We start from the raw sequence: 57,671 nt of genomic DNA, 5'->3' as shown, positions 1-57,671 counted from the left end.
ATACTAAAAGTAACTCTGTATACCAATAGTAACTATAACGCTTTGTATCAACTGTGACATATTTAACAGTTTTTTCTCTTTCCTTTCGTCAATCATACCACAGAAAACGTTATCATTACAGGATATATCGAATGTTCACGATTTCGCTAAAATTTGATTGACTTGCCCCTTATTTTGGGTGTATTATGGGTTACGTTAATTCCTCAGGTAACTTTTAATAACCTCATCTTTATAATGGGAAGAAGGAATAATTCATGGATTCAATGACATTTGTCTTATTTGGAGCGACAGGGGATTTGGCAAAACGCAAAATTTACCCTGCCTTGTATAATTTGTTTGTAGAAGGTAAAATTCCGGCTTCCTTTTCTGTAATTGGGATGGGGCGTCGTGAAGTGGCGGACGAGCAATTTCAAAGTAATGTAGAGCAATCCATTAAGGATTTTTCCAGACACGTGAATGAAGACCGTGCACAGATGGATCAGTTCTTAAGTGCTTTCCGTTACAGCGCATTGAACGTCAACCACCCGGAAGATTATAAAAAGCTGCTACAGCTTGCTGAGCAACGTGAAAATGACTTGGGAATTCCGGGGAACCGCATGTTTTACTTATCGGTGGCACCGGAATTTTTTGATGTGATTGCCCTCAATATTCGCGAGAGTGGTCTAGCTGAAACAAAGGGTTGGAAACGGCTCATTATTGAAAAACCATTTGGACATGATCTGGAATCCGCACGTGAGCTGAATGATCGCCTAAGCAGAACCTTTGCTGAGGATGAGATTTATCGTATTGACCATTACTTAGGTAAGCCCATGGTGCAAAACCTGGAAGCCTTAAAATTTGCTAATCCATTGCTCCAAGGAATATGGAACAATCAATACATCGCCAATGTGCAAATTACCGCTTCCGAGACTGTAGGGGTGGAGGAGCGAGCGGGATACTATGATCATTCCGGCGCTATTCGTGATATGGTACAAAATCACATGCTGCAGGTGTTGATGATGACGGCTATGAACAAGCCGGGACATGTCACGGCTGACCAGGTGCGTGACGAAAAAAGCAAGGTGATGGACGCGCTTCGTGCGCTTGATCCTTCCGACATTGCTTCCAACGTGGTTAGAGGCCAATATACCAACGGTGAGATCAACGGAAAAGCAGTTCCTTCCTATAAAGAAGAGCCGGATATCGGACCTGATTCGCAAAATGATACTTTCATTTCAGCTCGCCTATGGATTGACAACGAACAATGGTCGGGTGTGCCGTTCTATATTCGTACCGGCAAACGTATGAAAGAAAAATCTACTCGTATCGTCGTGGAATTCAAAAAGGACAGCACAGATCCTTATGCCGCTCAAGGGCAACCGACTGACCCGAACTTGCTGATCATCCATGTTAACCCGGATGAAAAGGTAACGCTGCGTCTGAATAGCAGAGACCCGCTAAACGCTGGTCAACTGGAAACGGTTCTGATGAATTATCATTCCGAGGCTAAGGATGTACCAGAAGCCTATGAGCGCCTCATCTTTGATGCGCTACGCGGCGATTCCACCTTTTTTGCTCATTGGAACGAAGTTGAGCTTTCATGGGTGTGGGTTCAACCTGTACTGGAAGCTTTTGCTCGTGGTGAGGTCCCACTTCATACGTATGCAGCAGGCTCTTACGGTCCAGAAGCTTCAGATCAATTGTTGGAAGAGCAAGGCTTTACATGGTGGTTGGACGAAAAGTCCGAAAGCACTGAAAAAGCAGTCGTTCGTTCTTAACACCAACAAGAAAGTATATACAAAATATGTTTGCTACGGCAGGAGGCCTTTACTATGCAAGTAGGATTAATTGGTTTGGGAAAAATGGGCTTGAATCTCGGGAAAAATTTGATCGATCATAAGCATGAACTTGTCGCTTACGACGTCAATGCAGCCGCCATCCAAGAAATGAAGGATTATGGAGCTACAGGTGCTTCTACATTGGAAGAGCTTGTACAGGCAACTCAATCCCCTAGAGTATTGTGGATTATGGTTCCTCACCAAATTGTTGATTCTGTGCTGGATCAGCTTCAACCGATGTTGTCCAAAGGAGACATCATTATTGAAGGTGGTAATTCTCATTACAAAGAGTCTATTGCTCGTCATGCCCGTCTTCAAGAATATGGCATCAGCTTCATGGATGCTGGAACCTCAGGCGGGATGGAAGGCGCACGCAATGGCGCTTGTTACATGATCGGTGGCGATCCGGAAGCTTGGGCGGTTGTTGAGCCTATTTTCCGCGACACAGCAGTGGAAAACGGATATCTGTATGCAGGTAAATCCGGAAGCGGACATTTTCTAAAAATGGTTCATAACGGTGTGGAATACGGCATGATGGCTTCCATCGGTGAAGGATTTGAAGTACTGGAAAAAAGCAGCTTTGACTTTGATTATGAACAAGTAGCTCGTGTGTGGAACAACGGTTCTGTTATTCGCTCTTGGCTGATGGGCTTGACTGAACGTGCATTTTCCAAAGATGCAAACTTGGACGAAATCCGTGGGGTTATGCACTCTTCTGGTGAAGGAAAATGGACGGTTGAGGAAGCACTGGACATTCAGGCTGCAACTCCAGTCATTGCTTTGTCCCTGCTGATGCGCTACCGGTCTCTTGATGCGGACACGTTCAACGGGAAAGTGGTTGCTGCGCTGCGCAATGAATTTGGCGGTCACGCGGTAGAAAAGAAGTAATAACAATATAAGCTAGTATCTATCCCCGTAGCTTCACAACTGCGGGGATATTGCTATATGTTTTGTCGTTTATTGGATTTTTGCAAAACCTACATATGCATATTTTTCCTTGTATATCCGCACAATAGGTGAAAAAGGCGGAAGGATGAATAGCATATGTGCAAAAGGTTTTCGTTATCGGCTGATTTGGATGAGGTAAGGGATCATTTTGGTATACAACGGGTGATGTATTATTACAAAACGCGTTATAACATGAGCCCCACCCAGCATGTTCCAATTGTGCTGCATCAGGATGGAGAACGGGTACTTGATGAATTTCGCTGGGGATTTATTCCCTACTGGGGCAAGGATTGTGTCAATGCAGACTTGAATACGGTTCGGGTAAATCCGAGTTATCGCAAGATGGCGGAAACCCGACGCTGTATCATTCCATGCAATGGATTTTATTATTGGCGAAAATTAGGTAAACGCATGTGTGCTGTACGGGTGGTACTGCCGGAACAGAAGATGTTTGCGGTAGCGGGGCTATATGAAGTATGGCAGGATAGTCGTAAGGAGCCTTTACGCACCTGTACGATGATGACAGTTCAGGCCAATACGGATATACGTGAATTCGATACTCGTATGCCGGCTATTTTGGAAGCTGACCATATAGATTCATGGCTGAGTCCGTCTGTACAGAACATAGATGAGCTGCTACCTCTACTACGCACGTATGAGCAAGGAGACATGAGCATCTATCCGGTGACCCCACTGGTGGCCAATGATGAACATGATAACCGTGAATGCATTCAGGAAATGGATTTGCAGTGGTCCTGGATTAAACCTTAAACGTATGGAGATTTTCATCCATGATTGATCATAAGCTTCCCGCCGCCTGCATAGGTATGTATTGGGGAACAAGCGTCATGATCCGGGGAGAGGGGAAACGGCCGAAGGAGTATCTCATATGGGATGGAGGCGATTGGAATGAGTAACGATACACTCATCCAGCTGCTGGTGCTCATGGTGACGATCATCGGTCTGGTCCAAAACCGGTAAGTGGCAGGTTCCAGAAGGCGGGAGAATTGCCGTAGGCAATCTTCCGTTTTTTTTGTGTTAAAAAGCTCGCAGATTAAGGAAGCTTACGGTACAATAGATGTTAGGCTACAGGTGACAAGACACCTGAATATACGTCTACATACGATATATTTTTAAGGGAGAGCAAATCATGAGTGAATTAACTTCATTACCACCAGCCAAAAAAAGAAAATTGCTGTTTAGCGCAGGGCTCAGCTGGTTGTTTGATGCTATGGATGTGGGGCTGCTTTCATTTATAGTCGCAGCGTTGGCAAAGGAGTGGCATCTGGGATCTGAGCAAATTGGACTGCTAACTGCAATGAATTCGATAGGAATGGTGTTCGGAGCCGCTTTGGCGGGGATTTTGGCTGATCGTTACGGCAGACGTGCCATATTAGTGTGGACATTGTTGATCTTTTCTATTGCCAGTGGATTATCCGCTTTGGCGACAGGTCTCGGAATGCTGCTGGTACTGCGTTTTATTGCTGGTGCAGGCTTGGGTGGGGAATTGCCTGTTGCTTCGACGCTGGTGTCAGAATCAGTGCCTGTGAAAGAACGAGGAAGAGCGGTTGTCCTGCTGGAAAGCTTTTGGGCGGCAGGCTGGATCCTTTCGGCTCTTATTGCTTATTTTGTTATTCCAAAGTATGGTTGGCAAATGGCGTTTATTCTCGGCGCAGTACCTGCGCTGTACGCTCTTTATCTGCGCAGAGCTATTGATGATTCACCGCGTTATAAGCAGCAAAGCGTCAAACTTCCGCTGCGTGCACGATTGGCTTCGATTTGGTCGGGACCCCATCGCAAGTCTACGCTGATGCTGTGGATTTTATGGTTCACAGTTGTATTTTCATACTACGGCATGTTCCTGTGGCTACCGAGCATGATGTTTATGAAAGGTTTCGAACTGGTTAAAAGCTTTGAGTATGTGCTGATCATGACGCTTGCGCAACTACCGGGTTACTTTACCGCCGCTTATCTAATTGAAAAGCTGGGCCGCAAATTCGTACTGATCATCTACTTGCTGCTCACAGCAGTGTCCGCCATTTGGTTTGGCACCTCGGAAACGGCGGGAATGCTGTTGGCTGCTGGTATCTGCTTGTCCTTTTTTAATCTTGGTGCATGGGGAGCCATGTACGCCTATACTCCAGAATTGTACCCGACAGCTGTACGTTCAACTGGTGTGGGTATGGCGGCTGCGTTTGGCCGTATTGGAGGCGTTATCGGGCCTTTTGCGGTCGGTATACTCGTAGGACAGGGCGTAGCGCTACCATCTATCTTTGTGATTTTCTTCGTAGCTATCTTGATCGGAGCTGCGGCTGTATGGTTGCTGGGTACGGAAACCAAAAATCAGGAGATTGACTAACCTTTACATTCACCTGTGTAAAGATTCATAATATAAGAGAGAGGAGTGACCTGAAATGGAGCATACCTTTCTGCTCAAGGCAGACTGGAACGGGGGGCGCAACAGCGACGGCCATATTGAGGCTGGACAGTTGCGGACAGCAATTTCGATCCCGGCTGAGATGGGAGGCCCTGGTGTGGGCACCAATCCAGATGAAATGCTGCTCGGTGCCGCTGCTACCTGCTATTTGATTACGTTGGCGGCGATGATGGAGCGCGCGAGTCTCCCGGTGGCATCACTGGCGCTGGAATCCGAAGGGATTGTCGATGTAACGAACAATATTTTTACATATCGCCGAATTGTGCATCGTCCGCAGGTTCAATTGGCTGCCGATGCGACAGAATCGCAGATCGAACAAGCATTGCGACTGGCAGAGCAGGCAGAAACCTCATGCATGATCTCGCGTGCCGTTGCGGGAAATGTGGTGTTGTCCACAGAGCCCATGGTGGAGCGCGCCTCTTAAAGCGATATTTGTAACAGGAGCAATCATTCCAATTGCCCATCATTTTTTTAATCCAAGGAGGACACAACCATGACAGCACAACAAAAATTGCTCGTATTTGCAGGCTCTTACGCCGAATTGGAAGGTAACGGAGTTTATTCGTACACTTTTAATGAACAGACAGGAGCACTTACACTACAGGATGAGTTCTCCGGCTTGAAAAATCCTACATTCCTGAATGTGGACGTCAAAAATCAGAAGCTGTATTCCATTGGAGAGACGACTTCTGCTGCAGGAGCGAAAGTAGGCGAAGCCTCTGCTTTCGAAATTGACCCAGTTAAAGGAACATTTACATTGCTGAATCGTGCGGAAAACGTGGGTGCAACAACTTGCCACATTCAGCGTGATCCATCTGATCGTTACCTTATTGTAGTCAGCTACCACGGTGGCATGGTGGGACTCGTGTCCCTGACTGAGGACGGACGTATCGGTGAGTTGCTGGATGTTAAACAGCATGAGGGCAAAGGAGCGCATCCTGAACGTCAGGATCGTCCACATCCACATTCCAGTTTCTTTAGTCCGGACGGCCGCTTCCTGTTCGTACAAGATCTCGGTCTGGATCTGATCCGCGTTTACACTATTGATGACAGCAAAGGACAACTGGTGTTTCATGGTGAAACGAAAACCCATGCAGGTGCAGGTCCACGTCATTTGACGTTCCACCCGAATGGTAAATTTGCTTTTGTCATTAACGAAGTGGATTCTTCCATTACTTCTTTTGCATATGATACAGAGGCTGGCAAGCTCACTGAGCTTGAGAGCGTACCGACATTGCCATCTGACTTTACAGGTGAAAACACAACTGCTGAAATTGCGATTTCGGGGGATGGAGCTTATCTGTACGGTTCCAACCGTGGGCATGACAGCATTGTGGTATACGCTGTAGACGAAGCAACTGGCAAGCTGAGCCTAGTCGAGCATGTATCTGCTGAAGGAGAGCATCCACGCCATTTTGCTTTGACTCCAAATGGTGACCATATGCTCGTGGCCAACCGCGACACCAACAACATCGTTACGTTCAAAGTGGACAAGGCAAGTGGACGCTTGACCTACACCGGGCAACAAGTAACCGTATCCAAGCCAGTATGCGTACAGCCTTTTTACTTTTCCGTGTAAAAATCGTTCTACATTAATATCATGCAGAGTGACAAAGTAACGGTATGCGGCTTGTGACCGCTACGAGGACGGATCATTCTTCCGATCGCTGTTGCCCCCAGATTTCTTGTTTGTATGTTCAAGGGTAGAAATCCGGGGGCAAAGGCGAACGCTCCGCTTCTTCAGAACGATTCCGTCCTCTCCGCTGCTTTAGTGCTTTTGGCGACCATACTCTTATACAAAAATAAAAGAATCAGTATATGTTGATGGTTTCGATAGAATTAACCAAGCATAGAAAATGCTTAAAGAAAACGGCTGTAGGCTAACCTACAGCCGTTTTACTTTTACACTTAACTATTTCTAAAGAAGTCATTACCTACGAAAATAAACTAAAATTTTAAGGTTACAAATAAGATACGAATAATATCGGTAGAAAAAGGGTACATATGTTATAAGCAGAACTGTTATCCCTTTTGCAAATCTAGGACAAGCATTTAAATTCTATATAAGTGTTAGAGGTTTTGAATGAAAGTATACATTTTAGTCTAAGTATCAGTTTAGGCCGTTCTTTTTCTAGTGACGATATTATGAAAAATAAGAATGACAAGGATAAGCTGAGTAACGAAGCGGGCAGATGGATTTCGGAGAAGCGATAGCGTTCGCCTTTGGAACCTGATTTTAACCATTTAAAATATAATTCAAAAAATCAGGCTCCAACAGCGATCGGAGAAACCATCTGTTGCGTAGTGGGCCTCACAGACCGATAAGAGTATATAAAGGAGAGATTCACATGAAAATTATCATTACGCAAAAGGAAGCCGTCGACAAAGGAATATGGACAGAGATCATGGGGATGTTTGCTGTAACCAAAGAGGACGAAGTATGGCAAAATGAAGAGTTTATTCTCACCGAAGAACAGGCACGTCAGGTCGGGTTATTAAGATAGCAAAGATAAATAAGACATGTTATCAAGTTTTAAGACCAAGTCTTAAAAAATCGTAACTTCTTTTTTATGTATCTGATACACTTTTTAACCGTGCAACGTTTATGATAAGTACACAAGGGTAATGAAGCTTACAGACACCGTGTACATACCCAAACGGCAAGGAGAGATCAGACATGATGAAACTAGCTTCGAAATGGACCGTATTGGCTTTAATGATGATGCTGATTACGACGGCAGGGGCAACAGCGCAAGGCTATACACCCGTAACACCTGCTGAAAATCAGGAGACCGTATATATAAACCAAATGGAGATTCGTGACGGACAGATTTATTTGTCGGCAGACCCGATTGAATGGTATGAAGGCGCGGCAGCTGACAAAGCATTATTGGAGCATGAAGGAAATACAGGATTGGATGGAGCTCCAGATGGCTACTACATCGTAAACAATTCCGTGCAAAATGACGTGTATCAGGTTGCACCAGATGCTTCGGTAGAGGTGCAGATTTATGATCACACGGGTAATATAGAAGATACAGACGTGCAATGGAATGAATCGATTCCTCTGGCACAGTTTGAGAAAGATTTTGCTAAAAAGGACGTTCTGGACCTCAGTCAATTTCCATACCATGTTACGCTTCGTGAGGGTAAAGTTGTAAAAATCGTGCAGCAATTCATTCCTTAAAATAGAAGTAATCTCATTTCACAAACACGTGCTTTCACTTGATTATAGATCAGGGGAGCACGTGTTTTTTATACTCTATAACAAAAAAGAGGATATCCAGCCCATATAGGGCGCGGATATCCTCTTCTCTTCATAATATATGATTAGAACGATTTTGCTGTGTCTACTGCACGTTGTACAGCAGAAGCAACGATTTCTTGTGCTTGATCTGGAGCTTGGTTATGTCCTTCCAGAACAACTTTCACGATGTCCTTTACTCCGAAGAAGGATAAGATGTTGTTCATGTAGTTCAAAGACATTTCAGCTGCAGCAGCTGGTCCTTCGGAATAAACGCCGCCTCTTGCATTCAACAGGGCTACTTTAGTTTCAGTTACGAGACCAACTGGACCTTCAGCAGTGTATTTGAATGTTTTACCAGCTTGGTTCAGGTAATCAATGTACGTATGCAGTACAGCTGGAATCGTCATGTTCCAGAGCGGGAAAGCAAATACGACTTTGTCTGCTGCCAGAAATTGATCCAGGTAGCCATTAGCGATGTTTGCCAGGCGAGCTTCTTCTGCGTTCAGCTCCATGCCTCTAGCGGATTTGAACGTGCCGTTGATCATGTTAGCGTTCAAATAAGGAAGCTCAACGGAGAACAGGTCCAGCTCAGTGATTTCATCAGTTGGGTGGGAAGATTTGTAGCTTTCTACGAAGGCGTTATACAATTTAACTGTTGCAGATTCTTCAGCTGTACGATCATTAGCTTTGACAAATAATACTTTAGACATGATTTATTTCCCCCTAAGTAAGTTGAATAAGTAAGTTAAGTTAGTAAGTTACCACGTAATATTACAATATAAAGATAATATCTGTCAACACTTTTATATTAAATTTACTTTGAAAAGCTACTTTATTTTTTACACTGTAAATTTTACGTGTTTCTTTTGCAAAATATCAGTTTTGCGGTAAAATTTAAATGTAAAGTCTAATGAAGAGAATGGTTTGAGTAGGCGAAGAAGAAAATGAACATGGTGTCTGCAAGATATGGCACAATAGTTGAACGAAAAAAGGTGAGTAGCTTGAAGATAGGTTTTTTTGATTCAGGATTAGGTGGAATTACAGTATTGTCCGAGGCACTAAGACGTTTGCCAAACGAAAATTTTGTATACATGGCGGATACGCTTCATGTGCCTTACGGGACGAAAACTCCCCAAGAGGTGCTTGGTTATGTCAAGGATTCAGTAGAAACGATCCTTAAAGAAGATGTTAAGGCATTGGTCATTGCCTGCAATACGGCTACAAGTATCGCGGTTGCGGAGCTAAGGAAGGAATATCCTATTCCGATTATTGGTATGGAGCCAGCTGTGAAGCCAGCGGTCGAGATGAACCGAGCCAATGGTAAAAGAGTTCTGGTGTTAGCCACACCATTGACGTTGAAACAATCCTGTTATGCAGCGCTGGTATCCAGGGTTGACGATCATGGGAGCGTGGACTCACTACCTCTGCCGGAGCTAGTACATTATTGCGAACAGTTGAATTTTGACCGGGCAGAAATGTTCGAATATTTTAACCGTGAGCTGTCTTCGTTCAATCTCGACATATATGGCACGGTGGTATTGGGATGTACTCATTATCCTTTTTATAAGGAAATTCTAAGGGAACTACTACCTTCTCATATTCAGTTAATTGACGGGAGCCAGGGAACAGTTAGGCGGTTGAAACAGGTGTTGTCTGAGCGTAATTTGCTGGAACCTTCGCCAAAATCCGGTCCATCGCAGGAGGGACACATTACATTTCTATGTTCTAGTCAGGATGAGGCCTATGTGCATAAGATGGAGCGGGCGCTTGAAATCTATGCGGAGCATGAAAAGATTTATTTTTAAAAGAAGAGTGGCTGGCGAACGTGTGGGAGCTAAATGAAATATCCAAGTCGCCAGCCGCATTGTGGATCAGATGCATGGAGGGAGGCGTGAGATGGATGTTCAACTGATCCTGAATGAGCTTCACGAAACGGGCGTGCTTGAAAGCCGTATGCGAAATCTCAAACCACTGACCGGCGGAACTTCGAGCAAAGTGGTAGTTGTCATGGACGGAACTAAGCTGCGATACGTAATTAAGCAAAATAATCCCGCTGTCGTAGAAGCCGAGGCAGAATTCTTACATACCTATGTACAGATTGAGAAACTATCGCGTTTGGTTTATGTAGATCCGTTGCACCGTTATTTGGTATACACGTTCAGGTCAGGGTTCACACAGTATCAAGGAAGAAACAAAAGCGATTTGTTGCTTCGTCTGGCAACGGAGGTGATCTCGCACTATAAGCCTCTGTGGGGTACATAATTTTGTGTTTACCGAAAACGGCACATTGACGGGTATTATTGACCCTGATCCAGTGGTAGGAGAACCTCTGTATGATCTGATATACGCCTTTTGTTCTTCACCGAATAGGCTGACCGTCGATACTATTTTGCCTGCCTTAGAGAAGCTTGAGCCGGAGATGACAGGGGAATACGAGCTGAACAGGGAAGTGTTACTGGGATTATATTTTCGTATAGCCACCTGCATTCGTCATCATCCGGAAGATCTCGATCAATATACAGAAGCGTGGACCTATTGGCTAGACAGGGTACGCTGAAAGGAATAGGGAACATGAGCATACAAGGGTGGAATCATATTTGCTTTTCGGTGTCTGATTTGGAGAAGTCTATACATTTCTATCAGAATGTACTAGATGGAAAACTGCTCGTTAAAGGACGCAAGCTGGCTTATCTGGACTGCCTGGGAATGTGGTTGGCTCTCAATGTGGAAGAGGATATCCCGAGAAATGAAATTCATCATTCCTATACGCATATTGCATTTTCGATAGCGGAAGCTGATTTTGAGAGTATGCTCAACAAGCTGAGAACTTTTAATGTCATCATTTTGCCCGGACGAGAGCGGAATGAACAGGATAAAAGATCGGTCTATTTTACAGATCCAGACGGACATAAGTTTGAATTCCACACAGGACAATTGCAGGACCGCTTGGAATATTATAAAAAAGATAAAAAGCATATGACTTTTTATGATTGATTAATTGACGTGTAGGTATTAAGTAATAATTGGGTCGCATTTAGGAGGAATACGGAAGGATGTCACTTTCTCAGGAAAACGGTTCCAAGCAAGCACAAGTCGTTAAAACAATGACGGTTTTTGCAATCACTTGGCCGATCTTTATAGAGATGTTGTTTCACATTTTGATGGGTAGCGTGGATACGTTCATGCTAAGCCATGTTTCTGATGAGGTTGTATCGGCTGTGGGGGTGTCAAGACAGTTGATTGAATTTACGATTATACTGTTCAATCTGCTTGGTCTTGGTGTAGGTGTGATCATTGCTCAGCTATTGGGGGCGCAAAAGCATGTGGATGCAAGCCGTGTTACGGCTTCGGCACTAACCTTTAATCTGGTGTTTGGTCTGGCGCTGAGTTTGATGTTTATTGTGAGCCGGGATTTTTTGCTATCTTTTTACCATATTAGCCCGACGATCAAGGAAAATGCAGAGATCTATATGATGCTGGCAGGGGGTTCGCTGTTTCTGGAAGCGCTTATGCTAACCGCAGGTCCGGTTATTCGATCGCATGGTTTTACTAAAGATACGATGATCGTGGGCATTGGTATGAATATTTTACATATTGTAGGAAATGCATTGCTCATTTATGGCTGGTTTGGTCTGCCGCAAATGGGAGTGGCGGGAGCAGCGATTTCAACGGTTATTAGCCGTGCTGTAGCATGTGTCTGGATTTTTCTACTGCTGTACAAGCGTGTAAGTGCGCCGATTCGCATACGGTATTATGTACAGCTCCAATGGAGTAAGCTGGTAGCCATCCTGAAGATTGGTATTCCTGCTGGGCTGGAATGGTTGTCTTATCAACTTAGCCAAATGATGGTGACCCGGTTTGTCAGCTTTATGGGTACAACGGCGATTGCAACTCATTTTTATACGAATACGATTGTATACTTCTTTATGGTATTTGGAATGGCCGTAGGTGAGGGGACAGAGATTATTGTTGCCCGCCTGATTGGAGCAGGAGACAAGGAAAAGGCCTATCATCAACTTTTACGGAGCCTGAAATGGTCTTTGGTCATTACGATTGCTGTGATCGTGGTAGTATCCTTTTTCCGATATGAAGTGATGGCGATCTTTACAGATGAGCCGGCGATCATTCAATTAGGGGCAGCGATTTTGCTATTCTGTATATTGCTGGAGCCGGGCCGTGTGTTTAATCATGTTGTCATTAACTCCTTGCGAGCAGCGGGAGATGTTCAGTTCCCGTTAATGATGGCCATTATTTCAATGTGGGGGATTAAAATCCCGCTAGCATATGTGCTGGGCATTTATATGGGATATGGTGTGCTGGGTGTGTGGATTGCACATGCCTGCGATGAGTGGGTACGAGGCATTTTCCACTATTTACGCTGGAAGGGGCGGAAATGGCAGCATAAATCGCTGTTATCTAAGGCTGAACTTCAGGCGGAATCAGTCTAAGGCTGAAAGAGATTCTACAACAGACATTCTCCAAGCGAATTGGGGGATGTCTGTTTTTTTTTTTTACAAAAATAAGCAAAATGGGGATGTTCAAACTTTCCAAAAATTGCTAGAATATAGTAACCTCGAACGTAGTAGAGGTTTTCAAATTTTTCAAAGTTTCAAAGTTTCAAAGACGGATGGTTTCCGATTGAATCCATGAAGGAGGGAATAGGATGGAACGTAAAGTGCATATCATTCCTTACCAAGTGATCAAGCAGGAGCAACAAGTGAATGAAATACCGCGAGGGGTAGAGCTGATTCAGGCTCCTGCGGTATGGAACCAGACTCGAGGCCGAGGCGTGAAGGTGGCGGTGCTGGACACGGGCTGTGATTCGGACCATCCTGATTTGAAGGCGCGCATTATTGGCGGCCGGAATTTCACGGATGATGATCAAGGTAATCCGGAAATTTTCAAGGATTACAACGGTCATGGTACGCATGTGGCGGGAACTATTGCGGCAGCAGAAAATGCGGATGGTGTCGTGGGTGTTGCTCCAGAGGCAGACCTGCTCATCATCAAAGTGCTAAACAAGCAGGGCTCCGGTCAATATGACTGGATTATTCAAGGCATCTATTATGCGATTGAGCAAAAGGCAGATATCATATCGATGTCACTTGGCGGTCCCGAGGATGTGCCAGAGCTTCATGAAGCAGTAAAAAAGGCTGTAGCTAGCCAAATCTTAGTCATCTGTGCAGCTGGAAATGAGGGAGACGGTGACGACAGAACGGACGAGCTCGGCTACCCCGGCTGCTATAATGAAGTGATCAGCGTAGGTGCTATCAACTTTGATAGGCATGCCTCAGAATTCAGTAATTCAAATAATGAGGTGGATTTGGTTGCACCGGGAGAAGATATTTTGTCCACCGTTCCGGGCGGCAAATATGCGACCTTTAGCGGAACTTCGATGGCTACTCCGCACGTAGCAGGTGCATTGGCGTTGATTAAGCAGCTGGCGAATGCGAGCTTTGAGCGTGATCTTACAGAACCGGAATTATACGCACAACTCATCAAACGCACGATTCCACTCGGCAATTCTCCTAAGCTGGAGGGCAACGGTCTACTGTACTTGACGGCAGTGGAGGAGCTCACCCGCATTTTCGACGCACAACGTGTAGCTGGAATACTCACTACAGGATCATTGAAGGTTAAATAAACCGTAACTTCAGCTTCGGATATATAGCGGCTCTCCTAAAGGGAGGGTCGTTTTTTTGGATTTCAAATCTTAGGAAAAACTCCATTTACATTGCATTCAAATGTCGGGTAACATATACCTCAAAGATAGGCATGAGTCAGAAGTGGAGGATGAATATGAACGATATCATGGCGCAAGCTAACGAGCTTAGACGAACAGGGCAAGCAGAGAAAGCACGTAAGCTTCTTTTAAAGGCATTAGAACAGCAGCAAAATGATGCAGAATTGTGGTATCAGACAGCTTGGACACATGATTCATTGGGCTTAGAGAGGGAAGCGGTTGCCTATTATGAAAAAAGCCTAGGTATGGCGTTATCCGCAGAATCAAGGAAAGGAGCCATCCTGGGATTAAGCAGTACATATCGTGTATTGGGAGATTACGCCAAGGCGAAAGCGTGGTTGGACACAGGAATGAACGAATTTCCGGATTACAGACCGTTTCGGGTATTTTACGCGATGGTGTTATACAATCTGGGGGAATACGGGAAAGCCATGCAGGAGCTGCTAATGGAGGTGGCTGAGACGACCTCGGATTTATCTACACAGGAGTACTCACGTGCTATTCAATATTATGCAGATAAACTGGATCAGATCGAGGCATAGGTGAACCGGAGTGAGAGCATAAGCAGTAACGTATATATATGCTCGTACATAAAAAGATCACAGTCAGAGAGCAGTAATTCTCTTCCCTGACTGTGATCTTTTACTGTTTATTGTTTAGCTATAGGGTCCGTAACTTGATGAGTTATATAACTGTGATTACTGCGCACCTTCAGTAACGGCAATTTCTTTCTCCAGGTTTTCTCTGGACAGGTTGGCCTTCAAGTAATCCGGGGTATCGGGCAGGACCAGATGCAGATTGGATTTTTGACAAATGCGGATGGTACACTTTTCGACGATAAAATCAAAGACATGCCCGCCACCAGTGCGTTCATCGTTAATAAAATGCAGATGAAATCCGGCTACCCCAATACCTTGAGCATAGGCAGGTGTCCAAAAACCTGTAATCACGCCGGAAGCCTCATTAAAAGTGAAGGTAGGCTGTGACTTGGTCGCTTCGATAAAAGGTTTGTATGGTTTAACTTGGTGAGGCACGGTCCGTGTCTTTACTTCATGAAAAGTGCCATCCATACGGAAGGCATAGAACAGATTACGGCTTGGAAACAACGTTAACAGCAGAGCTTCCAGCTCTTCACGATGCATAGGGCGGTCAATAGTATATGTGAAATCTTCCTGGAAAAAGGTGACGGTGGAAAAAGGTGTAGTTTCTTCCGGTTTTACGCGATGGGCCGTACCGTCTGGAAGCAAGTGATAAAATTCACCATCGAACGCGATCATCTCGCCATTCAGTTGATCAAAGGTACCAATTCCGAAATCCCCGTGCTTTTGTAACTCCTCAAAGGCAACAACTCCGTCATAAAGACCATCTAATAGAGCAAGCATAGTGGAGGTTTGGTAAATATCATGATCAGCTTCTTGCTTGGTTTCCAATTGCGCAACGGTCATGGCAATACACTTCCTTTTATAATTGTATGCATTTATTTTCTTTCTTTTTCAATAATAAACGTAAAATTTCAGTAAATAACATGAATAACTCAAAAAAATCATAAAAAAAACGTTATACTCCATAATTGTCATAAAGCCGTCACGAGTGAGGCTTGGTTAAGGTTAGTTTAATTGGTTAGGCAGCAGTTTACGTCCCAACTGGATGTTATCCTGATAATCAATCGGAATATCGACGACCACAGGACCATCGGTATGAAGTGCCTGCTGCAATACACTTTCTAGTTCTTCAGGAGAGTGCACGCGTAATCCAGTGGCGCCGAAGCTTTCAGCATATTTCACTACATCAACATCTCCAAATTTTACACCAGACGTTCTTCCGTATTTAATCTGTTGTTGAAAAGCGACCATGTCATAGGAACCATCTCTCCATACGATATGCACCAACGGTGAGTTAAGACGTACGGCGGTTTCGAGCTCCATGGATGAAAAAAGAAATCCTCCGTCTCCAGAAATAGAAACGACTTTGTGACCGGGATTGACGAGTGTGGCAGCAATCCCCCAAGGCAGCGCTACGCCTAGCGTCTGCATTCCGTTGCTGAATAGAAGGCGCCGCGGTTCATACGAACGGAAATATCGTGCCATCCAAATATAGTGTGAACCGACATCACAGGTGACTGTGACGTTATCATCAATCAGGCTGCGCAGTGTACGAATAAATTGCAATGGATGAATCAGAAAATCATGCTTGTGTGCGGGAACAGCCGCTTGCTCGTTTAGATCATGGCGCAGACGATTCAATTGGTCGCAGGAGGATTTAGGTAGCTTTAAGGTAGGTAATTCTTCTGCAAGGCTACCCACAATCAGGGCTATATTTCCGATTAGCTCGTAGTCCGGTTGATAATCATGATCAATATCGGCTTGATGGTCATCCAGATGAATGAGTGTTCGGTTTGCCGGAATGTTCCAGTTTTTTGGATCGTATTCGATAGGATCATAGCCAATGGTCAGTACCAAATCTGCGGCTCCAAGAAGCATATCACCCGGTTGATTGTGGAACAGACCCACTCTTCCAAAATAGTGGTCTTCTAGTTCACGGGAGATGGCTCCAGCGGCCTGGAAGGTTTCGACAACAGGCAGATCTGTATCTCGGATGAGAGCACGGATAGCTGCGGTGGCTTCAGGCGTGCTGGCTTTCATGCCGAGAAGAAGTACGGGCAGCTTGGCTTTTTTGATTTGCTCTGCGACTTGTTTGATGAGTCCGGCGGGTGCGGTTCCGAGTTGGGGAAGAGAAACCTTCTCAATGACTGTTACTTCAGATGACGAAGTCAACACGTCCTGCGGCAGGCTGACGAATGTGGCTCCAGGCTGGGCTGAGGTCGCAATTCGAAATGCATTAGCAATTGCTTCCGGTACATTATCAGGATGTTCTACTTCTACACTGTATTTGGTGATGGGTTCGAATAGTCCGGCGTTATCCATAGATTGGTGCGTGCGTTTCAAGCGTTCGGATCTTGGGACTGCACCCGCAATGGCGACGACAGGATCACTTTCTGCATTAGCGGTGACAAGTCCTGTCGCCAAGTTAGATGCGCCTGGACCTGAGGTAACAATGCATACGCCCGGTTTACCGGTTAATCGACCGACTGCCGCTGCCATAAAGGCGGCATTTTGTTCATGACGACATACGATCAATTCGGGCCCCCGATCTTGAAGAACATCAAAAACAGAATCGATCTTGGCACCTGGAATGCCAAAAATATGGGTAACCCCTTGCTTGATCAAGCAATCGACAACAAGGTCGGCTCCTTTTGTATCGGATATAGTTTTAGTTTGAACAGCTTGCACTTTTGTACTCAATGCTACCACCTCTTCTTCTTCTCTGTGAAATAACTAATGAAATACTTTTAATGTAAATCAATGGATGTATATTGCAATTATAATACAATAACTGGTATTTTCAAGAAAGAAATTTTCAGAAAAAAAGAGAAAAATATATAAAACGTTTTCAAAGTTTGATCTATCAAGGAAAATTAAAATTGTGGAATTTTCTTGTGGTGTCGGTCATCGAGAAGGTATAGAACAGATCTGTCCCAAATGGAGGCAGATCATTTTTATCCGCTCACATGATAAAAATCACTTTCCTCTACAAAGGATAGCGGTTACAATGTAATTGTTGTTAACGTAAACATTAAATTTAAGGTGAAGCAAACCAGTATGACATGATGTACAGGTATTATATTATAGTTGTATTGTCCTGTGCAAATCATATGGATTTCCTACTGCTATGAGGAATGTAATTGTTAAAAGGCAAGTAGTATCTCGAACATTTTTGTTAACGTTAACAAATTGTTAGGAAACACGATTACAGAAGGGATGAGAAAGTAATGACCAAAACGTTTTTAGACGAAAACTTTTTGTTGAGCAATCCAACGGCTGAAACCTTATATCATCAGTATGCCAAGGATATGCCGATTATTGACTATCATTGCCATTTAAGTCCACAAGAAATTTATGAAAATAAAAAGTTCAAGAATATTACGGAAGCCTGGTTGTACGGAGATCATTACAAGTGGAGACTTATGCGGGCCAATGGGGTCGAGGAGCGTTTGATCACGGGTGATGGTGAAGATTATGACAAGTTTTTGGCTTGGGCCAAAACCGTACCTACACTAATCGGCAATCCGCTGTACCATTGGACGCATTTGGAGCTTCAACGCTTTTTTGGTGTCTATGAGCTGCTGAATGAACAGAGCGCACCTGTAATCTGGGAAAAGGTAAACCAAAAGCTGCAGGGAAAGGGCTTTGGCGCACGAGATCTGATTGTGAACTCGAAGGTAACTGTGGTGTGCACCACGGATGATCCGACGGACCATCTCGAATACCACAAACAAATCAGCAAGCTGAACGATTTCCCAGTGGCAGTGCTGCCAAGCTTCCGCCCCGACAAAGCTTTGGAAATTAATCGCGAAACTTTCCAGCCTTGGGTGACTCGGTTGGGTGAAGTCAGTGGACTGGATGTTTCTGGACTGGAAGGGTTTTTGAATGCGCTGGCAAGCCGGGTGCGCCATTTCCATGCTGCCGGAGGTCGGGTATCTGATCATGCGCTCGATACTGTTGTCTATGAAGAAACGACACTGGAGGAAGCAGCAGCCATATTCAGCAAGGGGCTGGAGGAAGGCCATGTGACTCCTTTAGAGGAGGCGAAATATAAATCGTACGTTTTGGTTTTTCTTGGCAAACAGTATGCAGAACATGGCTGGGCTATGCAATACCACATTCACGCGCTGCGTAACAACAACACGGCTATGTTCCGTCATTTGGGACCGGATACAGGTTACGATGCCGTAAATGATGGCTCGATCGCTCGTCCATTGGCGGCATTGCTGGACGCACAGGAGATGGCAGGAGGATTACCGAGAACGATTTTGTATTCGCTTAATTCGGTTGATTATCCAGTACTGGCAAGTCTCGCGGGCTGCTTCCAATCCGGTGGAACTGTAGGGAAAATCCAGTTTGGCACGGCATGGTGGTATAACGACCACATCGAAGGTATGCAGGAGCAGATGAAGTTGCTGGCTAACTACGGGGTGCTGTCCCGCTTTATTGGTATGCTGACGGATTCCCGCAGCTTCCTGTCCTACACACGCCATGAATATTTCCGCCGTATACTGTGTGACTTAATTGGAACGTGGGTTCAGGAGGGTAAGGCGCCTGCGGATTTGGAACTGCTCGGAGCAATGGTACAAAATATTTGCTACAATAACGCCGAGCAATATTTTAATTTCCCAACGGTTGTTCATAGTAAGTGAAGTTATTGCCTAGGTGAAAACTCACTAACTTCATAAAAAGAGCTCTTGCCAGGAGCTTGTTTCAAAACTCCCGGTAAGAGCAATTGAAAACAAAATAGTTATCAACTGAGGATTTTGCAAAAATCTCATAAGCGACTTCCAATGAACAAGATATAGATCGAAATGGTTTAGTTCGTCTATATATTGCACTTCGGAGCGACTGGAATCGAATTTTGCAAAATCCTGAACTAATTATGTGAAAATAATTACAAACATAGAGGGGTGTGTAGGTATGGGAGTGCCTATCGTGCAGGAGAGCGTCCAAACTGACAACAAGACAGGCGAGCATATTAGCCTGAAAGAAAAGATTTCATATGGTATGGGTGACTTTGGAAACGGATTCATGTTTGATTTGGGGCAGTTGTATTTGCTGAAATTTTTTACAGATGTAGCAGGGGTTTCTGCAGGAGCCGCCGCAGGCATTTTCTTGGTCAGCAAGCTGTTTGCCGCCGTCTGTGATCCCATTGTTGGGTCCTTTGTTGATTATCGCAAACATATCGGTACCCGTGGAAAATTTAGACCTTTTCTTATCGTTGGAAGCGTTATCCTTGCAATTCTTACGATTCTTACCTTTATTTCGCCGAATATTTCGCCCACTGGAAAACTCATTTACGCTTACGCGTCCTATATGATCTGGGGAATCGGCTACTCTATTGTAAACATTCCATACGGCTCGCTGGGTGCCGCCATTACGCAGGATACTCATCAGCGTGCCTCATTGTCATCCTTCCGTCAGGCGGGCTCGCTGGGCGCATTATTCGTCACCAGTGTCGTTGTCATGCCGCTTATTTTACTGTTTCCTAACCATCATGTTGGCTATCCGGTTGTGATGGGGATTATGTCACTCATTGGTGTGATCGCTTTCATCATATGTTACCGAGGAACGAAAGAACGTATTGTTAGCCAGTCCGGACCAAAAGAGAAGCTATCTATAGGCGTTATCGTGCATACCTTTACGAATAACAAGCCTTTACTGGTACTCGTTTTGATGACGATTTTCACCATATCCGCATACAATATTAAGTCCGCATTGCTGATCTATTTTGCCGAATATAATTTGGGGCATGTAGAATTAATGGCTTATATGAATTTTATTATTATCGGTTCTTCGCTGCTGGGTGTGTTATTCCTGCCCAAGCTGGTACGGCGCTTCGGTAAACGTAAAACAGCCATACTGGGGATGCTGGTTAGTGTCATTGCCGACTCCATTAACTTTTTTATGCCTTCAAATGTATACATTTTCACGATCTTGGCTAGTATTTCGTTCATCGGTATTAGTATTCCTAATGGGGTTACCTGGGCCTTCGTGTCCGATATCATTGACTATGGCGAATGGTCATCCGGGGAGCGTAAGGAAGGGATTACTTACTCACTATTTAACTTTTCACGTAAATTGGCTCAATCCTTGTCCGGCTTTCTATCGGGTATTGGACTAGCGCTCATCGGGTATGTTCCGAATGTGGTTCAATCCTCTGGAACGCTGCTTGGAATCAAAGCCTTGCTTTGTCTTTACCCGGCTGTTGCCCTGGCTTTGGCCATGCTGGTCATCGGTAAAATGTATAAGCTGACGGACAGCAGACATGCAGAAATGGTTCAAGAGTTACAGCGTCGACATGCGGATAACCGCGTATAATTTGTGAAAGTCTTCTTTTCCGGGCGGCTCCTGTGGTATGGTGGGTATATAATTTTTTTAGAGCCTCACTAAGGAAAGGATACGTATATGGCAGCTACCATTAAAGACATTGCCAAATTGGCTAATGTTTCCCATACAACCGTCTCCCGGGCGCTCAATAATAGCCCGCTGATTAAAGAAGATACGAAACGCAAAATTATGGAGTTGGCAGAGCAACTCAATTACATTCCAAATTTTAATGCCAAAAGCCTGGTTCTCCAGCGCTCGCATACGATTGGCCTGTTTTTCACCAGTATTTCAGAAGGCACCAGCTCCAGTTTTTTTGCGGATACCATCCGTGGAGTTAATCATGTCATCGGGGTGGATTACAATCTGTTTGTGCGAGGGATTGACGATTACGCCGATTTTTCGGCCATTCACCGCAAGCGTTTCGATGGTATCATTCTGATGAGCCAGAGCGAGGCGGACAACCCTTTTATTTATCATGTGCTCGGTCAAGGTATTCCGCTTGTTGTACTGAATCGGCAGGTGTCCGGGGCGGGGATTGTAAATGTGATTTCTAATGATAAGGAAGGGTCCTATGAAGCAGTCTCCTTTCTCGTTGAAAGTGGGCATGAACGCATTGCGATCATCGAAGGGGTAGAAGGCTTCAAGTCTACCCAGCAACGCCGCGAGGGTTTTATGAATGCGTTGATTGATAGTGGTAACCCGATTCGACATGAATATATCGTGCAAGGTCATTATGATACTGAAAGCGGAAGCCAAGCAATGAAGCAACTGCTTTCCTTGCAGGAGCCACCGACAGCGGTATTTTGCTCTAATGATGATATGGCTATTGGGGCAATGAATGCGGTATTCGAAAACGGCTTGAAGGTACCGGACGATATCTCTGTCATTGGCTTTGACGATATCGGTTTCTCGATGTATACGACCCCGCCGTTAACGACGGTCAAAAGACCGATTGAGCAGATAAGTGAGCGCGGAGCCGCTTGCATTCTGGAACGAATCCAGTCACCGTCCAATGAGGGCGAGCTTATATTTATGGAGACCGCGCTCATGAAGCGGAAATCAACGACAGACAGACCACGCTGAGTTTTGTTTGATTAACAGACAGGACAAATGGGCAGAAACCATGCTAGATATATGGTTTCTGCCCATTTTAGGTTGAAATGCGTTCTGCTTCGTCTGTATTTAACGAAAGAGATTGGTTTTAGCCAGTTCTACAATCTCGTCACCGCGTCCGTTCAGCATCGCTTTCATCATCCATAGTGTAAAGCCTTGTGCTTGTTTAAGATTAATTTTGGGTGGCATAGATAGCTCCTGACGGTTCACCACCACATCTACCACAACAGGACCGTCATGAGCCAAAGCTTGCTGAATGGCATCCTCCAGCATGGTCGGATCTTCAACCCGGATGCCCTTGAGTCCCATGGCTTGCGCTACAGCACCAAAATCAGGATTCACCAGTTCAGTGCCGTTTTCCAGGAATCCGGCCGCTTTCATTTCCAGCTCGACAAAACCGAGAGCGCCATTATTGAAAACAATGACTTTAATAGGCAGCTGATGCTGCTTCAGGGTGAGCAGGTCGCCCATCAGCATCGTGAGTCCGCCATCGCCTGAGAGGGCAATCACTTGTCGGTCAGGCTCAGTGGCCTGCGCTCCGATCGCCTGCGGCAGGGCATTTGCCATCGTGCCGTGGTTGAACGAGCCGAGAAGCCGACGCTGTCCGTTCATCTGCAAATAACGCGCCGCCCATACAGTGGGAGTACCGACATCACAGGTGAAAATAGCATTTTCCTGCGCGGCGTCACTGATGACCTTGGCGAGATATTGCGGATGGATCGGCGTATGACCTGGTTTACCGACGGCAAGGTCATCCAACTCCTGGCGTACCTTGGTATAGTGGGAGACGGTTTTCTCTAGATGCTTGGAATCATGCTCTGACGTTAAATGCGGTAGCAGCATTTCCAATGTGGCTTTTACATCTCCGCATAAACCATACGTCAACGGAGTACGTCTGCCGAGATGGGCTGGCTCTATATCTACCTGTAGGACAATCGCATCTTCAGGGTAAAACTGTCTGTAAGGGAAGTCTGTTCCGAGCATAAGCAGGACGTCACAATCCATCATCGCATGGTACCCGGAAGAATACCCGATCAGTCCCGTCAATCCAGCATAATAAGGGTTGTCATACTCCAGATATTCCTTGCCTCGCAGAGCGGATACCATGGGGGACTTTAGCTTGTCACATAGCTGCATGAGCAAGTCGTGAGATTGTGCACAGCCGGCGCCGCATAGTAACGTAATTCGTTTGCCTTTATTCAAATATTCGGCCAGTCGGGAAATTTCGGAAGCTGACGGGTGTACTACAGGTGCAGTGGGATGGTAGACATGTTCAGGGACGGGTACCTTTTCCGCCTCCAAAGCTGCTACATCACCGGGAAGAACAATGACGGATACACCTGAACGTGAAATTGCCTGTTGAATGGCCATCGTCACCGTTCTGGGAATTTGACGCGGTGTCGTAATAACCTCACAAAAGTGACTGCATTCTCCGAAAAGATGCTCAGGATGTGTAGCTTGAAAATATTCACTTCCGATTTCGTCGCTTGGAATATGAGCGGCAATAGCCAGTACAGGCACCCGATTGCGGTGGCAATCATATAAACCATTAATCAGATGTAAATTTCCGGGACCACTGCTTCCAGCACATACAGCAATGCTGCCACTAAGGTCAGCATCCGCTCCGGCTGCAAAGGCAGCCACTTCTTCGTGCCTTACATGAATCCATTCGATTTGACCATTGCTGCGAATGGAATCAACCATATTATTTAGAGAATCTCCAACAATGCCATAAATCCGCTTGACCCCTGCATTGACCAAAACTTGTACAATAGTATCTGCGATTGTCTTCATAGATGTTCCTCCTGCCTAGTAGGTAGTGTTATCCTGCCCGTGCTTTCTTGCGTCTATTCTCCTGAAATGTATATAAGAACAAGGTCTCGGGATAGGGTGATAGTTAGCCTTAACCGTCTTGGATCAGATGCGAAACAACAGAAAAAGGGCGATATCCTTGCAGATTTTTATATAAACGCATATGTTAACGTGTTCATATTATTGTCATTATTATTTTTTTAAACTAAAAATGTTGATAAAACTATTTTGTTAACGTGTGCATTGTGATAAAATAATGATGAAATCATTATGGTAATTGTGGGAGGTTACTCCGGATGAAACAAGTAGATGAATTAGACCAATTAAACAGAAAAAGCTTTATCGTTACTGAACCACATCCCGAGAGGGTGCTGCAATTCGGGGAAGGGAACTTCCTGCGTGCTTTTGTAGACTGGCAATTTGACAAAATGAATAAGCTGGCAGAATGGAATACGGGAGTTGTGATTGTACAACCGCAGCCAGGAGGCCTCGTGGAGAAGCTTAACGAGCAGGAGGGCCTGTATACGGTTATTCTCGAAGGGATTAAGGATGGGAAGGCCATGAAGGAGCATACCGTTGTGGAGTGCGTCACTCGTGGGATTAATCCGTACGGTTCGGACTTTTTGGAGTATGAAGCATTATCCCAAAAGCCGGAGCTGCGTTTTGTCGTGTCGAACACGACGGAAGCGGGAATTGCTTATGCCCCAGAGGATCAGCTAGAAGATCGTCCGCAAAAGAGCTTTCCAGGCAAATTGGCCGCCTTTCTGTACAAGCGCTTTCAATTCTTCGGGGGCGATCAGAGCAAGGGACTGGTGATCATTCCGTGCGAGCTCATCGACCGTAATGGAGACGCTCTCAAGGAAATCGTACTGAAATATGCGGACCAATGGAAGCTTGGGGCTGAGTTTATTGCATGGTTGGAGGAATCGAATACGTTCTGCAACAGTTTGGTCGATCGGATTGTACCTGGTTATCCAAAAGACCGGATTCATGAAATTCAAGCAGAATTGGGTTACAAGGACAATTTGGTTGTTGTGGGCGAACAGTATCATTTATGGGTTATTGAAGGGCCACAGTGGCTTAAAGAAGAATTACCTGCTCATTTGGCCGGATTGAATGTACTAATTGTCGACGATATGGCGCCATACCGTACACGGAAAGTACGCATTTTGAATGGAGCACATACGGCGCTTACACCTGTAGCTTATTTATATGGCCTGGACACGGTGGGGCAGGCGGTCGAGCATGATATTATGGGAAACTTTATCCAGTCGCTGATTCGAGAAGAAATTATTCCGACGTTGGACTCGCCAGAGGCGGAATTGAATGTATATGCCGACGATGTTATTGAACGATTCCGTAATCCATATGTAAGTCATTATGTCATGAGTATTGCGTTGAATTCGGTGTCTAAGTTCAAGACACGGAATTTGCCATCTTTGCTCCAGTATGTGGCACAACGTAAGGCGCTGCCTGTCAAAATCGTATTTTCACTGGCGTCCTTGCTCGTATTTTACCGGGGTGACAGAAATGGCGAGTCGATTGTGTTGGCAGACGAAGCTGAAGTGTTGGGTACGTTTGGTGAACTGTGGAGTCGATATGACGGTACTCTCGCCGGGGCGAAGCAATTGACTGCGCTGGTACTTGGCCGGCAGACATGGTGGGGTCAAGACTTGAACCAGATCGAAGGGCTGGCTGAACAAACGGCACAGCACGTGTATGAAATTACAAGCAGAGGAATGAAGGAGACGCTCGATTCTCTAACCGAGAACAGCGTGCCCAGAGCATAAGCAAGGAGGAGACCGGAATGCTGGAATTCATTCAAATTCATGATCAAGATAACGTGGCTGTCGCCTTGCGTGATTACAAGCAGGGAGAGACACTGGCGTGGGGAGCACAAGAAGAACAACGGGTGGAGCTTGCCGAGGATGTAGCACGTGGGCATAAAATCGCCTTGCAGGATATAGCTGAAGGTGGGCATGTTCTGAAATACGGATATCCCATCGGTCATGCCATTCAGCCCATTCAGGCAGGTCAGCATGTGCATACGCATAATACGAAGACGAACCTGACAGGCGTGGAGGAGTACACTTATAAGCCTAAGCCAGCTCCTCATTTATATGAACAGGAGAGCCGTACGTTTCAAGGTTTTCGGCGAAAGGACGGTCGTGTGGGGATTCGCAATGAGTTGTGGATTGTGCCGACGGTCGGCTGTGTGAACGGGATCGCTGAACTTATTTTAAACCGTTTCAAGCAGGAAGCGGGAGATATTTCACCTTTTGAAAATGCACTTGTGCTCAAGCATAACTATGGTTGTTCTCAGTTGGGTGACGATCATGCACATACGCGCACGATTTTGATCGATGCTGTGAAGCATGCGAACGCAGGTGGCGTACTTGTACTGGGCTTGGGCTGTGAGAACAATGAGATGAAAGAATTTAAGGAAGCCATCGGGGAATATGATTCGGAGCGGGTAAAGTTTTTGCTTTCCCAGGATGTGTCGGATGAAGTAGAGGAAGGGGTAAGGTTGCTTCATGAAATTTTTGCGGCCGTGCAAGAAGATCGGCGGGAACCTGTACCATTGTCTGAGTTGAACATCGGCTTGAAATGCGGTGGATCTGATGGTTTATCGGGTATTACTGCCAACCCACTACTCGGACGATTGTCGGATTATATGGCCGCGCAGGGTGGAACAACGGTATTGACAGAAGTACCTGAAATGTTCGGGGCGGAGACGATTTTAATGGAGCGTGCTGCCGATGAGCAAGTATTTAATAAAATCGTACATCTGATTAACGATTTCAAACAATATTTTCTGGATTACAAGCAGCCAGTATACGAAAATCCGTCACCGGGCAATAAAGCAGGGGGCATCACGACACTGGAGGATAAATCACTGGGCTGTACGCAAAAATCCGGGTCTTCCACGGTTACTGATGTCATTCAGTACGGGGAACGCCTCAAGACCAAGGGACTCAACCTGCTCAGCGCGCCGGGCAACGATCTAGTGGCATCTTCAGCTCTCGCCGCAGCGGGCTGCCAGCTCGTCATTTTCACAACCGGACGCGGTACGCCGTTTGGCTCCTTTGTTCCTACGATGAAGGTCTCAACCAACTCGCCGTTGTATAAGGCAAAACCTCATTGGATCGACTATAACGCTGGTTCATTGGTGGAGGATGTCAGTATGGAAGATGCGCTCCGCAACTTTGTCGATTACATTGTCGATGTAGCCAGCGGAACCTGGGTGAACAACGAGAAAAACAATTTCAGAGAGCTCGCTATTTTTAAAAACGGTGTTACGTTGTAAAGGCTGTAGTGTAAGGGAGGCGGAATTATTCCGCTTCCCTTTTTGAGTTTGTATGCTTCTAAATAGGCATGTTAGACTTACTGCAAAACATGCAATATCGATATTTAAATAAGGGGGAAGTACCGTGCAAAATGAAATTATTGCTTATCGGGAAGAAAATCATGATCAACTCGTTGATATTTGGCAGCGGGCTGTACGCCGGACGCACACATTTTTGTCGGAAGAGGACATTCAATTTTATCATCATATCGTAGGCAATGGTATTTTAAGAGAACTTGAAGTTTGGATGGAATGGAATACAAGTCAAGAACCAACAGGTTTTATCGGGCTGGACGGATTAAAAATAGAGATGCTGTTTGTGGACCCTGAACGGCATGGGCAGGGCATAGGCAGCCGACTCATCCAGCATGCTGAAAAAATAAAAGGGAAGCATCTCAAAGTGGACGTGAATGAGCAGAACGAGAAAGCGTATGCTTTCTACAGACATTACGGCTTTGTACAAACGGGGCGATCTGCACTGGATGGATCAGGTAGGGCATTTCCTTTGCTTCACATGGAATTGAACAAGTGAACGCTCCACTTTCATCGCTATTTTAAAAACTGGAATATATTATCATAATGCACTTGTCATATGTTTGGTTTTATGATATAACTTAATTACGTAATAAATACGCAATTAAGTTATTTTTAGTTAGGATTTAGATCTTACTTTTGTTTGGTGAATATAAAAAGTCGGACAAGGAGGCGGGAACGGTGGATGATCTTGTTCACTCCGACATCACAGATCTAGACACACTTGTTAACATGATTAAGCTGTCTTTTTCATTTGCGGATGGTGCCAATATGATTGTTTTATGCGATCGGCTGTATAGCCAGGTCAACCAAAAGTATCAGGAAATACAGCTCTACAAAGCGCGCAAGAAACCTATACAACCCATACATACCAAACGGCCGCTAGTCTACTACTACGGCTACAGTCATCTCATGAAAGGCATGGCCTTCCAAAAACAGGGCAAGTATGAGGCCGCTCGCGATTGCATTGAAAAATATGCAGAATTGGGCTGGTTTAATGGTCTCGATCAATATGGGGAAGCAGAGGTTGAATATTACCGCTATGCTGCCATAGCTAATCTGTATGCTCTTGATATTTTGACAGGCCATGCCGAAGTGTTGCAGGAATACATCCAATTTCTTCGTAACAATCCGGAAGAGCTGTTACCGGGGCTTCTTTCCATCGTTGAGGGAGCGTCGAGATACGACTATCCTTTAGAGGCTGTGCTTAAATCATTTGCCGAACAAATTGAAGGTTTTAAATATTTTGAAGAGCCTGTGAATGTATCTTATTATTTTCGCTTCTGCTATCAACTGGCTCTTTATTATATCAAGCAACAACAGTTTACGGTTGCGTTGGGCTATATCCTGCAATCTCTCATGCTGTCCGATACTCTGGGTATGGAACATGAGCATGAGTTTAGGAAATGTACCGCTATATTTGAAATTTTCAGATCCCAAGCTACAGCAACACAGCAAGACCAATATATAACTATTTTAAAAGGAGTGTTAAAGGATGAAAAAATTGATTTTACGCCCTCTGTCGCTCAGTCTGTTTAGCTTGCTAGTGTTTGTTACAAGTCATGACCTTGTCACGGTGTTTTATCATGGAGCCAATCATTAAGAGGGCAGAAGTAAAGTAGAAAATTAGTTGTTTTAGCAGGTAGGCAGTTCATTTGAAAATATGATGTGGAAGTACACCCAATAGCAAGTAAGCTCATTAAGATCAGGGCTTACTTGCTATTTGGCGTATGATGAAGATCGATCATAACGCATATATATAACGTGGTACATGTCCCAAAATTATTTAAGCTGTCGTAGGTTTATGCAGCAAACCTTGTTCTGATGGGTGCAATGAAATTCTTGTCTGTTGGTAGCTCGGGAATGGTTCTTCCGTACTGTATGATCTGCTTTTTAACACTGCATCCAGTGCCCGTAGCAAGGAGCCTATGAATTGCTCTGGAGAAAAGAAAATGCTTTTCCCGACCATATGAATGTGAAGCTCGTTATGGTCACGGTTACTTACAGACAGCAATATACCTTGACCCTGAAAACCCGTACCGATTGCGCGTATTTTGTTTATACCCGAGAGCAGCATTTCCGTTTTCACCGCACGCCCCTGTTCCTCCACAAATACAGAAATCAGGCGTTTGTCTGTAACGATAACAATTTGGTTACCCCGAAACGTATGGCTCAGGTGTAGAAAATCTTTATATACCCCAATAGTCTGCTCATGCGGAGAAACAATCCCCATTCGTACAAACTCATCCAGCTCAGTGATATCGGGCTCTTGATGATTTTTAATTCGTTTTTTGATACTGAACTGAATGGTTAGGATACCCAGAATAGCTATGAGAAAAGCGCTAAGTCGGACGTTAAATATAAAGAACATCAGGACAATAAGGCCGCCTACTAGCCATTGTCCCCAAGTTAGATAGCGCAGCTTTTGTTGTACCGTACGACGATAATAACCGTAGCCCTTTCCCGGTTGATACTCCTTAGTAAACTTTGTCATACCACGCATCATGGTTAATCCATAGACGGATAAAATTGTCATCGCGAGCGCCAAGAGCGTCATAAGCCATTCCTGAGCTGCAATGCCAACTAAAGTACACAGGCCAAACATGATGAGCCCCGCCCAGCAGGCAACCTTTTTAATTCGAACCTGTTTCTGAATCGAACGAACCAATTCTTCCATTCTTAATCCTCCTGATCTAGGTATATAGGTAATGATTGGAATTACATATAGTCTTATCGTACCATCTGATAGTCTTCTTCGTAAATTAATAGATGTAAAAATCCAAAGGATGGAAGAAAACTTGTGCGTATAGTTAGATCCCCACCTGAAATTTAGATACCAAAATCAAAAAATCCAGTACTACTCATTCGAAGCAGAAGCCTCTAAAATAATAAATGTAAGTGCTTACATTACAAAGAAGGGAGGTCCTCGTATGAGAACAGGATGGAAGAATCCGCAGCCACAGCCGCCGGTTCGATCGGGTAGAGGGGCATCACTAGCGCGCAAATGGGTTCAACAAAGACATTTGCAGACTATGGCGCTGCTTGGGGTGGTTTGGATGATTATTTTCCATTACATTCCGATGTACGGCATTTTGATTGCTTTCAAACAGTTTGACATCATTGGTACCCTATCAAGCGCACCTTGGGCGGGGTTAGAGCATTTTCGGGCCTTTTTGGAGGATGATAACTTTTGGTACATTGTCAAAAATACACTGGGCATTAGCCTACTCAAGCTGGCCATCGGGTTCCCGTTGCCCATTGTATTTGCTCTATTCCTGAATGAAATACGATCTACTCGGTTCAAAAAATCTATTCAGACCATTTCGTACCTTCCTCACTTTTTATCTTGGGTCATTCTTGGCGGGATCTTAACGACGTGGCTGGCAGATACCGGGATGATTAATCAACTGTTGCTAGCCTGGGGTTGGATTGACCAGCCGATCAGTTATTTGGCAGAGCCGAGCTATTTTTGGGCTATCGTCGTTAGCTCGGATATCTGGAAGGAGCTTGGATGGTCAGCTATTATCTATTTGGCAGCCATGGCGGGGGTATCTACAGACATGTACGAAGCGGCCACCATTGACGGGGCCGGACGGTTTCAGAAAATGTGGTACGTCACACTTCCCGCTATCAAGGGGACAATATCTATTTTGTTTATTTTGGCGGTTAGCGGCATATTGAACTCCAACTTCGATCAAATTCTCGTCCTGCGTAACTCGCTGAATGAAAGTGCAAGTAATGTAGTTGATATTTATGTGTATCAGGTGGGCATTCAGCAGGGCCGTTTCTCGTATTCTACCGCGGTGGGTTTGCTGAAATCGGTTCTTGCTCTCATTTTGCTGCTAATTGCCAATTCGGTGACCAAGCGGGTGAATAATACATCTCTATTTTGAAGGAGGACGGCTGCATGCAGCTATTGCAACGCAGAACAGCAGGCGAAGCGATATTCGATTTCATGAACAACGTCTTCATGCTGATCATTTGTTTTGTCACGTTGTATCCCGTGTGGTATGTGCTGATGAACTCCTTTAACGAAGGAGCAGACGCTATGCGGGGCGGCATTTACTGGTGGCCAAGAGTCTTCAGTCTGGGCAGCTATCAGGCCGTATTTGCTAACAACGGTATTATGACTGCGATGGGAGTGACTATTGCCAAGACGCTTATCGGCACGATTGTTCATGTGTTTTTTACCGCTATGATTGCATATGCATATTCCCGTAAGGAGCTGATCGGGCGCAAGCTATATATGCTGATTGGCACCATTACTCTGTTTTTTGGTGGGGGATTGATTCCAACGTATTTGCTGATTCGTGATCTCGGACTGCTGGACAGCTTTTGGGTGTACATTATTCCTGCGATGTTCAGCTTTTTTGACCTTATTATTTTTATGGCTTTTTTCCGAGAACTGCCGGATGCATTGGAAGAGGCGGCGAAAATAGACGGTGCGAACGATTTCGGCATCTTTTGCCGGATCGTGCTTCCTGTATCTATGCCGGTAGTAGCGACGATTGCGTTGTTTCATGGGGTATACCAGTGGAACGATTATTTTACTGGAATGATCTATATTAATAATACGGATCTTCAGCCGATTCAAACGTATTTGTACCGGGTTGTTGCCCAATCCAGCTCTAATCAGATGATGGCTGCTGCACCGGGGGTCGTTGCCCAGTCCGTCACTTCGCAATCGATCAAGCTGGCGACGATGGTTGTGACGACACTGCCCATTGTACTGGTATATCCTTTTCTGCAAAAATATTTCGTCAAGGGTCTGATGATCGGCTCGATTAAGGGATAGCACATCATCCAAGGGGGAGATTTATGATGAACATTCGCAAATGGCAGAAGGGGCTGTTGGCTTCTGTTCTGCTGGTGGGTTTGCTCGCGGCATGTACGTCCGGTGGAGGCGGTACTGTCACGGAATTGAAGGACGAGAAGACCAAGGCTACGGCAGATGTACCAGGATGGAAGGCGGATATGGAGCCGATTACGTTTGACTGGTATTTGAACTTTTCTTGGTTCCCGAACAAGTGGGGGACGGATATGACCTCAAAGTATGTTACGCAAAAGACTGGGGTCAGCGTCAATTTTATCGTACCCGCAGGAAATGAAAATGAAAAGCTCAACACCATGCTGGCCTCCGGCAAGCTGCCTGATTTTGTCACGCTTGGTTGGGGAGAGGACGCGGTCAAAAAAATGATTGAGGGCAAGATGGTACTTCCGCTCAACAAGCTGGCCGAGAAATACGATCCGTATCTGATTAAAATAGCTGATCCGGCGAAAATGTCCTGGTATCGCCAAACGGACGGGAATGTATACGGGTATCCTAATGCTTCTTCTTCGCCACAGGATTATCAAAAATACGGCCAAAATTTTGTTTCCAACCAGACGTTTATGGTTCGGAAGGACATGTACGAGGCGATCGGCAAGCCGGATATGAGAACACCGGAAGGATTTTTGAAAGCGCTTCAAAAAGTGAAAGAGAAATTTCCGGAGGTGAACGGTCAGCCTCTTATCCCGATAGGATTTCACGAATTTACAGATAACGGAAATTATTCTTTTGAAGACTATTTACTCAATTTCCTAGCCATTCCTCATGAAAAGGACGGCAAGCTATACGATCGTCGTTCGGACGAAGAGTATATTCGCTGGCTCAAAACATTCCGTCAAGCAAATGAGCAGGGCCTGATCGCCAAGGACGTATTTATCGACAAACGTCCGCAAATGGAGGAAAAGGTGGCACAGGGCCGATATTTTGCCATGCTATATCAGCGTTCTGACTTTGCCACGCAACAGGTACTGTTATATGCGAAGGACCCGAACTCCGTCTATATCGCGGTGGATGGACCTTCGAACAGTAAGCTGGACCCGCCGACGCTGGCCGGGCCGGGTATTTCCGGCTGGACGGTGACGCTTATTTCGAAGGATGTCAAGGACAAGGAGCGGGCTATTGAATTTCTGACTTATCTGATTAGCGAGGAAGGAAATCGCGACCTATATCTGGGGGAGCAGGGCAAGCTATGGGACATGGTTAACGGTAAGCCAGCCTTCAAGCCGGAGGTACAGGAGCTGCTGAACAAGGATCGTTCTGCTTTTGATAAAAAATATGGCGCCTCCTTCACCTTCTGGATGCTGATGGATACGAATATGAATTTGCAGTGGGCGCCGCCCAGCGTCGAGCCGGATAAGCAGCCAGAGGATTGGACGAAAGGCAAGACGAAAGGCTTCTCCCAATATGACAATATTAAACCGACCGGAACTTCGGCAGAGGGCATTGCGTCAGGCCAGATAGATAAAATTTGGGGCAAGACATTGCCGAAGCTGCTGCTGGCTTCCTCAGATGAGGAATTCGACCAGCTGTTTGCTCGCTTTTTGGAAGACCGCAGAAAAGCAGGATATGACAAAGTTATGGTCTATCAACAAAAAGCCTATGAGGAAAACCTTAAGAAAATTGAACAGTTCACCAAATGATTAATTCAATGACTTAATCTATTGAACCCCTAAGGATGTGATTTCATGCCAGGCCGTGCACGTTCACAGATGAAGAGCCTGCTGCGCCGCACTATATGGCAGTGGATGAAGGGTACGGCCGATCGGCTTGGCGGTTGCTCCCTTCAAGTTAAGCTCATTGTCGCGTATATCGGAGTCATTTTAATTCCGGTGGTATTATTCTCGCTATATACCTTTCACCAACTGTACGAGAATACCATGCACGACATCACCGTACAAAATCAGTATGTGTTGGATACAGAGCTGGCCCATATTCATAGCAATATGGAAATTATGGAGCGGACCGCACAGCTTGCGATCTCAGATCGCAACGTGCTTCGTTATCTGACCGAGGAACGTGAAATAAGCAGCGATGAGCTAGTCCAATTCAACTTGAATGTGTTTCCAAATTTACAGCACTTGCTGTACAGTAATCCCAATGTAGAGAACATTCGACTGTATACCAATAATCCCCAGACGCATGAAATATGGCCGATGATTTTCAAAGAATCACGATTGCCTAAGGCTTCCTGGCTGAAAACGGCCCAACTCCGACAAGGGAAAATATGGTGGGAAATGTACAAGGGGCCGAAAAGCTTACTTCTGGGGCAATCCCGGCAGGAAAGTGAGACAGTGCAGTATATGGCACTGCTGCGTGAAATTCAGTCTACCGGAGGAAGACACGCAGGGTTGGTAGAAACAAACATGAGGTTGGAGCTATTTTCACCTAGAGTATTTGGAATCCCACAACGTGATCGTGCATGGCAAATGTTCATTCTGGACGGCGATTCCAGCGCAAGGAACGCTGACAAACCAATGTCTTCTAGCGATATAGCTACAGCTTCCTCTCAATCAGATTCACTTTGGATCCCTCTGTCCCATGTGCACCATCTGTTTCAGTCCCAGGTTCAGGGACCGGGTGGTGCTTTTGATTTTTCCTATGAGAATAAGCCTTATCTCGGTATGTATCGTTATATAGAAGGGTTGGACGCCTATTTGCTAAATGTGGTGGCGTTGGACGGTCCGCTGGGTGATCTCCGTCAGAAACGCAATGCCATGCTGCTCATTATTAGTATGCTGATTGTGTTTATGTCCGTCATTTCTTATACCCTGCATGCCTTCATTCTCAAGCAGCTACATACACTGCGTGAATCCATGAAAAAAGTAGAGCAGGAGGGTGACTTTCAGCTTAGAATTCCAGTATATGGGCGGGGAGAAGTGGCTGAGCTGGCTCTATATTTTCGCAGTCTGCTAAGTCGGATTAACGGACTCATTGCCGAGGCAGTACACAAGCAGGCCGCTGCTCAGGAGGCTGAACTGCTAGCGCTCAAGCATCAGATTGATTCCCATTTTCTCTATAATACATTGGAAAATTTAAAAATGATGGCGGAGATAGAACGACAGTATCCGCTGTCGGATGCCCTTACTTCCCTTGGCTCGATGATGCGTTATAATCTCCAATGGTCGGGGTCGTGTGTTGCGTTGCGGGATGAAATCCGCCATATCCAGCATTATGTGGCCATCATGAACATTCGCCACGATAACCAAATTGGATTGGAAATTCATCTATCGTCGGCGTTTATGGAACTGGAGATGCTGAAAATGTCGCTGCAGCCTGTAGTCGAAAATGCTATCAAGCACGGTTGGAGTACATTGCAAAGCCCATTCAGCATCACGATTGAAGCCTGCTCTAAGCAGGATATCATAGAATTGCGTATACAGGATAACGGAGTGGGGATATCTGAAGAAAGAAGAAATGCCATCATGGCTGGTCTAGCGCGAACGGATATGGATTCCCACGAGCGCGGGATGAATGGGGGAATCGGTTTGTATAATGTGCATCGCCGTTTAAGTATGCAGTATGGCGAAGAGTATGGCATAAGACTGGACAGCATCCCCGGACAATCGACGACAGTGACCCTAATTTTGCCTAGACGTTACATGATGAGGGGGGCGGACCATGACGACCAAGCTGTTGATTGCGGATGACGAGAAAAATATTCGAATGGGACTTCAAGCCATGATCGAACGGGAATTTTCCGGTCTCTATGAATGTGTACTGGTCAAGGACGGTAGGGAAGCCTGGCAGCATGTGAAGCAGTTTTGGCCCGAGTTGGTGATTACGGATATCCGTATGCCTGTTATGGATGGCATTATGCTGATGCAGCATATTCGCGAGCTTGAGCCGGGACGCAGACCTTTGGTGATCATTCTTAGTGGATATGACGAGTTTCAGTATGCGCGCGAAGCGATTCGCTGCGGGGCACGGGAGTATTTGCTCAAGCCGATTGTGAGGGAGGAGCTATTCGGTGCGCTGGCAGTTTTGAATGAGGAATTGAAGGAGAGGAACCACCTCATAGACGATAGTGTTGTCAGCGTAGAGAAAGGTAGACTGGCTGGCGCGAGTGTCATCCCCGATAGAAACGGTAGCATGACACGTGCTATCCAATACATCCATGCTCATTACAGCGAGGATTTAAATATGGCAGTAGTATCCAATTCAGTATCCTTGAATTATACGTATTTTAGTCAGGCTTTCAAAGCCTATACAGGCCTTAGCTTTGTTCAATATGTAAAAAGGCTGCGCATTGCAGAAGCCAAAAAGCTGCTGGAGTGTCAAGGGGGCAAGATTTATGAAATTGCGGCTAACGTGGGTTTTGACAATGCAAAGCATTTTAACAAAGTGTTTCGTGAGCTGGAGGGGATGACCCCACAGCAGTTTCGAGTGCAGAATCAAAAGGGTAATTAGATATAAAGAGGCGGAAAACTTGCCTGCCTTTTTACCCTTATCCTGATATAATAAACGTAAGCATAACCATGGCCTTCGATCAGAGAGTTTGTATACAATCACACGAATCGCCGAACGGAAGGGGAGAGCATATGGTTATTTATGAAACGGACCAAGCTTATATCATGACGACGCAACATGACCATGCCCATATTTCGGGTGAGTTGGCTTCACAATGGGAAGAGAGTGCCTTCAAGAATAGACGTCACAAGCAGGATTTTGTATATGCAGCAAGGGAGCATGATCGGGGCTGGATACAGTTAGACGCTGCTCCTTTCTGGAATGATCATGTGTCTGCACCTTATACATTTATTGATTTTCCGCTCAATCCTCGTTTTGTTTTCTATCGTCTTGGGATTGATGAAGTCGAACAAGGAAATACGTATGCGGCGTTGCTGTGTAGCTTGATGTACAAGGAGCTAGTCGGACGGACCGAGCACCAAAACGCTCAGGACAAGCAGATTACGCATGCTTATCAGGAGGCGGAGGAACAGCGGCGGCAGAGGCTCAAACAGGAGCTGGCATGTGGCGTAACCTTCGACCATCAAGTGCGGACGGATGTACGGAGAATGTTGTTTTGCGACGAATTGAGTCTGTTTTTGTGCAGCCGAGAGCCGGGTACGCCTACAGCAGATTATGAATGGTTTGCTGAAGGTTTAAGCTTCCCGGCTGTTCGACATGAAAGCGGGCGAGTTTGGGCCGAGTGGCTATCGGATCAGACTGTAGGTCTTTCCTTTTTTCCTTTCAGGGGCAAGGTAGGGATTACTCATACCTTTAAGCAGGTGGACAAGGAGAAAATTCGTACCTTTGGTCTCCTAGAGGCTTACCGTTCTTCCGAATGGACGCATCGAACCTTTACCGTTGAACATATCATGGAAGTAGAAGAACATAAGGAGAATGCCTGACCGTCTACGGATACAGCCTCGAACCATATTTTGTTCGTAGACGCAGAAAAAGTCAGAGCAAAGCCTCCCTGAACCAGGATTCAGAGAGGCTCGCTTTTTTCTAGCTTTAACATTTTACGATTTTGCAGATGTTTTCGCACGATTGACAATGGTCTGTACCTTATTCAATACCTTATCGCGTGCCCCTTTATTTTTCATCAGATACGTAACACCCATTCCCAATGCTGCTACCACCCATTTTTTATTCTTCATGAATAACGCCTCCTTATGATCATGTTGTCATACACGAATACTTTAAAAGCATCCAAAATGTGAAAAGATGAACGGGATTTTACGATTTAGTGATTCCTTGCACTCGTTCCGCATAACTATGATTTTACCCTTCTCCATCACATCTTACCCGTTCCTTCGCCAATGAAACGATTACGACTGTCTTTTCATGTTTAATGGATATTATTAAATATCCCGCCACAATTGCTTCAGACGCACATGACAGGGAGGTCTTTGTTATGAGAAAGAAGGAAGTGGTTGCCATGCTGCTCGCCGGCGGACAAGGCAAAAGACTCAAAGGACTTACCCGTACACTAGCCAAACCGGCAGTGTTTTTTGGAGGAACTTACCGCATTATTGATTTCCCTCTAAGCAATTGCACTCATTCTGGTATAGACACCGTAGGCGTATTGACCCAATATGAGCCGTTGGTGCTTCATTCCTATATCGGCGTTGGGAGCGACTGGGATTTGGATCGCCTGGATGGAGGAGTTTTTGTTTTACCACCGCACGAGAAAGAAAATGGAAACAACTGGTACAGAGGCACGGCGGATGCAATTTATCGAAACCTGCATTTCTTGGATCAGTATGACCCAGAGCATGTACTCATTCTGTCAGGGGATCACATTTATAAAATGGACTACAGTCGAATGCTCCACTACCACAAGGAGAAGGAAGCAGACTGCACCATTTCTGTCATCAATGTCACGATTCAGGAAGCCCAACGATTTGGGATACTGAACGCCGATGATGATCTGAAAATATATGACTTTGAGGAGAAGCCTGAACAGCCGAAAAGTACATTGGCCTCCATGGGCATTTATTTGTTCAAATGGGAGGTGTTGCGTCGCTATTTACTGGAAAGCGCAAGCGATTCTGAATCCTCACATGATTTTGGCAAGGATATCATTCCATTGCTACTTCAGCATGGCCGGTCGCTGTATGCGTACCCGTTTGCCGGGTACTGGAAGGATGTAGGTACCATTCAGAGCTTATGGGAGTCCAACATGGATCTTCTGGTTCAGGATCCGCCTTTGGATCTGAACGATCCTTCCTGGCGCATCTATACCCGCAGTCCCAATCAACCGGCCCAGTATATAACCCAACGGGCGATTCTCAAAAACAGTATTGTAAATGAAGGCTGCATGGTGGATGGAGAAGTAAGGCATTCTGTACTATTTTATGGGGTCGAAGTAGGTGAAGGGAGCGTTATTACCGATTCTGTCATCATGCCGAACGTAAAAATTGGGCGCAATGTACGTATCCACCGGGCTATCGTGAATGAGAACATCGTTATTGAAGACAACGCGTTTATCGGACCTGAAGATAGTTCTGATGAGATTATTTTGTTCGATCAGGAAAGCCAGCTTCATGCACGAATTTAACCCGGATAAGGACGGTGTCTGCTATGAGCCGACTCATTGGAGTTATCAACCTGGATCACGAACTGGATCAGTTGAAGGAGTTGACCTATTTCCGGTGCGGGGCCGCAGTTCCCTTTGCCAGTCGATATCGGCTCATTGATTTTACCTTATCCAACATGATGCATGCAGGGGTGCATGATATTGCACTGTTTATCCGCCGCAAATACCGTTCGCTGCTGGATCATCTGGGTGAAGGTCGGCCTTGGGATTTAGACCGCAGACGGGGCGGGTTGTTTATTTTGCCACCGGACTGGAATGATCCGACGGATGCATCACGTGGAGATTTGCAGCATGTGCACAACAATCTGGATTTTTTTCATCGCTCATCGGGGCAAACCCTTGTTCACGCAGGAACTCAGCATGTCAATAAGGTTGATATCGAGGATGTATACCGTTATCATCGGGAGAAAAATGCAGATGTTACCCTCGTATATAAACCCATAGACCAGCTCGAATCTGAGCATGCTCCTTGTGCACGACTGGAGATTGATGAGAACGGACGGGTGACTGGTATTCATCAGGAGCAGGATCATCATAATATTTATCTGGAAATGTTCGTGATGGACAAAGGCTTGTATCTGGATCAGGTGAAGCATTGCATTGCCCATCAGGATAATCATTTCTTTCGCGATGCCATCCAGAAAAACCCAAGTGGGCTGCGCATTTATGCGTATCGTTATGAAGGTTATCATGCAGTCATTAATTCTATCGAGAGCTACTATAAAAATAGCATGAAGCTGCTGGATCAGCAGCAGTATCAAGCACTGTTCCAGAATCAGCCGGTGCACACCAAAATCAAGTATGAAGCCCCGACTCGTTATACGCACAGCGCCGAGGTGGATCATTCGCTTGTTGCTAATGGCTGCACCATTGGGGGCAAGGTCGAGAACAGTATTCTTTTCCGTGGAGTGCAGGTGGAGGAGGGCGCGCGGGTAAGCAACTCGATTATTATGCAAAAATGTGTCATCCGTAAAGGGGCAGTTGTGGAGAATGTGGTTTTAGATAAAGATGTACAGCTTTCACCAGATCGAACTCTGATTGGAGACATTAGAGTTCCCTATGTCATTGCCAAGAATAGCGTAATTTAAAGGATATACTTAGCCATTAAAACGGAAATAACAGGAGGTACAACTTTGTTCAGCAATAAAGAAGCATTTAAGCAGGCTTTTCGAGAGCAACTGGTCGGAAGGCTGGGCAAACCGATGCAGGAGGCACAGTCGGAAGACGTATATAAGGTTTTGGGTGGCATGATTCGCGAACAAGTCGGCAAGAATTGGGCAGAAACGAACCAAGCCTACAAAGAAGGACAAGAGAAGCAGATTTATTATTTTTCACTGGAATTTTTGATAGGTCGTCTACTGGGCAGTAATCTGCTGAATTTGGGCGTACTGGATATGGTTCGGCAGGCATTGGGTGAACTGGGCTGGGATCTGGAGGAAATTGAAGAACAGGAGGCGGACGCGGGGCTAGGCAATGGTGGTCTTGGCCGTCTGGCGGCTTGCTTCATGGACTCACTAGCATCCCTTGGCTATGCAGGACATGGTTGCGGTATCCGATATAAATATGGTCTGTTTGAACAGCGTATTGTGGACGGCAATCAGGTTGAACTGCCGGATTACTGGCTACAGAAAGGGAATGTCTGGGAGGAACGCCGTCCTGACAAAAAGGTCGAGGTTCATTTTTGGGGAAGAGTGGAAACCCGTGAACAGGAGGGACGTCTTGTATTCGAGACACAGGATGTCGAAACGGTCTGGGCTGTCCCTTACGATATTCCGCTGGTGGGCTATGGTCATGCGCAGGTGAATACGCTGCGGATTTGGAGTGCGGAATCAGCGCTTGATCCCGTTCGAGGACCGATTCGAGGCGAGGGCGGTTATTACCGCTTTCTCGACTACAATCGATCGGTGGAATCCATCTCGGCATTTCTATATCCGGATGACTCCAATTATGAGGGAAAGCTGCTTCGCTTGAAGCAGCAGTATTTCCTGTGCTCGGCCGGATTGCAAAGTATTTTGCGTACGTTCGAGAAGCTTCGTTTACCTTATAGCCAGTTGCCCGATAAAATAGCACTGCACATTAACGATACACATCCGACGCTGGTTATACCGGAACTGATGCGTATTCTGATAGACGTGAAGGGCTTGGGCTGGGACGATGCATGGGATATTACGACGCGAACCGTTTCTTATACGAATCATACGATATTAAGTGAGGCGCTGGAACAATGGCCTGTCAATATGGTACGGGAGCTACTTCCTCGTATTTCCTTGATCATTGAAGAAATTAACAAACGTTATTGCGCTATGCTACTGGAGCGTTACCCGGGTCAGGACATCAAAATTGGTGAAATGGCGATTATTCACGGTGAACAAATCCGTATGGCTCACTTGGCAATCGTCGGCAGCTACAGCGTTAATGGGGTAGCTGCGCTGCATACGCAAATATTAAAGGAACGAGAGATGAAGTCGTTTCACGAGCTGTACCCTGACCGTTTTAATAATAAAACAAACGGGATTGCCCATCGCCGCTGGCTAATACATGCCAACCCGGAGCTGGCAAGCTTGTACGATGAGACCATCGGCACACGTTGGAGGACCCGTCCAAGGGAGCTCATCGACCTGCTTCGTTACAGTGGGGACGAGTCGTTCAAAGAACGGATACAGGCGATTAAGCGAAATAATAAAGTCAGGCTCGCTGAGCATGTTTTTGCAAAACAGGGCGTGCGGCTGGATACGTCCTCCATTTTTGATGTACAGGTCAAACGGTTGCATGGTTATAAGCGACAGCTGCTCAACATTTTGCATGTGATGCATTTATACAGTCAGCTTAAAAGTAATCCTGGCCTGGATGTGACGCCACGCACGTTTGTTTTTGGAGCCAAAGCCGCCCCCGGTTATTTTCTCGCCAAACAGACGATCAAGCTCATTAACAACGTGGCGGACACGATCAATCGGGATGTAGATGTCAAGGACAAGCTGAAAGTCGTTTTCCTTGAAAATTATTCGGTCTCGCTAGCCGAGCTGATTATTCCTGCGGCGGATGTCAGTGAGCAGATTTCCACGGCAGGCAAGGAAGCCTCAGGCACAGGGAACATGAAATTTATGATGAACGGTGCGCTCACAATAGGTACATTGGACGGAGCCAATGTTGAAATGCATGAAATGGTAGGCGATGCCAACATGTTCATTTTTGGATTGAAGGTGGATCAGATCGAGGCATATTACCGAGACGGCCAGTATTCGGCGCGCAAAACAGCCAACAGTGACGAAAGACTGCGTGAAGTGTTGGATCAACTCGTGAACGATGCTCCTTTTACGCGGCATGAACGGGAATTTGAGGCCATTTATCAATCCCTGATTGATCATAATGATGAATACTTTGTGCTCAAGGACTTCGCATCCTATGTGGATACACAGGTTCACATTGAACAAGTGTATCGGAATCCCTCGGAGTGGACTCGGCGTGCTATTGTGAATATGGCCCATTCTGGGAAATTTTCTAGTGATTGTACGATTCAGCAGTACGCGGCTGAGATTTGGGACATTGTACCTCTCCAAAACGATGTCAACAAGCGAATTCTGTCCTAAAACGGCGAAACAGGCGGAATAACATTGCTTTTCGAACGCTGAGGGTTATAATGACAGTATAGACATAAGTAAGGATGGGAGCTGTATTGACTCATTCCTGAACTTGAATAGTACTGTTGAAGGAGTCCTCCTATTGATAAAGCTCAATCCGAAAAGGCTCAAACCTCATAAATCGAAGAAGAAATATAATATGTTTCAAAATATATGGCGTGCGATTCGGCTGAATTTCATCAAGCTGTTGCGCGCCCCTGGTGGAGTTAAAAAGATTTCTTTGGGCTTCGCCATTGGCTTTGCGTTGGAGATGATCGTGATTTCCACGGCTTCTCTGGTATACCTTGTTTTTTATCCGATTGTTCGTCTCTCTGGCGGCTCGCTGCCTGCGGCCATTGTGGGTAACGTTGTAGGTAAGCTGACCTTTTTGCCAATTGTACTGATGCCATTCGCCAAGCAAGTGGGGGCTTGGATTTATCCATCTCATTATCCGGTACATGTCAGGGGCGGACGACTTCACGAGCATTCTTTTATGGAGCTGTTTCACGGCAACTGGTCTGTATTCAGAGACTTGCTGCACGGAGGCTTGCACATCCTGATCGGCATGTCGATTTTCGGTGTGGTGCTGGGCATTATCTCGTATTTTGTCATTCAGGTTCTGTATAATCGTTCGCTGCACAAACGGTTGGAAAAGCGGAAGTTGCGTCATGGTGCAGCATTTTCGGCGGCCAGACTGCTGAAGAATGGATAATGATGCATAAGAAAGAAGCTCTTCGAGCCTATTTATTAGGTCCGAAGGGCTTCTTTGAGTTGGGGCAAGCAACTTTTATTTTTGTATTACGTCTAAGGAATATATGTATCCATTCTTTTAAGTCTCTTTTGAGACATCAGGAGGAATTGCCCCATGAAAAAATGGAATTCTATCACTGCAACAGTTGCGGCAATATCCATGCTTTTGGGAACGGCTCCAGTTGCATGGGCACAGCAGCCCGCCGCTGCCATAGCTCAAAACGCACAAACTTCTGTTAACTTGGACCCAACCGCCACTAAGCGTTTAACAGATGTGCTGAACACATTAGCGGGGAAACAAACAATAAAGTTTACAAGCGCTGATACTGCTTTTGACTCATGGACGGTAAACGGTACTTTGAGCGGGACAGCTAATGCTGATTTCATCCAAAATTACGATTCCAAAAAGGTAATCGTGCAATCCACCAGCATTATTTATGATGCGGCTGATCTCAACAAAGTTATGGACAATAATCTACGCAGCAAGGTTGCATCGTTCCTGAAAACATTTGATTCTGATGGAGTGTTTAAAACGAAGGCCGTCTGGCGTGTATATTCCCCGGATGACGAAGGAGAACTCAAAAATTATTGGGTACTATGGGGGCATGACCAGAGTCTCTACATTGACCTTGATCAAGGAAATAAAATAACGGCCAGCATAATGTATTCGCTCAAAGACGTTAAAGCTTCACTGTCCAACAAAGCGAATCGTTCGCTTAAAACACTTGGTATTGCTTCGAGCAATCCGTTTGAATTTGTGTTTCGTCAGCATGAAGGCAATGATACCGTTTGGAATTTCCGAGACGATAATGAGTTAAACAACGTGCTGATTGGCGTGAAAACCGGTAAAGTGTGGGCCGTAAAAAACGAGCTTGGCATGGATTGGACGGGGGAAAAGGATTTTGTCAAAGCATTCGCTAAGCCAAAGCTCAGCCAAACTCAGGCTCTTTCAGCCGCGAAGTCGAAAGTGCAATCTCTTTTCGGAATTAACCTAAAAGGATATACCGTAAAAATTAAGGATAACGAGTATACGTTCTCCCAAAAAGGCGCAGTTACTGTGGTGGGAAAAATCAATAAAAAAGGAGCATTTTATTCCCTAGAGGCTATGCCCGCGAATGGAGTTCGAAATTAAGCAGAATGATTTTATTGAAAAGCGTATGATCTCTATAAGAGGCATACGTTTTTTACATATTTTGTAACAGGATTGGCTTCATTCGCTCGAATCGTTTACAATACGTGTGCATACAACAATGGACGACAGGTTAATGTACATACAAGGAGTGATGAAGTTGCGGAAGATATGGCAAATCTACTTAACAGACTGGAGAAATGTATTCAAAGTATCGACCGGGACTTTATTAGTCATTGGCATCATTCTTTTGCCTTCTGTCTATGCATGGGTGAATTTGAAAGCGATGTGGGATCCGTATGCGAATACATCTGGGATTAAAATTGCAGTAACCAGCCAAGATCAGGGTGCAGAAGTGAATGGTAAAAAGATTAATATCGGCGATGAGGTTTTGCATAACCTTCAAAATAACAAGAAGCTGGGTTGGACTTTTGTCAATGAAGCGGAAGCACGAAAAGGTGTGTTGAATGGTGATTATTATGCCAGCCTGCTGATCCCGAAAGATTTTTCAGAGAAAATTACGAGTGTGCTGACGGAAAATCCGCAAAAGCCGGAAATTGATTACGCCGTAAATGAAAAAATTAATGCAGTAGCTCCGAAAATTACATCTTCGGGGGCAACCTCTCTAACGAACCAGATTAGCCAAAACTTTATAGAAACTGCCAGCCAGGCGGTATTGACGAAGTTGAAGGAAGCCGGAGTCAAGCTGGAGGAGGAGCTCCCGACGATTCGTAACATTGAGAACCGGGTGTTGGAACTTAATAATCGATTACCAGATATCGATAGGTTGGGCAAACAGGCATTGGAGCTGGAGCAAAATCTGCCCAAAATTAAGGCACAGGGACAAAAGATCATTGCATTGAAGGAGAAAATTCCTGAAATTAACCGTGCCGGTGACCTGGTGCTCAAAATTGACAAAAACATGCCTGAGCTGGACAAGGTAGCCGCTGTTATTTTGGATATCCAAAAAAGACTACCTGATATTCAAAAGGCCGGTGATCGAATTGTTGAACTAGATCAAAATTTCAGCAAGGTAGAAAGCGCACTGGCCACCGTCCTAGAGGACACGCAAACGGCTCTTAAAGTCATTAATGCTGCCCAGAAAGCACTGCCAGAAGTACAGAAAATAGCGGACACAGGCAAGGATTTTACAACCGGTTTACTCGAATTTCTGGACAAAAACGAGGGTGCGCTTGATTCGATTGGTACAGTAGTTAAAGAAGACTTACAACTGGTACAACAAATCGCGAATGAAGTTTCTCAGATTACAGACATTGTTCGTGGTGTGGATTTTGATCCTAAAGCAGCACAAGCTACGGTGAATCGTGTCAGCGGTAGGCTGACAACTGCCGTGGGAGTGTTGGATCATATTTCTCAATTGCTGAACCGTGTGAACGGATACTTGCCAAGTCAACCTCTGGATTCACTTATTTCCCGTGTGAGCGGGGTAGAGGATCGTTTCCGACGTCTGAATAGCACAGTAACTAGCATCGGGGATGCCATTCAGCGCGGCGAAAAGCCTGCGCAAAATCTGCTGGATGACACTGATCGCCTTGCAGGAGAAATCAGTAGCGGTATTGACAGCATTTTGGGCAATTATGATACGGAGTATGCACCCGCCATCCAAAAGGCGCTGGATCAGATCAAATCCGTTGCCCGCAATTCTGCCAATGTGCTGACTACAGCTCAAGAGCAGCTACCGAATATTGAAAAGCTATTAAATGACGCACAGGCTGCAGCAGAATTCGGTCAGCAAGAGCTAACACGTCTCCAGCAGGATCTGCCACAATACCGTCAAAAACTGCATGAAGCGGCGACGACGATTCAGGGGCGCATGGGCGAGTTTACGAATGCTGTGAACAAAGCGGAAGACTTTGTAAATAACGATTTGCCAGCGGTTAAAAGTAAAATTCATCAGGCAGCAGATTTTGTGCGTAATGATTTGCCTAAAGCGGAACAACAGTTTGTCAAAATGGCTGACTTAATAGAAAATAAATTTCCTGAAGCAGAAAAAGCGGTACACCAAGTAGCTAATTTTGTAAGGACCGATCTTCCAGCTGCCGAGGATTCCATACGTCAGGCTGCAGACACAATTCGCAAGCTTAAGGGCGAAAATGCACTCGGACGCGCTATTGCATTGCTCAAGGGGGATGTGAAAAAGGAAAGTGATTTTCTCGGCAGTCCGGTATCGTTGAAGCAGGAGCGGATATACCCAATTCCCAACTATGGTTCTGCGATGTCACCTTTTTACACTACATTGTCGATTTGGGTAGGTGCGATGCTACTGGTCTCGATGTTCAGGGTAGATGTGGATGACCCGGAAGGACAATTTAAAAGCTACCAAGTGTATTTCGGACGGCTTATGACATTCTCCACGATTGGCATTTTTCAAGCGCTGAGCGTATCTCTCGGTGACTTGTTCCTGCTCGGGGCGTATGTGGATGCCAAAGTAGCTTTTGTACTATCGTCTATGCTGATCAGTCTGGTGTTTACGGCGATGACCTATACACTAGTTTCTGTGTTCGGCAATATCGGCAAGGGACTGGCAGTCATCCTGCTGGTGCTTCAATTCTCCAGTTCAGGAGGGACATTCCCGATTGCGACGAGTACACCGTTTTTTCAGGCGCTGAATCCGTTCGTACCATTCACCTATGCGGTTAGTCTGTTACGAGAGACAGTAGGAGGGATGTTGCCTTCAACGGTGATACGAGATGTGGTGATGCTGTTTGTATTTATCGGTGTTTGCTTCCTGTTTGGAGTGGTGTTTAAGAAGCCGCTCAGCAAGCATACGAAAAAAATGGCCGAGCGAGCAAAAGAAACGAAATTGATTCCTTGATTGTAAAAAAAAGTGAGTTACGGTGGTTGAAGTGAGCCGCTCCGCGAAGGATTTGATCTTACGATCGCTGTTGCCACGGGATTCTTGGGATTAGATAGACATGAAAAGGTAAGAATCCCGTGGCAAAGGCGAGCGCTCTGCTTCTCCAGATTCAAATCCTCCGCTCCGCTGGCAATCGCCGTAAAGTCACTTCTTTTAATATTCGGCGGGTAGTATAAGGGGAGACGGCCTCGCGCTTGCTGCTTTTGCGGTGCGTGGGGCTTTTTTGCATGCGTTATCCAACCTTTAAATTGCATTCGGGGTTGTTTCAATGTGGTTTGTTCTGGTGAATAAACTGAGTATGGTCTTTTTTGGCATGTCATTTTGCGGAATTTTAAAATCCTTAGGCAAAGGCGGGAGATAGTATGGAGTATTCATACTTAGGAAAGTCAGGCTTGAAGGTTAGTCGGTTATGTCTGGGCACGATGAATTTCGGACCGGAAACCGAAGAAAAGGATGCGTTTAAAATTATGGATGCCGCACTGGATGCAGGCATTAACTTTTTTGATACAGCTAATGTATATGGCCATGATCGTAAAGGTTGGACAGAGGAAATTATCGGACGTTGGTTCCAGCAGGGCGGCGGAAGACGCGAGAAAGTCGTGTTGGCAACGAAGGTATACGGAGATATGAAAAATGAACATGACGGACCCAATGCAGGATCAGGCTTGTCTGCTTATAAAATTCGCCGTCATTTGGACGCGTCGCTGAAACGTCTTCAAACCGACCATGTAGAGCTATATCAAATGCATCACATTGACCGTAATGTGTCATGGGATGAACTATGGGGCGTATTCGAGTCCGTGGTGGATCGCGGACAGGTTGATTATATCGGTTCTAGTAATTTTGCAGGCTGGCATATTGCGGTGGCGCAAGCCGAAGCGAAGGCACGACGTTTTCTGGGGCTTGTATCCGAGCAGCATTTGTACAATCTGAACGAACGTTCCGCTGAGCTTGAAGTGTTACCGGCAGCTCAGGAGCTGGGTCTGGGTGTGATTCCATGGAGCCCGCTGGCGGGCGGACTGCTGGGACGGAATGCGTTAGCAGGTACGGGTTCTCGCAGCGCACGCGCCAAAGAAAAGGTGGAGCAGAATCGTGCGAAGCTGGAGCAATTTGCAGCATTGTCCCGCGATCTGGGTGAAAAGGAAGACGTGATTGCACTGGCTTGGGTACTGTCCCATCCGGCCGTAACGGCTCCAATTATCGGACCACGGACCTTAGAACAGTTAGAGGATGCTCTACGGGTACCTGAGGTCAAATTGAGCGAAGATGTGCTTGCCAAGCTGAATGAGATTTTCCCCGGTCCGGGAAAACCTGCGCCAGAAGCCTACGCTTGGTAATAATACTTCGTACTCGTCATAAAGCATTATTCTTTGTGAGAAATAATCGGCAAAAAGCAGCAGATCAGGTGCTTCCTCTTTGATCTGCTGCTTTTTTTCTGGTGTCTGATTCACACTTGAACGACCATGGCAAGAATAAATATACGCTAAACGGGATCAATCTTTTTAGATATTATTTGCTGAGTGGATCACCCCTGAAAACACAGCCACCAAGGCGGACTGTACCGTCTGTTCCTTACTTGGCATTCCCACGCTAAAAACTCCATATACAGAAAACAATAACCAGAAGGGGAAGCTGGCTAATGTCATCCCGAGCATACGTTGATAGGCATCCAATCGTCCCGCACAGGCTTCCATCATTTTACGATTATTTAATGGATAGATTATTCATTTCAAGAGTTTCTCCACAGTTGACAAGGCAAAAGGGATGCTGTATATTACTTAAAGTTGATGTTAATAGTAATTATTACGATTTAAAAGAATGAAAAGCTAATATTCAAGGGAGCGTAACAGCGATGAATAAGAAAGCAATACCGGTAACAGTGTTGAGCGGATATTTGGGTGCAGGAAAAACAACGATTTTGAATCATGTATTAAACAATCGGGACGGAATGAAAGTGGCAGTCATCGTCAATGACATGAGTGAAGTGAATATAGATGCTGAGCTGGTTAAAAAAGAGGGCGGCTTGTCCAGAACAGAAGAAAAACTGGTCGAGTTGTCAAATGGTTGTATTTGCTGCACATTGCGTGAAGATTTATTGCTGGAGGTCAAGAAGCTGACGGAACAAGGCGATTTTGATTATATTTTAATCGAATCTACAGGCATCAGTGAACCCGTGCCAATCGCTCAAACTTTTACATACGTTGATGAAGGAACTGGCATTGATTTGGCTTCGCTGGCAAAACTGGATTGCATGGTGACCGTAGTTGATGCGAATCGTTTCTGGCATGATTTTGAATCGGGAGAAACGCTACTGGATCGCAGGCAGGCTACTGGTGAAGACGACACGCGTGATATCTCGGACTTGCTGATTGACCAGATTGAAACCTGTGATGTATTGATTCTGAATAAGTGCGATCTGGTTCAGCCTGCGGAGCTGGACAAGCTGGAGGGTGTGCTGCGGAGATTACAGCCTGAAGCCCGAATCATTCGTACTTCCAAGGGAAAGGTCGCTCCTTCGGACATTTTGAATACAGGGCTGTTCAATTTTGACAAGGCTAGTCAATCCGCTGGATGGATTCGTGAGCTGGAGCTTGAAAGCCATACACCGGAAACGGACGAATATGGGATCAATTCCTTTGTATATCGCCGTAGAAGACCATTTCATCCTGCAAGATTGGCTGAATTTATGAACTACTGGCCGGAGGAGGTCGTTCGCGCCAAAGGTTTGGCCTGGATTGCCACCCCGCAGGATTGGGCAGCGAGTATTAGTCAGGCAGGACCATCTATTCAATTTGGCCCTGCGGGAAGCTGGCTTGCTGCGTTATCTGAAGAAGAACGGCAGGAGATCGTCGCAGCCGACCCTGAGGCTCTGGACCATTGGGATAAACAATGGGGCGACCGCATGAACGAAATCGTCATGATAGGTATCGGAATGAATCGATCGGACTTGGAAGAAGAGCTAGATGAATGTCTACTGAACGATAACGAAATGGATATGGACTGGTCCAGTTTTGAGAATCCGCTTCCTTGGCCGACATGCTGAAGCTAGTTGATCCATTCAGTAATAAAGTCCATACATTTTTTAGCTGCTGGAGAAACATTTTTTAAGGAAGCGGTAGCGATACCGATAGTACGGGAATGCCTTTCGTCCAAAGGTCGAATAGAGATGTCGTAAGGAATGTGAGACAGGATCATTTCAGGAAGAATACTCACGCCTAGGCCATTCTGCACCATAGCCATAATCGCATGGTCATCTTCTAATTCATATTTGATTTTAGGTGACATATTATGCTGTGAAAAAATATTTCTTACATCGGTGTCACAGCCTGCAACAGGCATAATGAAAGGCTCATCTCTGAGCTGTTCTACTCGAATTGAGGCTTGCTTTCCAAGAATATGATCGGAAGGAAGTAGACAAAGCATGCTTTCTTCTTTTAATGGCAACGCCTCTAATGTGTCTAACGTTGGTAGGTTCACAAAGCCGAAATCCGCTTCCCCACTGACTATCCAGCTCTCAATTTCATGGTAGTTCCCATCGAGCAGTTTTACTTCAATAAGAGGAAACTGCTCATTGAATTTTTTTAGAATACGCGGCAGCCAATGAATAGAGACGCTTGAAAATGTGCCGATCTTTACGGTTCCGATTTCCAATCCTTTAATTAAAGCTACCTCTTGGTAGAGCTTTTCGTCCATTTGTACAATCTCTCTAAATCGCTTCATTAATCTTTCCCCGTTATTGGTCAATCTGATGCCTGAACGACCTCGGATCAGAAGAGTCAGCCCTAGTTCATGTTCCAATCCAGAGATCGCATGGCTGATTGCTGATTGTGTAAGATTTAAAACTTCCCCGGCCCTTGTGAAACTTCCCATTTCAACTACGCAAAGAAAAATCTTATATTTAAACAAATTCGTGTTCACTCCTATTTTTTTATGAAATATATTCATGCATCATATCAGATATATTCATTTTTTTTATTTATTATTTATGATTATAATCAAATGAAAGAAAGGTTATTTAATTTTGTTTTAGGAGGGTCATATGAATTCAATTGCTAAAACTCCTCGGCCGCCCTATTATGCAGCTATCTTTACTTCTGAACGTACGGAAGGAGATGGCGGGTACGGAGTGATGGGAGACAAAATGGTGGAACTGGCTGCCCAACAGCCTGGTTTTCTAGGTGTAGAAAGTGTTCGTGACCACAATGGAGTAGGCATCACAGTTTCCTATTGGGAATCTCTGGACGCTATAAAGAATTGGAAACATAACGAGCTGCACAAGGTAGCGCAGGAAAAAGGGAAATCCGAGTGGTATAAAACATTTGGTTTAAGAGTGAGCAAGGTAGAACGAGATTATTTTTTTACAGTGTAAATAGGTACAATATCCAAGTTAGTGCTTAGCATGAAGCCGAATCTGGAAATAAAGGTTTTCCATTATTCATTAAAAGGACATCCATGAGATGAAGCCAAAGAAGTCCCATATAGGGACTTCTTTGGCTTCTCTGTCAGAAAGAAATTATCATCAATTTTGCAAAACGTAAACGGTTCTATTCATATTCAGTTCATAAACGTGGGTTATCCTCTCCATAGAAACCGTATAGGGAGGATATGAATGTGGATTATACAGACAGAAAAGAGACCTTGGCCATTGAAGCAAGGGGACTCGTTAAAGCTTTTGGTGATAGGCATGCAGTTGACGGTGTCGATTTGAATGTACGTGCTGGCACGATCTACGGGGTTCTCGGTCCTAATGGAGCAGGTAAGACGACTACCATCCGAATGCTGTCAACATTATTACGGCCTGATAGGGGATCGGCCCGTATCTTCGGGCACGATGCAGTAAAGGAACCGCAGGTTGTGCGTCAATTGATCGGGGTGACAGGCCAGTACGCATCGGTCGATGAGTCGCTTAGCGCTACCGAGAACCTGATCATCTTCTCCAGACTGCTTGGGCTGGGACGTGCCGAGGCGCGTCATAAGGCAGCGGAGCTTCTGGAGGAATTTGGATTGGCCGAAGCGGCCAAACGACCGCTAAAGCATTTCTCTGGAGGTATGCGCCGCCGGCTGGATTTGGCTGCAAGTCTCATTGCCAAGCCGCCGCTAATCTTCCTGGATGAGCCGACCACCGGATTAGACCCCCGCACGCGTGTCCAGATGTGGGACACGATCCGGCGTCTGGTCAAGACCGGTTCCACCGTACTGCTCACAACCCAGTACCTCGACGAGGCGGATCAACTTGCTGACCGAATCGCGGTGATCGATCATGGCCGGGTAGTCGCTGAGGGTACGGTGGATGAACTGAAAGCGGCAGTGGGGGCGTCGACTCTGCAACTCAAAGTACAAAATCAACAGGATATTGAGAGAGCTGTTCAGATCGTTGAACAGGTGCTTTCAGTTAAGTCCAGCGTGTCAGTGGAAGTTGGAAAGATTATTTCTCCGATGGCCAATGCAGATCGGGTAACGGACCTGCTGATTGCCCTCCGTACTGGAGAGATTCGCCTAGCAGAGATGAGTGTGCAAAAGCCGACGCTTGACGAGGTGTTTTTGTCCATCACTGGTCATGGAGCACAAGTAAACAAGCAGCAGACGTCCCAAGGAGCGCATGCTGTGGAGGGGGCGAGAGCATGAAGAGTACTACTGTTATGACAGGTTCTGATCGCACATTGAAGAAGTCTGTGAGTTTCAGGCAGGCGTTCACCAATTCCATGACGATGGCCTACCGGGGCATTCTAAAGATTCGGCATACTCCCGAACAATTGTTTGATGTCACGCTCCAGCCGATCATTTTTACCTTGATGTTCACCTATATCTTTGGCGGCGCCATCTCAGGAGACGTTCAGCATTATTTGCCGGTTATTATTCCAGGCATCCTCGTGCAGACTGTGATCTCGACCTCCGTCGTTACCGGCGTCCAACTACGTGAGGATATGGACAAAGGAGTGTTCGACAGGTTCAAGTCACTCCCAATCGCACGTATTGCGCCTTTGGCTGGAGCTCTTCTGGCTGACAGTATCCGGTATACTATTGCAACTGTACTTACCTTCGCCATGGGGTATATTTTGGGGTATCAGCCAGGGGGAGGACTGCTGAGTGTAGCTATCGCCGCGCTTCTGGTCATCGTGTGTTCCTGGGCGGTCAGCTGGATTTTTGCCTTCTTTGGCGTGATTGCCCGCACTGCTTCCAGTGTACAGGGCATCTCCATGATTGTTCTGTTTCCGCTCACTTTTGTTTCCAACGCATTTGTGCCTGTCGGCACAATGCCTAGTTGGCTGCAGTGGTTTGTGAACGCCAACCCGATTTCACATCTTGTGAACGCAGTCAGAGAGCTTGCGAATACGGGAACGATTGGCGGGGAACTGGCGATCTCCCTACTTGGCGCTACAGTCATTGTAGCGATCTTCGCGCCGCTTACGGTGCGTGCTTATATGCGTAAAGCATAAGATGGCAGTCTTCTTGACGAGGACGAGAGATTTCAGGCCGAGTTAGTTAGGGGGGATTGAAATGACGCGTGTATTGGTCGTTGATGATGATCCGCATATTCGTGAACTGGTCGGACACTTTTTGAGAATGGAAGGACTGGAGGTAGTCGAGGCGGTGGATGGTTTGGACGCGATGCGCATTTTTGAGCAAATCAAGGTCGATTTGCTTGTTCTTGATATCATGATGCCGGGAATGGATGGTTGGGAACTTTGTCGCAAGCTGCGAGAGCAAACCGACCTGCCGCTGCTTATGCTTACAGCTAAAGGCGAGACGTCACAGATCGTGAAAGGCTTCGCGCTCGGAACGGATGACTATCTTGTCAAGCCATTCGACCCCATGGTGCTTGTCGCATGCGTGAAGGCTTTATTAAAACGTTATCGTATCATGGCTTCAAAATCAGTGACTGTCGGAGATCTTGTTCTGCGCAGCGATACATTTGAGTGTCGGGCTGGAGAGAAGGAGATTACCCTGCCGCTCAAGGAGTTTGAGCTGCTCTTCAAGCTGGCCAGCTATCCTGGCAAAACCTTTACCCGCGACCAGTTGATCGAACAGATCTGGGGTTATGATTATGAGGGAGACGAAAGAACAGTTGATGTCCATATCAAGCGCCTTCGGGAACGGTTTCCGGAGGCAAGCTACTCCTTCCGGATCAGTACGATCCGGGGATTGGGTTATCGGCTGGAGGTAAGGCAATGAAGCGGGAACCGGGATTCCTCCATATCCTTGCGAGACTCATGCTGGTGTTATTGGTGCTGTATCTCAGCTGGACTGCCGCGTACTTTATTACGGCGGCGATCTATTCGCACATGTCATGGGCTCCCTATGGTTTGTTCGTCTTTCTTATGAATGCGACGCTTGGTTTTTTCTTCTTCGGTATTATCAGTATGACGGTAAGACGCTTCATCCAGCCTAGAGAGCAGCACGCTTTTACCGAAATGATCGATGCTTTAAAACGTATTTCGCAAGGAGACTTTCACATTAATCTGGATTGGGACCTCGGCGGGCGGAACGGAAAACATCGGAGGCTGCATCCTTATGTACAGTTGGTGGACAGCATCAATGATATGGCTGCAAATCTGAAGGCTATGGAAAAGCTACGGGAGGAGTTTATTTCGAACGTATCCCATGAAATCGGCTCACCGCTGACCTCGATAATCGGATTCGCCAAAGCGCTCAAGGACGAGAATCTGAATCGTGAGCAGCGAGATCGGTATTTGACGATCATCGAGACGGAGTGTATTCGTCTATCCAAGCTAAGCGATAATCTCATGAAGTTGGCGATTCTGGATTCGGAGCGGCATCCGTTTCGTCCGTCCCTTTATCGGCTGGACAAGCAGCTGATTTCGCTTATTCTCGCCTGCGAACCGCAATGGGAGGCTAAAAAAATCGAGATGACTGTTGAGGTGGATATAGTTGAGGTCAACGCAGACGAGGATCTGATGGGCCAGGTTTGGGTGAATCTTCTTCACAATGCCATTAAATTTACACCGCAGGGTGGAAGCATATCTGTTTCTCTTTCAAGTAACGGTGATCAGGCGGTTATCTGCATTGCGGATACGGGACAGGGTATCAACGAACAGGATCAGCAACGCATTTTTGAACGATTTTATAAAGCAGACCAGTCACGGGCCCGAACTGCAGGAGGCAGCGGCTTGGGACTGTCCATTGCTTATAAAATAACAGAGATGCATACTGGCTCTATCTCTGTATCCAGCAAGGTGGGAGAAGGAACGGTATTTACAGTTATGCTGCCGCTGCGCCAGAAAGTAATGGAAGGCAGCAACAGTGAAATGTACACCGGCACAGTAAGTTAAAAAGGAGCGTCTTCAAAGCCATAAGTGGCTGAAGGACGCTCCTTTTTAGTTCCGCTTCTACTCTTATGGCATATGCGTATGTGCTCAGGACTTAGATGTATTTACCGGCTGCATCTCCTGTATAGCTTCTTTCAAGCTTTGTGAGCATTGCTCATATAGCTGTTTTCTTTGTTGCTCACTGGAACCAGATGCGAGTTTTTGCAACTCCGTTGTGCATTGTTCCAGCAAAGTCAGCACGGCTTGATTCGAATCCTGCACCTTGCTTAGCTGTACATTATCACTATATTGGTCAATGTACAGTTCCCCTTGTGGGTCCACCTGTGCGAAAAACACATCTTTGACCGTTAGGCTCTTTTCCTTTAGCTTGGCATCCAGCCATTGTTGCGTAATTCCCATGTATGCCATTTGTTGCTCCATAAGTTGCCCATCCATAATGATTGCTGTGGGTTCCTTCTCCGGTAATTGCTGTATATTCAGATCCTTAAGCGTCACGGCCTGCTTGTCTTTGGTCAGCAGCACGTTGATCGCACCACTGGTCTCCATAATGGCAAATTCCACGTCTGCCACCTTGAATACATTTTTACTCCGCAGCTGCTCCATGAGCTCATCTAGCGTTAGCCTTTCCTTTTTCATATTATCCTCTAAAATTTTGCCGTCTTTGATCAGGATTGTCGTCTTTCCATCTGTTATATCTCTGATTTTCTTGCTTTTAATTTGCAAAAATTCAATGCCAAGTGTTGTCAGTACCCATACTGACAAGGCTATGAGGCCTAGGTACCAGGTGGATTCACGCTCCATAGGAATGGTAGCAGCCAGGTTACCTATCGTGATTCCTGTTATATATTCGAACAAGGAAAGCTGGGATACCTGACGTTTTCCAAGAATTTTGGTGATTAAAAATAATATAGCGACAGCCATTAATGTGCGTATAGCAACCTCGGCCCAATCCTGCATTTGCTCAACCTCATTTCATTTCGCCACAAGGGCGCTACTATTCCAAGGATATCCGCGTCAAGGCATATTTAAACTCCAATTTCCCTAAATTTTAATAACCAAGCTGCCAATAAGCGATGGAATACGATATAAAATTAAAATTTTCTATCGATGAATTATCATTCTCTATTGAACAAACGATTGACGGAAAGGAGAGGGGAGGATACATTATAAATATAATTCTTATTTAATTCATCGGAATTATAAACATTAAGCTCACGGAGGTATGTATATGTCGTCCAAACCTAAAGTTGTATTGTGGAGCAAAACCGGCTGTCATTTTTGTGGAGAGATCAAATCGTACCTGGAATCCCAAAATCAGCCGTATGAAAATATCCAAGTGGACGGAAATGATGCGCTGCGTGACGTGCTGGAGACCAAATATGGTATTCGTTATGTCCCTGTCGTCGAGGTAGGCGGCGATAATAAATATGAAGCACTGCTCAACCCGGATCTGGAAGAGTTGGGTAAAGTGCTGGAAAGTTACAATCAAGTGGTATAAGCCGACGGGAAATCAATAATTTCAAGAGAGGTGGAAGAGTTATGGCTAAGAATAGACAAATTAAATTTGGTGCGATTATTCACGGTGTTGGGGGAAGCATGACGACTTGGCGTCACCCTGAAGTACCTGCGGATGCGAGTGTTAACTTTGAATTTTATAAAACGCAGGCGCAAAAGGCAGAGGAAGGGAAGTTTGACCTCGTATTTA

53 protein-coding genes and 1 pseudogene (1 of these 54 cut by a window edge) are annotated in these 57,671 nt (G+C 45.7%); 44 read left to right on the top strand and 10 right to left on the bottom strand.

Annotation, left to right across the window (positions count from 1 at the left end; translation table 11 throughout):
* Nucleotides 1-254 precede the first annotated feature (254 nt).
* The 9 genes from zwf (at nucleotide 255) to G9G54_RS00695 (ending at nucleotide 8,389) form a co-directional block, all read left to right on the top strand.
* Nucleotides 255-1,757: a glucose-6-phosphate dehydrogenase gene (gene zwf / locus G9G54_RS00730; protein WP_165175553.1), complete on the top strand. Its 1,503-nt coding sequence runs from the start codon at nucleotides 255-257 to the stop codon at nucleotides 1,755-1,757.
* Nucleotides 1,758-1,811: 54 nt separating this feature from the next.
* Complete coding sequence (gene gnd / locus G9G54_RS00725) at nucleotides 1,812-2,705, top strand: phosphogluconate dehydrogenase (NAD(+)-dependent, decarboxylating) (RefSeq protein WP_053325295.1); 894 nt, start codon at nucleotides 1,812-1,814, stop codon at nucleotides 2,703-2,705.
* 156 nt (nucleotides 2,706-2,861) lie between these two features.
* Nucleotides 2,862-3,536, top strand: a complete 675-nt coding sequence (locus G9G54_RS00720) for an SOS response-associated peptidase (protein ID WP_165175551.1) — start codon at nucleotides 2,862-2,864, stop codon at nucleotides 3,534-3,536.
* 20 nt (nucleotides 3,537-3,556) lie between these two features.
* Nucleotides 3,557-3,682, top strand: coding sequence for a hypothetical protein (locus G9G54_RS25945; RefSeq protein ID WP_268819851.1), 126 nt, complete (start codon nucleotides 3,557-3,559; stop codon nucleotides 3,680-3,682).
* Between the two features lie 233 nt (nucleotides 3,683-3,915).
* A complete protein-coding gene (locus G9G54_RS00715; RefSeq protein ID WP_165175549.1) occupies nucleotides 3,916-5,124 on the top strand; it encodes an MFS transporter in 1,209 nt (402 codons plus the stop codon).
* 55 nt (nucleotides 5,125-5,179) lie between these two features.
* A complete protein-coding gene (locus G9G54_RS00710) occupies nucleotides 5,180-5,626 on the top strand; it encodes an OsmC family protein (RefSeq protein WP_165175547.1) in 447 nt (148 codons plus the stop codon).
* A gap of 69 nt (nucleotides 5,627-5,695) precedes the next feature.
* Nucleotides 5,696-6,781, top strand: a complete 1,086-nt coding sequence (locus tag G9G54_RS00705; protein WP_165175545.1) for a lactonase family protein — start codon at nucleotides 5,696-5,698, stop codon at nucleotides 6,779-6,781.
* A gap of 769 nt (nucleotides 6,782-7,550) precedes the next feature.
* Complete coding sequence (locus G9G54_RS00700; protein WP_023988309.1) at nucleotides 7,551-7,706, top strand: hypothetical protein; 156 nt, start codon at nucleotides 7,551-7,553, stop codon at nucleotides 7,704-7,706.
* A 173-nt stretch (nucleotides 7,707-7,879) separates the two neighbouring features.
* Nucleotides 7,880-8,389, top strand: coding sequence for a hypothetical protein (locus tag G9G54_RS00695; RefSeq protein ID WP_165175543.1), 510 nt, complete (start codon nucleotides 7,880-7,882; stop codon nucleotides 8,387-8,389).
* Nucleotides 8,390-8,532: 143 nt separating this feature from the next.
* On the opposite strand, the gene G9G54_RS00690 is transcribed toward G9G54_RS00695, so the two are convergent.
* On the bottom strand, nucleotides 8,533-9,159 hold the full coding sequence (locus tag G9G54_RS00690; protein WP_043882169.1) for an FMN-dependent NADH-azoreductase: 627 nt from the start codon (nucleotides 9,157-9,159) through the stop codon (nucleotides 8,533-8,535).
* Nucleotides 9,160-9,399: 240 nt separating this feature from the next.
* Between G9G54_RS00690 and murI the strand changes: the two genes are divergently transcribed.
* From murI to G9G54_RS00660, 7 genes are all read left to right on the top strand, one after another.
* Nucleotides 9,400-10,254, top strand: coding sequence for a glutamate racemase (gene murI, locus G9G54_RS00685; protein WP_165175541.1), 855 nt, complete (start codon nucleotides 9,400-9,402; stop codon nucleotides 10,252-10,254).
* Nucleotides 10,255-10,345: 91 nt separating this feature from the next.
* The gene (locus G9G54_RS25305) at nucleotides 10,346-10,711 is read left to right on the top strand and encodes a hypothetical protein (RefSeq protein ID WP_238807605.1); all 366 of its coding nucleotides are present in this window, start codon (nucleotides 10,346-10,348) and stop codon (nucleotides 10,709-10,711) included.
* Nucleotides 10,712-10,715: 4 nt separating this feature from the next.
* The gene (locus tag G9G54_RS25300; protein WP_238807603.1) at nucleotides 10,716-11,006 is read left to right on the top strand and encodes a hypothetical protein; all 291 of its coding nucleotides are present in this window, start codon (nucleotides 10,716-10,718) and stop codon (nucleotides 11,004-11,006) included.
* A gap of 14 nt (nucleotides 11,007-11,020) precedes the next feature.
* Complete coding sequence (fosB, locus tag G9G54_RS00675) at nucleotides 11,021-11,443, top strand: metallothiol transferase FosB (RefSeq protein ID WP_165175539.1); 423 nt, start codon at nucleotides 11,021-11,023, stop codon at nucleotides 11,441-11,443.
* A gap of 59 nt (nucleotides 11,444-11,502) precedes the next feature.
* Nucleotides 11,503-12,897, top strand: a complete 1,395-nt coding sequence (locus G9G54_RS00670; RefSeq protein ID WP_165175537.1) for an MATE family efflux transporter — start codon at nucleotides 11,503-11,505, stop codon at nucleotides 12,895-12,897.
* 215 nt (nucleotides 12,898-13,112) lie between these two features.
* On the top strand, nucleotides 13,113-14,093 hold the full coding sequence (locus G9G54_RS00665) for a S8 family peptidase (protein WP_165175535.1): 981 nt from the start codon (nucleotides 13,113-13,115) through the stop codon (nucleotides 14,091-14,093).
* 155 nt (nucleotides 14,094-14,248) lie between these two features.
* Nucleotides 14,249-14,734 carry a tetratricopeptide repeat protein gene (locus tag G9G54_RS00660; RefSeq protein WP_165175533.1) on the top strand — a complete coding sequence of 162 codons (486 nt, stop codon included), beginning with the start codon at nucleotides 14,249-14,251 and terminating at the stop codon, nucleotides 14,732-14,734.
* 156 nt (nucleotides 14,735-14,890) lie between these two features.
* Here the strand turns inward: G9G54_RS00660 and budA are convergent, their stop codons facing one another.
* Nucleotides 14,891-15,637 carry an acetolactate decarboxylase gene (gene budA, locus G9G54_RS00655; protein ID WP_025722973.1) on the bottom strand — a complete coding sequence of 249 codons (747 nt, stop codon included), beginning with the start codon at nucleotides 15,635-15,637 and terminating at the stop codon, nucleotides 14,891-14,893.
* A gap of 162 nt (nucleotides 15,638-15,799) precedes the next feature.
* A complete protein-coding gene (gene alsS, locus G9G54_RS00650; RefSeq protein WP_172828313.1) occupies nucleotides 15,800-17,503 on the bottom strand; it encodes an acetolactate synthase AlsS in 1,704 nt (567 codons plus the stop codon).
* Between the two features lie 518 nt (nucleotides 17,504-18,021).
* Here alsS and uxaC point away from each other — a divergent pair.
* From uxaC to G9G54_RS00635, 3 genes are all read left to right on the top strand, one after another.
* Nucleotides 18,022-19,446 carry a glucuronate isomerase gene (gene uxaC / locus G9G54_RS00645; protein ID WP_165175531.1) on the top strand — a complete coding sequence of 475 codons (1,425 nt, stop codon included), beginning with the start codon at nucleotides 18,022-18,024 and terminating at the stop codon, nucleotides 19,444-19,446.
* A 271-nt stretch (nucleotides 19,447-19,717) separates the two neighbouring features.
* Nucleotides 19,718-21,118 (top strand): MFS transporter, encoded by a 1,401-nt coding sequence (locus tag G9G54_RS00640; RefSeq protein ID WP_165175529.1) that lies wholly within the window; start codon nucleotides 19,718-19,720, stop codon nucleotides 21,116-21,118.
* A gap of 87 nt (nucleotides 21,119-21,205) precedes the next feature.
* Entirely contained in the window at nucleotides 21,206-22,210 is a 1,005-nt protein-coding gene (locus tag G9G54_RS00635; RefSeq protein WP_165175527.1) for a LacI family DNA-binding transcriptional regulator, read from the top strand.
* Between the two features lie 99 nt (nucleotides 22,211-22,309).
* On the opposite strand, the gene poxB is transcribed toward G9G54_RS00635, so the two are convergent.
* Nucleotides 22,310-24,034 (bottom strand): ubiquinone-dependent pyruvate dehydrogenase, encoded by a 1,725-nt coding sequence (gene poxB, locus G9G54_RS00630; protein WP_165175525.1) that lies wholly within the window; start codon nucleotides 24,032-24,034, stop codon nucleotides 22,310-22,312.
* Between the two features lie 314 nt (nucleotides 24,035-24,348).
* Between poxB and G9G54_RS00625 the strand changes: the two genes are divergently transcribed.
* From G9G54_RS00625 to G9G54_RS00610, 4 genes are all read left to right on the top strand, one after another.
* Nucleotides 24,349-25,842 (top strand): tagaturonate reductase, encoded by a 1,494-nt coding sequence (locus tag G9G54_RS00625; protein WP_165175523.1) that lies wholly within the window; start codon nucleotides 24,349-24,351, stop codon nucleotides 25,840-25,842.
* 17 nt (nucleotides 25,843-25,859) lie between these two features.
* Nucleotides 25,860-27,359, top strand: coding sequence for a UxaA family hydrolase (locus tag G9G54_RS00620; RefSeq protein ID WP_013310046.1), 1,500 nt, complete (start codon nucleotides 25,860-25,862; stop codon nucleotides 27,357-27,359).
* 124 nt (nucleotides 27,360-27,483) lie between these two features.
* Nucleotides 27,484-27,930 (top strand): acetyltransferase, encoded by a 447-nt coding sequence (locus tag G9G54_RS00615; protein WP_165175521.1) that lies wholly within the window; start codon nucleotides 27,484-27,486, stop codon nucleotides 27,928-27,930.
* A 182-nt stretch (nucleotides 27,931-28,112) separates the two neighbouring features.
* The gene (locus G9G54_RS00610; RefSeq protein ID WP_165175519.1) at nucleotides 28,113-28,970 is read left to right on the top strand and encodes a DNA-binding protein; all 858 of its coding nucleotides are present in this window, start codon (nucleotides 28,113-28,115) and stop codon (nucleotides 28,968-28,970) included.
* 247 nt (nucleotides 28,971-29,217) lie between these two features.
* On the opposite strand, the gene G9G54_RS00605 is transcribed toward G9G54_RS00610, so the two are convergent.
* Entirely contained in the window at nucleotides 29,218-30,108 is an 891-nt protein-coding gene (locus G9G54_RS00605; RefSeq protein WP_165175517.1) for a hypothetical protein, read from the bottom strand.
* A 253-nt stretch (nucleotides 30,109-30,361) separates the two neighbouring features.
* On the opposite strand from G9G54_RS00605, the gene G9G54_RS00600 reads away from it, so the two are divergent.
* The 6 genes from G9G54_RS00600 to G9G54_RS00575 all read left to right on the top strand — a co-directional run bounded on the left by G9G54_RS00600 (nucleotide 30,362) and on the right by G9G54_RS00575 (nucleotide 37,610).
* Nucleotides 30,362-31,324 (top strand): ABC transporter permease, encoded by a 963-nt coding sequence (locus G9G54_RS00600; protein WP_076294854.1) that lies wholly within the window; start codon nucleotides 30,362-30,364, stop codon nucleotides 31,322-31,324.
* 14 nt (nucleotides 31,325-31,338) lie between these two features.
* A complete protein-coding gene (locus tag G9G54_RS00595) occupies nucleotides 31,339-32,226 on the top strand; it encodes a carbohydrate ABC transporter permease (RefSeq protein WP_165175515.1) in 888 nt (295 codons plus the stop codon).
* A gap of 26 nt (nucleotides 32,227-32,252) precedes the next feature.
* Nucleotides 32,253-33,899: an extracellular solute-binding protein gene (locus tag G9G54_RS00590; RefSeq protein ID WP_165176681.1), complete on the top strand. Its 1,647-nt coding sequence runs from the start codon at nucleotides 32,253-32,255 to the stop codon at nucleotides 33,897-33,899.
* A 45-nt stretch (nucleotides 33,900-33,944) separates the two neighbouring features.
* Complete coding sequence (locus tag G9G54_RS00585; RefSeq protein WP_165175513.1) at nucleotides 33,945-35,906, top strand: sensor histidine kinase; 1,962 nt, start codon at nucleotides 33,945-33,947, stop codon at nucleotides 35,904-35,906.
* The gene (locus G9G54_RS00580; protein WP_165175511.1) at nucleotides 35,878-36,666 is read left to right on the top strand and encodes a response regulator transcription factor; all 789 of its coding nucleotides are present in this window, start codon (nucleotides 35,878-35,880) and stop codon (nucleotides 36,664-36,666) included. Before G9G54_RS00585 ends, G9G54_RS00580 begins: the two co-directional genes overlap by 29 nt.
* A gap of 131 nt (nucleotides 36,667-36,797) precedes the next feature.
* Nucleotides 36,798-37,610: a DUF3891 family protein gene (locus tag G9G54_RS00575; protein ID WP_165175509.1), complete on the top strand. Its 813-nt coding sequence runs from the start codon at nucleotides 36,798-36,800 to the stop codon at nucleotides 37,608-37,610.
* Nucleotides 37,611-37,724: 114 nt separating this feature from the next.
* Here G9G54_RS00575 and G9G54_RS00570 read toward each other — a convergent pair whose 3' ends face one another.
* On the bottom strand, nucleotides 37,725-37,862 hold the full coding sequence (locus G9G54_RS00570; protein WP_023988334.1) for a hypothetical protein: 138 nt from the start codon (nucleotides 37,860-37,862) through the stop codon (nucleotides 37,725-37,727).
* Between the two features lie 257 nt (nucleotides 37,863-38,119).
* Here G9G54_RS00570 and G9G54_RS00565 point away from each other — a divergent pair, with 257 nt between their 5' ends.
* From G9G54_RS00565 to G9G54_RS00540, 6 genes are all read left to right on the top strand, one after another.
* The gene (locus G9G54_RS00565) at nucleotides 38,120-39,265 is read left to right on the top strand and encodes a glucose-1-phosphate adenylyltransferase (RefSeq protein WP_165175507.1); all 1,146 of its coding nucleotides are present in this window, start codon (nucleotides 38,120-38,122) and stop codon (nucleotides 39,263-39,265) included.
* A 23-nt stretch (nucleotides 39,266-39,288) separates the two neighbouring features.
* Complete coding sequence (gene glgD, locus G9G54_RS00560) at nucleotides 39,289-40,392, top strand: glucose-1-phosphate adenylyltransferase subunit GlgD (RefSeq protein ID WP_061830347.1); 1,104 nt, start codon at nucleotides 39,289-39,291, stop codon at nucleotides 40,390-40,392.
* A gap of 45 nt (nucleotides 40,393-40,437) precedes the next feature.
* On the top strand, nucleotides 40,438-42,891 hold the full coding sequence (locus G9G54_RS00555) for a glycogen/starch/alpha-glucan phosphorylase (protein ID WP_165175505.1): 2,454 nt from the start codon (nucleotides 40,438-40,440) through the stop codon (nucleotides 42,889-42,891).
* 190 nt (nucleotides 42,892-43,081) lie between these two features.
* Complete coding sequence (locus tag G9G54_RS00550) at nucleotides 43,082-43,633, top strand: DUF2062 domain-containing protein (RefSeq protein WP_028542387.1); 552 nt, start codon at nucleotides 43,082-43,084, stop codon at nucleotides 43,631-43,633.
* Nucleotides 43,634-43,786: 153 nt separating this feature from the next.
* On the top strand, nucleotides 43,787-44,803 hold the full coding sequence (locus G9G54_RS00545; RefSeq protein ID WP_165175503.1) for a hypothetical protein: 1,017 nt from the start codon (nucleotides 43,787-43,789) through the stop codon (nucleotides 44,801-44,803).
* 157 nt (nucleotides 44,804-44,960) lie between these two features.
* Complete coding sequence (locus G9G54_RS00540) at nucleotides 44,961-47,636, top strand: YhgE/Pip domain-containing protein (RefSeq protein WP_165175501.1); 2,676 nt, start codon at nucleotides 44,961-44,963, stop codon at nucleotides 47,634-47,636.
* Between the two features lie 17 nt (nucleotides 47,637-47,653).
* Here the strand turns inward: G9G54_RS00540 and G9G54_RS25295 are convergent, their stop codons facing one another.
* Nucleotides 47,654-47,932: a hypothetical protein gene (locus G9G54_RS25295; RefSeq protein ID WP_238807599.1), complete on the bottom strand. Its 279-nt coding sequence runs from the start codon at nucleotides 47,930-47,932 to the stop codon at nucleotides 47,654-47,656.
* A 108-nt stretch (nucleotides 47,933-48,040) separates the two neighbouring features.
* On the opposite strand from G9G54_RS25295, the gene G9G54_RS00535 reads away from it, so the two are divergent.
* Entirely contained in the window at nucleotides 48,041-49,015 is a 975-nt protein-coding gene (locus G9G54_RS00535) for an aldo/keto reductase (RefSeq protein WP_165175499.1), read from the top strand.
* Between the two features lie 186 nt (nucleotides 49,016-49,201).
* Here the strand turns inward: G9G54_RS00535 and G9G54_RS00530 are convergent.
* A pseudogene (locus G9G54_RS00530) lies at nucleotides 49,202-49,396 on the bottom strand (multidrug resistance efflux transporter family protein); the annotation flags it as partial.
* Between the two features lie 134 nt (nucleotides 49,397-49,530).
* Here G9G54_RS00530 and G9G54_RS00525 point away from each other — a divergent pair.
* On the top strand, nucleotides 49,531-50,721 hold the full coding sequence (locus G9G54_RS00525; protein ID WP_165175497.1) for a GTP-binding protein: 1,191 nt from the start codon (nucleotides 49,531-49,533) through the stop codon (nucleotides 50,719-50,721).
* Between the two features lie 2 nt (nucleotides 50,722-50,723).
* Here the strand turns inward: G9G54_RS00525 and G9G54_RS00520 are convergent, their stop codons facing one another.
* Complete coding sequence (locus tag G9G54_RS00520) at nucleotides 50,724-51,623, bottom strand: LysR family transcriptional regulator (RefSeq protein WP_165175495.1); 900 nt, start codon at nucleotides 51,621-51,623, stop codon at nucleotides 50,724-50,726.
* A gap of 94 nt (nucleotides 51,624-51,717) precedes the next feature.
* On the opposite strand from G9G54_RS00520, the gene G9G54_RS00515 reads away from it, so the two are divergent.
* The 5 genes from G9G54_RS00515 to G9G54_RS00495 all read left to right on the top strand — a co-directional run bounded on the left by G9G54_RS00515 (nucleotide 51,718) and on the right by G9G54_RS00495 (nucleotide 55,969).
* Nucleotides 51,718-52,047 carry an antibiotic biosynthesis monooxygenase family protein gene (locus tag G9G54_RS00515; RefSeq protein WP_025722950.1) on the top strand — a complete coding sequence of 110 codons (330 nt, stop codon included), beginning with the start codon at nucleotides 51,718-51,720 and terminating at the stop codon, nucleotides 52,045-52,047.
* 236 nt (nucleotides 52,048-52,283) lie between these two features.
* On the top strand, nucleotides 52,284-53,303 hold the full coding sequence (locus G9G54_RS00510) for an ATP-binding cassette domain-containing protein (protein WP_165175493.1): 1,020 nt from the start codon (nucleotides 52,284-52,286) through the stop codon (nucleotides 53,301-53,303).
* Nucleotides 53,300-54,115, top strand: a complete 816-nt coding sequence (locus G9G54_RS00505) for an ABC transporter permease (RefSeq protein WP_165175491.1) — start codon at nucleotides 53,300-53,302, stop codon at nucleotides 54,113-54,115. The genes G9G54_RS00510 and G9G54_RS00505 overlap by 4 nt, the downstream gene beginning before the upstream one ends.
* Nucleotides 54,116-54,176: 61 nt before the next feature.
* Nucleotides 54,177-54,851, top strand: a complete 675-nt coding sequence (locus G9G54_RS00500) for a response regulator transcription factor (RefSeq protein WP_165175489.1) — start codon at nucleotides 54,177-54,179, stop codon at nucleotides 54,849-54,851.
* The gene (locus G9G54_RS00495) at nucleotides 54,848-55,969 is read left to right on the top strand and encodes a sensor histidine kinase (protein ID WP_165175487.1); all 1,122 of its coding nucleotides are present in this window, start codon (nucleotides 54,848-54,850) and stop codon (nucleotides 55,967-55,969) included. Before G9G54_RS00500 ends, G9G54_RS00495 begins: the two co-directional genes overlap by 4 nt.
* Before the next feature lie 84 nt (nucleotides 55,970-56,053).
* On the opposite strand, the gene G9G54_RS00490 is transcribed toward G9G54_RS00495, so the two are convergent.
* Entirely contained in the window at nucleotides 56,054-56,923 is an 870-nt protein-coding gene (locus G9G54_RS00490; RefSeq protein ID WP_165175485.1) for a DUF421 domain-containing protein, read from the bottom strand.
* 271 nt (nucleotides 56,924-57,194) lie between these two features.
* Between G9G54_RS00490 and G9G54_RS00485 the strand changes: the two genes are divergently transcribed.
* Together G9G54_RS00485 and G9G54_RS00480 are read left to right on the top strand one after the other, a co-directional pair.
* Nucleotides 57,195-57,464: a glutaredoxin family protein gene (locus tag G9G54_RS00485; protein WP_023988351.1), complete on the top strand. Its 270-nt coding sequence runs from the start codon at nucleotides 57,195-57,197 to the stop codon at nucleotides 57,462-57,464.
* A 41-nt stretch (nucleotides 57,465-57,505) separates the two neighbouring features.
* Nucleotides 57,506-57,671, top strand: partial view of an LLM class flavin-dependent oxidoreductase gene (locus G9G54_RS00480; protein WP_013310067.1) — the beginning only. Its footprint extends 1,175 nt past the window's final position; the window shows 166 of its 1,341 coding nt (coding positions 1-166); its start codon is at nucleotides 57,506-57,508; its stop codon lies beyond the right edge, outside the window.

The organism is Paenibacillus sp. EKM212P (genome assembly GCF_011066115.1).
In the GTDB taxonomy this organism is placed as follows: Bacteria; Bacillota; Bacilli; order Paenibacillales; family Paenibacillaceae; genus Paenibacillus; species Paenibacillus polymyxa_B.
This window is presented reverse-complemented; position numbering and strand designations above follow the sequence as displayed.

Excerpts from the sequence above, each read along its gene's own strand:
- G9G54_RS00600 (WP_076294854.1), top strand. The coding sequence starts at position 30,362 with ATGAGAACAGGATGGAAGAATCCGCAGCCACAGCCGCCGGTTCGATCG.
- G9G54_RS00585 (WP_165175513.1), top strand. The coding sequence starts at position 33,945 with ATGCCAGGCCGTGCACGTTCACAGATGAAGAGCCTGCTGCGCCGCACT.
- gnd (WP_053325295.1), top strand. The coding sequence starts at position 1,812 with ATGCAAGTAGGATTAATTGGTTTGGGAAAAATGGGCTTGAATCTCGGG.
- G9G54_RS00695 (WP_165175543.1), top strand. The coding sequence starts at position 7,880 with ATGATGAAACTAGCTTCGAAATGGACCGTATTGGCTTTAATGATGATG.
- G9G54_RS00705 (WP_165175545.1), top strand. The coding sequence starts at position 5,696 with ATGACAGCACAACAAAAATTGCTCGTATTTGCAGGCTCTTACGCCGAA.
- G9G54_RS00710 (WP_165175547.1), top strand. The coding sequence starts at position 5,180 with ATGGAGCATACCTTTCTGCTCAAGGCAGACTGGAACGGGGGGCGCAAC.
- G9G54_RS25945 (WP_268819851.1), top strand. The coding sequence starts at position 3,557 with ATGATTGATCATAAGCTTCCCGCCGCCTGCATAGGTATGTATTGGGGA.
- G9G54_RS00505 (WP_165175491.1), top strand. The coding sequence starts at position 53,300 with ATGAAGAGTACTACTGTTATGACAGGTTCTGATCGCACATTGAAGAAG.
- G9G54_RS00590 (WP_165176681.1), top strand. The coding sequence starts at position 32,253 with ATGAACATTCGCAAATGGCAGAAGGGGCTGTTGGCTTCTGTTCTGCTG.
- fosB (WP_165175539.1), top strand. The coding sequence starts at position 11,021 with ATGAGCATACAAGGGTGGAATCATATTTGCTTTTCGGTGTCTGATTTG.
- G9G54_RS00550 (WP_028542387.1), top strand. The coding sequence starts at position 43,082 with ATGTTTCAAAATATATGGCGTGCGATTCGGCTGAATTTCATCAAGCTG.
- G9G54_RS00520 (WP_165175495.1), bottom strand. The coding sequence starts at position 51,623 with ATGAATATATTTCATAAAAAAATAGGAGTGAACACGAATTTGTTTAAA.
- G9G54_RS00565 (WP_165175507.1), top strand. The coding sequence starts at position 38,120 with ATGAGAAAGAAGGAAGTGGTTGCCATGCTGCTCGCCGGCGGACAAGGC.
- budA (WP_025722973.1), bottom strand. The coding sequence starts at position 15,637 with ATGACCGTTGCGCAATTGGAAACCAAGCAAGAAGCTGATCATGATATT.
- G9G54_RS00490 (WP_165175485.1), bottom strand. The coding sequence starts at position 56,923 with ATGCAGGATTGGGCCGAGGTTGCTATACGCACATTAATGGCTGTCGCT.
- G9G54_RS00625 (WP_165175523.1), top strand. The coding sequence starts at position 24,349 with ATGAAACAAGTAGATGAATTAGACCAATTAAACAGAAAAAGCTTTATC.
- G9G54_RS00570 (WP_023988334.1), bottom strand. The coding sequence starts at position 37,862 with ATGAAGAATAAAAAATGGGTGGTAGCAGCATTGGGAATGGGTGTTACG.
- G9G54_RS00510 (WP_165175493.1), top strand. The coding sequence starts at position 52,284 with ATGAATGTGGATTATACAGACAGAAAAGAGACCTTGGCCATTGAAGCA.
- G9G54_RS00605 (WP_165175517.1), bottom strand. The coding sequence starts at position 30,108 with ATGGAAGAATTGGTTCGTTCGATTCAGAAACAGGTTCGAATTAAAAAG.
- G9G54_RS00515 (WP_025722950.1), top strand. The coding sequence starts at position 51,718 with ATGAATTCAATTGCTAAAACTCCTCGGCCGCCCTATTATGCAGCTATC.
- G9G54_RS00700 (WP_023988309.1), top strand. The coding sequence starts at position 7,551 with ATGAAAATTATCATTACGCAAAAGGAAGCCGTCGACAAAGGAATATGG.
- G9G54_RS00495 (WP_165175487.1), top strand. The coding sequence starts at position 54,848 with ATGAAGCGGGAACCGGGATTCCTCCATATCCTTGCGAGACTCATGCTG.
- G9G54_RS00525 (WP_165175497.1), top strand. The coding sequence starts at position 49,531 with ATGAATAAGAAAGCAATACCGGTAACAGTGTTGAGCGGATATTTGGGT.
- G9G54_RS00670 (WP_165175537.1), top strand. The coding sequence starts at position 11,503 with ATGTCACTTTCTCAGGAAAACGGTTCCAAGCAAGCACAAGTCGTTAAA.
- G9G54_RS00580 (WP_165175511.1), top strand. The coding sequence starts at position 35,878 with ATGACGACCAAGCTGTTGATTGCGGATGACGAGAAAAATATTCGAATG.
- G9G54_RS00535 (WP_165175499.1), top strand. The coding sequence starts at position 48,041 with ATGGAGTATTCATACTTAGGAAAGTCAGGCTTGAAGGTTAGTCGGTTA.
- G9G54_RS00620 (WP_013310046.1), top strand. The coding sequence starts at position 25,860 with ATGCTGGAATTCATTCAAATTCATGATCAAGATAACGTGGCTGTCGCC.
- G9G54_RS00545 (WP_165175503.1), top strand. The coding sequence starts at position 43,787 with ATGAAAAAATGGAATTCTATCACTGCAACAGTTGCGGCAATATCCATG.
- zwf (WP_165175553.1), top strand. The coding sequence starts at position 255 with ATGGATTCAATGACATTTGTCTTATTTGGAGCGACAGGGGATTTGGCA.
- G9G54_RS25295 (WP_238807599.1), bottom strand. The coding sequence starts at position 47,932 with ATGCAATTTAAAGGTTGGATAACGCATGCAAAAAAGCCCCACGCACCG.
- G9G54_RS00485 (WP_023988351.1), top strand. The coding sequence starts at position 57,195 with ATGTCGTCCAAACCTAAAGTTGTATTGTGGAGCAAAACCGGCTGTCAT.
- murI (WP_165175541.1), top strand. The coding sequence starts at position 9,400 with ATGGTGTCTGCAAGATATGGCACAATAGTTGAACGAAAAAAGGTGAGT.
- uxaC (WP_165175531.1), top strand. The coding sequence starts at position 18,022 with ATGACCAAAACGTTTTTAGACGAAAACTTTTTGTTGAGCAATCCAACG.
- G9G54_RS00500 (WP_165175489.1), top strand. The coding sequence starts at position 54,177 with ATGACGCGTGTATTGGTCGTTGATGATGATCCGCATATTCGTGAACTG.
- glgD (WP_061830347.1), top strand. The coding sequence starts at position 39,289 with ATGAGCCGACTCATTGGAGTTATCAACCTGGATCACGAACTGGATCAG.
- G9G54_RS00690 (WP_043882169.1), bottom strand. The coding sequence starts at position 9,159 with ATGTCTAAAGTATTATTTGTCAAAGCTAATGATCGTACAGCTGAAGAA.
- G9G54_RS00635 (WP_165175527.1), top strand. The coding sequence starts at position 21,206 with ATGGCAGCTACCATTAAAGACATTGCCAAATTGGCTAATGTTTCCCAT.
- G9G54_RS00720 (WP_165175551.1), top strand. The coding sequence starts at position 2,862 with ATGTGCAAAAGGTTTTCGTTATCGGCTGATTTGGATGAGGTAAGGGAT.
- G9G54_RS00640 (WP_165175529.1), top strand. The coding sequence starts at position 19,718 with ATGGGAGTGCCTATCGTGCAGGAGAGCGTCCAAACTGACAACAAGACA.
- poxB (WP_165175525.1), bottom strand. The coding sequence starts at position 24,034 with ATGAAGACAATCGCAGATACTATTGTACAAGTTTTGGTCAATGCAGGG.
- G9G54_RS00575 (WP_165175509.1), top strand. The coding sequence starts at position 36,798 with ATGGTTATTTATGAAACGGACCAAGCTTATATCATGACGACGCAACAT.
- G9G54_RS00660 (WP_165175533.1), top strand. The coding sequence starts at position 14,249 with ATGAACGATATCATGGCGCAAGCTAACGAGCTTAGACGAACAGGGCAA.
- G9G54_RS25305 (WP_238807605.1), top strand. The coding sequence starts at position 10,346 with ATGGATGTTCAACTGATCCTGAATGAGCTTCACGAAACGGGCGTGCTT.
- G9G54_RS00665 (WP_165175535.1), top strand. The coding sequence starts at position 13,113 with ATGGAACGTAAAGTGCATATCATTCCTTACCAAGTGATCAAGCAGGAG.
- G9G54_RS00595 (WP_165175515.1), top strand. The coding sequence starts at position 31,339 with ATGCAGCTATTGCAACGCAGAACAGCAGGCGAAGCGATATTCGATTTC.
- G9G54_RS00715 (WP_165175549.1), top strand. The coding sequence starts at position 3,916 with ATGAGTGAATTAACTTCATTACCACCAGCCAAAAAAAGAAAATTGCTG.